The sequence below is a fragment of the Proteus sp. fly-1067 genome (genome assembly GCF_040139345.1).
Classification (GTDB): domain Bacteria; phylum Pseudomonadota; class Gammaproteobacteria; order Enterobacterales; family Enterobacteriaceae; genus Proteus; species Proteus vulgaris_B.
This window is the reverse complement of the sequence record NZ_JBEEUL010000006.1, coordinates 1-57,671: the sequence shown is the minus strand read 5'-3', so window position 1 is coordinate 57,671 and position 57,671 is coordinate 1. Positions and strand designations below refer to the sequence as shown.

Sequence of the window (57,671 nt, the reverse complement as noted above, 5' to 3'; positions counted from 1 at the left end):
ATGATATATATTGCTATTTTTTATTTTATTATCATTTTCCTCAATAATTTTTCCCATCTCTTCATCAATATCAATCAACGGTATTATAAATCCTTTATAATCTTTAGATTTTATTATTTCTGCTCTTCGATTTACTTCAAGTGCTCGATCTTTTACCAATGACTCTCTTTTCTCTTTTAATTTTGTCTCTGATAAAACCCCCAGTGAAGCAAGATAAGGTTCAAAAAGATCCATCAATTTATCAATATCAGAAAAATCAATTGAACACAGACACTCTATGTCAATATCACAATTATCAGGCAGTAATAGCGCCCTTTGATTCATCTCTTTATTTAATGGATATTCTTTTTTGTCTTTTTCCAACTCTTCAGTTTTAATAGGAGGAGACGTCTCCCTTTCAACTAATGTATTTTTATCTAATTTCACAGGAAAATGTGATAGTGTAATATTAATACCTTTTATTCCTTTTAAAATCTTCTCCACTGATTTAATTGAAGTTTCTACTTGATTTTTATTTTTGTAAAAAATTTCATTATTATTAAATTGACGGTGATATTTTCCATCACCTAAATAAGAAAATAGCATTCTATTATAGAAAAAAGAATCTTTCTCCCTCATGCTTTTATATTTTTTTACAACAGAATTTAATCCCTCATAGAATTTCACATAATTAATCGCAATGTATCCATCTTTTTTTCCTGCTTTTGTATATTGACTTAATGAAGAAATGGCTTCTCGTAACTCTTTAACATAGTCCATATAATTAGAGAAAATAGATTTCAATATATCTAAATAGCCATGTTTACCCACTACGATAGATTGTTTAACTTCATTAAAGAGATCGTGCAGTGAATCTGTCGTTGATTTGCCCGATGGAGGGGCTTTTTCTATTATCGACGATATCTTATTAATCTCTTGAATTATTTTTTTATTATTAAAACAATTTTTATCATATTTCCTCTTTAAAATAAGAGATGATTCTTGAGAGTTAATACTTATATTTTCTTTACTATTTAACCCTTTATCAATATAGATATCTTTATATTCTTGCTGTATCTTTTCTAATAATTCACAAACTTCTTTTTCAGAATAGTGACGCTTAGATCCACTGATATCATTGATTTCTAAAGTAGAATAACTATCAAAATGTGTATTAGCACCCCCTTGATAAATAACTTTATGCATTATTTATCCTCTTACATTGGAGCCAATAGAAGAAGCGGCATCTTGATTTGCGTGAATAATAGCTTCAATCGCTTGTAATAATGCTTTGATAATTTCAGCGACTTCACGCTGGAGCTCATTATTATTATTAATAACATGATTGGTTGTACTACTGCGAGCCTCTAATATTTTTTGTTCACCATCAATTTTGATCGCATTAATTTGTAATGATTGATCCGCAATACGCGCTAAAGGATCGGCAGTCGCCGTTATTAATGTCCCTTTCACCATCATCGGATTAGAGTGACCAATGAGCTCTTTCCCCATACCTTTAATGGAAGTAAAGGCGCCTAAACCATGGATCGTCATTGACACAGCTGCACTGCTAATTGCCGCAGTTAGCATAATACTGGCTTTTTTATTAAGGTTATCCTTCATCTGATCTGCCATATTGAGTTCAACCGTCATCAAAGTTGCCCCTAATTCTCTTGATGCTTCAAATTTCTTTATCATTGCCTCTAAATATTTAACAATGAGGTTAATTAAATTCATCATTTCATCTGAAATAAAATTAAATTGTCCCGTATTTTTTATAATTTTATTTTTATCTATAGGAAGATTAACATCCAACTCATCTAATAATATTTTTATATTAGGTTTCTTAATTTCAGGTTCAGATAAAACAGGAATAGTTTGATTAATATCTTTTTTGGCATTTTCAATTAAAACTTTCAATTTATTAGTGAGGCTACTTTCCGATCTATTATATTCTATTTTCACCTCATCAATATTTAAATTAACATCTTCATTTTGATAGTTAGTATTAATTCTATTTTCATTTGATGGACTAATGCTTGGCGTTGCCATATAAACCTCTTGTTTATTCTAATTTAGAAAGACATATTTCTTATCATATCTGATTTTGCTTTATTACTTATTGAAGATTGCTGACTCATATTTTTTAATATCTCAGTAATGGCATCAATATTTTCATGATAACTTTCCATGATCTTATCCATTAATTTTTGAATAAGATCTAATATTGCCTCTATTTTTTTACTATCTGCGATTGATTGTAATATCTTTGTCGAGATGGTTGTGCTGTAAATATTAACGGCATTTATTGCTGTTGAATTCACTAATTTAGAAACAACGACGGTTCTATTTAGCATAGTCAATGCTTTATCAGATATTTCTTTAGCTAGTAGCTTATTAATTTTCTCCATCACTTTTTCAAAAGTTTCGATAATAATTTCTTTGATCATCTTACCTAACATTGCTTCTAGAGAATCATGCAATACTTTTTTTAGCGTATCTCGCATCTGTTGGTTCACTATTTTCTTTGCAACTCCAGATATTGCATTAGCAGCAGAACCAACAATAAAACTTAATCCAATTGCGGCAACAAATAACGCGGTAGTGATTAAAATCTTTAATGCGATTTTTATTTTATCTTGTATCGCGGCTTTTAATTCATTGACTATTTTTTCTAAGCCAATATTTTTTAATACGTCTAATGTAGAGTTAAGCGCATCAGCGAGAAAATCAACAATGCTATCTATTGCGCTCATTACGGCTTCTGAAATGGGCCCCATTATTTCATCCATAAAGGATTTGTTGTTTACCGCCTGATAAACCTCATCAGCAACCGTTAAAGCCACATCAGCAACAAATAGTGCAACTGCAATTCCCATTAGCGCCATCGAAGCGCCTGCTGTAAAAACAGAAGCAATCCCAGCAACTAAAGTCAGTAATCCACCTAATATTTTTAAACCAATACCTGCCCAAAATTGAATTTCTTCTTGTTTTTTTATTTGTGCTTTTTGATCTTCTATTTTATCTTTTAATGATTTTTCGGTCACGTCCTGCATTTCATCAAATAGCTTTTGCTCGCCTTCAGAGCGTTGTAGCATGACTTTCAATGTTAGCTCTCTTGTTTTTGCTAATAGAAAAGTCAGTAGCGCCATACCTGACAATGTGTCAGACATAATCTCAAGCTCTAATGCACTTTGAGATACGGTTAATTCACGATAAACCTCTTTTGCTTGCTCAAGCTTTGTTTTTATTGATTCATTTTCTTTTTTATTAATTAATGCTTTTAATTCATCAGTATGAGACGTTATTTTATTTATTTTATCTTCACTGAGTGAAACATCAGGCATGTATTTAAAAGCATCTTCAAAAAAATGAAATAACTGATTGTATAATTTATCTAGATCATCCAATGAAATATTAGAAATATCATTAGGTAGATCTAAGAATGGAAAAGTTTTTTTAAGTAAACTTTCCATATCTGATTTTGATTTAATATTATCTGATAATAATTCGTTAATAAGTGATTTAGGGATATTTTTATTCTTTAAAAAATTATAAACATCTTCTTCTGTTTTGAAATTATTGTTTTTTATTTGATTAAAAATTTCCATCCAATAATCAACAAGAGCATCTTTATTGTTTTTAATTTCATTTAATATTTTTCGAAAATCATCCCTTAATCCATTAATACCTTTGGATAATCTATCTAGCTTATCCATATAATATTCAAGTTTATCGGGATCTTTAATCCTATCTAATACATTTTGATGAATAATATTTTGATATGAGAGTTGTAAAAATAAAAAATCATAATCTTTATTTGATTTTTTACTTTCTGAAGGTGCAGAAATAAAAGAAGGAGAGTGTGAAACATTTTTTCCAGCGAATTGAGTCTCCTTATTTTCATCATAGTCATTCTTTTTATTGACTTGAATATTATCTTTTTTTTCTTCTACATGTGAAAAAACCTGTCTATTTTGATCAATTTCACCTTTATTATTGTTATGTTCGTCAATACCTGTTTTTGTTTTTTGAGTAGAAAATGATTTTGTTTTAAATTGAGATTCATTTTCGAAATCAATTCGTTGAGTTATTCTTTTACTCTCAACAGGTAGTCTAAGAATCGGTGCTAACGTTTGATCATCTTTACCTTTAAGTTGTAAAGAGACAATATGCTCACTCGACGCGTTAATTCGTTGTGCTTGTTGGGTTGATCCTTTAGTCACCTTTTCCACTTCCATTGAAGGAAGTGGAATAGAATTAATCATATTATCAGATCTATTAGTTTTATATATTTCACTCATGTTGTTCTTCCTTATTTTCATCAAGAATGATAAGAGGAACATCTTTTAATGATTCTAAATAGATTAATGCTCTTTCTTTTATTGATTCATCATTAATGTTTTTTGAAACCTGATCAAAACAATATTTTGCTTTTTCTTTATCACCTAAAGATAAATTACATTGTCCAGCATAAAAAACAGGTCGATAATCTTTTTTAGCATTTAAATAAGCAAGTGCATAAAAATCAATAGCAGGTTGATATTGTCTTTTTAGTTGTTTAACTGCGGCTAATCCCATAATGTAATCGACATTATAGAAATCATAGAGGCATAAAAATTTGAAAATAGCCTCAGCTTCATCCAGTTTTCCTTTCTGGTAGAAGTCATAAGCAAATGAATAAATTCCTTCCATAAATCCTTCTGGAATAGCACCTTCATCCTTGATTGATGTTCCATTTTGAACAATGGAAACAATATAGTTTGCTAATTGATCAAGTTCTTTTTTTGACATTTTTTCATGTAATGACATTATTTTAATCCTTTCATCGATGATGAATAATTAATAGTAAAATTCTAGGATGATTATTAATTAATTACTTTAATAAAACACACGCCTATATTTATAAATACAAATGCATTATTTTTATAATTAAAACATCGAATGCATCACGTAAAGCAATCAATAATTTGTATAATCCATCTCTTCTCTTAATAATCCTTCATTTTCTATTCTCTTAAGCCAAATAAGAATATCCATAACATCTAATAAATCTTGATCTATCATTACATCAAATAAATGATATTTATGATAAATTTTTCTCGCCAGCTCAGGATAACGAACAATAGGCGTTCCCACTTTTTTAGCATAAGCTTTCACTGCCAATGCTTTATCATTAATACAACTCAATGAAACTAAAGGCATAATGCCATTATCAGGATCAAAATAGATACCAACCGCCACATGGGTTGGATTGACAATAACGGCAGATGAATCCCGGATCACTTTTTTCATGGGTTCATCAAGTAATTCCTGATGGAACTGTCGTCGAGTTGATTTTATTTCAGGATCACCTTCCATATTCTTATATTCTTGTTTAACTTCATGTTTTTCCATCATCATATCTTTCATAAAGATAAAGAAATCAGCAATAATATTTAAAATAAGAATAGGTATTGAAAGAATAAAAAATACAAATACAAAATTAACGACTAGTGAACACCATTTATCAACAATAATATTTAAACTCGAGCGGTATAATATAAATATTTCCGTACTATGTAAAATAATAAAAACATAACAAGTAATTAAAAATATAACTATAAATAATAATGTTTTTAAAAGATCTTTTATTGTTCTTATGCTAAATATTTTTTTAAATCCAGATATTGGATTAATATGATTAATATCAATTTTAATGGCTTCAGTCGCAAGCTTAAATCGTGAACTAAATAAAGAAGGGATCGCACCAGATAAAAAAGTTACCAGTAAGATGGGTAAAACAATATCAAAAAAGAGTCGATAGATAACACCTGTATAGCTCTTTAATGTAATATTCATTGGATTGAGTAACAATGATTGATAAAAGCGACTAAATTCATCTAAATTTACTTGATGAAATAAATATATAACACCAATAAGATAGACAAGCCCTGATGTCAGCTCTTTACTCTTAAAAATTTGCCCTTTTTTTGCAGAGTCATCGAGTTTTTTCTGGGTGGGCTTTTCTGTTTTTTCAGCCATGATAAATACTCATAAAAATCGTATAAAAGTATCTATTATTAAAAAATTCATAAAGCTCTGTGGTCATCGCCGAAGTAAAGAAAATCAGTAATGATATAAAGGCAATAATTCCTTTTATACATAATGATAGTGAAAATGCATTTAGCTGAGGACAAAATAAAGAATAAACCCCCAATGCCACTTCGCTCAAAAACATAATAATCAGTACAGGTGAAACCAAAACAAGCGCAGTACAAACCATATTATTTAGCCAGTTACCAATGAAAGAATAACCAATTTCTTTGTTAAAATAGCCAATAGGAAATACATCATAGCTATCTTTTATCGTACTCATTAATAAGGTTAGCCCGCCTGTCGATAAAAAATAGGCAGCACAAAATAAACCCGTTAATGAAGCGAATTCAGAAGACTCAATTCCCGTAGTTGGATTGATAGTATCCCCAATACTAGCGCCCCGTTGGTTATCAATAAACTCGCCAAATGCAGACGCAATCCAAAATGGAGTGGCAAAAAGAATCCCAATTAAAACGCCAAGAAGTAATTCACTTAATAATATTATCTCCCATATATTTCTTACTTCATCTGTAATAATAATGTTGGGTCTAATTCCCATAGCGATATAAAAAATAATGATATATTTTAATAATTGGCTATTAAGAATACGACTATTTAAAAAAGGAATAAAAAGAAAGATAGGAAATAATCTTGCGACAAGTAAAAAAAGATCAACTAAATAAGTCTGTATATACCCTAGCAGTATTAACATATTATTTATCCTGCAAATCCTAGCGCCATCATCTCTTTTGCATACACTAATATTTTATCACCCATCCACCCCATAGTGACTAATAAGCAAACAAAAACGCCAACAAGTTTTACACCAAAAGGCAATGTCTGTTCTTGTATTTGTGTAATGGTCTGTAATAAACCAATCGCCAATCCAATGAATGTCGCAATGGCAATAGGTCCTGCTGAAAGTAATATCACTAAATAAACGGCTTTATTTGCCGCATAAACCATATCCATTACCTTACCGCCATGAGTTCAAGATATTGATTAATTAGTCCTTTAGCTAATAGAGTCCAACCATCCATAGCGATAAATAAAATTAATTTTAACGGCACTGATAATGTGATTGGGCTCATCATCATCATCCCCAACGCTAATAAAATACAAGAAACAACTAAATCAATAACAATAAAAGGTAGATAAAGATAAAAACCAATAATAAAGGCAGATTTTATTTCACTTAATGCATATGCGGGAAGTAGTGATAACAACGATTTTTCTATATTTTCTTTCTCGCCATAGCTATCAGGTCGATTGCCTTGTGCTTGTTCAAAAAAATCTAATAATTCAGGATCAGAATATTTGTACAAATATTGTTTATATTCCTCTAATGCATCATCAGAAAATCGCTCAAAAGAATCGGGAGAGGTTATATCAACCGGATTTTCAATAAGATATTGATAGGTATTTTTTGCTATTGGTGTCATAACAAACAAAGCCATCATTAATGCAATTGCATTGAGTACCATATTAGAAGGCACTTGCTGAACACCTAAAGCATTACGAGTCATAACAAGTACGATTGAAAATTTTAAGTAGCAGGTTCCAGCAGCAATAATAAAAGGAGCTAATGTTGCTAGTGCTAACGTTAAAATGAGCGTTGTTGAGCTTTCCATATATTTAGTCTTGCAATAAATGGGAACGTTGAATTTCCACAGCTAATCGTTCACCCACTTTAATTAATTCCCCTTGAGCAATAGCAACACCATTAACAACTAATGTAATATGTCGTGAGGCATTATCAGATAATATAATTTGTTGCCCTATAGCTAGTTTTTCAATTTCCTCAATAGGTAATACTTTACTTTCGAGTAAAAAAGACAGGGTGATAGGAATAGTACCAATTGATTTTAAATCCCTATTGTCTTGTGTCGCTATATTTGTATCAATATCGTCTATTAATGCTTCTTTCTCTACTTCATTATTCAGCAACTCTTCTTCTAAAACCACCATGTTTTCTCCTTCTTGCCATTGATAACTCATCCATTTTTTTTCACCAATAATCAGTGAAGAATCAATACTATCAATCAGCACAATATCGCCCAAAGAAAGGGTTTTTAATAACGAAACAGACATTTTGCTATTACCGAGATGGAATTGAGCAATAGCATTTATTTCATTTTTTGAGGACAACATCCATTCATAATGCCCCTCAAAAGAGCAAATAAATACATCTCCTATTGAGGTATTAACAAAGGGATAACTAACTTTTTTCTGCTCTCCTAAACAGATATTATCTACAGTTACTGACATCTCTTCTTTCGAAAAAGGAAACAATAATTGTGAACATTTCTGTGAGAATAGAACGCGAAGATAAGCTTCAGGAACCGTCTCCCAATCTATTTTTTTTTCAGCATACAAGTTATCCATGGCTTGGTTAACGGCAACAAGCCCTGTAAATAAACCTAATGTATTCTTCCCTTTTATTTTAAAATAATAAGCAGATGCGATAGGCAATTGCGCTTCGTATAAAGAAGATAGGATTCTCATTGAATTGCTATTTTGATCCTGACTAATACTCTCTTTAACATCTGATAAGATCATTTTTCATCTTCTTTATCATCGGAAGGATCAATTGCATTAATCTGCCAATGAGAATTATCATTTTCTAATGAAAGCGCTAATCGCCCTTGATATTGATGAAAGTTATCTAAAGAGAATTGATAAACGCGTCCAGTTGAAGCAGTCAATTCGATCTTTTTATTGATATCAAAATTAATTTTCATCTGATGAAGCGCACTTCCCCATTTTTTAAAAACATAAGTAATACTAGGAGGTTGAGTCATCTTTGATACTTCTTTATAAAGAAGACTTAAAGCAGGTATATCAAGTAGTTTTTTATCTATTAAGGGTTCTTGTATTTTCTGTTGATACTCTGGTTTTATATTATTGAACATAGATATATCATTAACTTCTTCCTTTACTTTTTTTTCATTCAATTTTTGTCTTGCTGTATCAAATGAAAGACCATTTTTCTCTATTTTTTTACTGCTTGAATGATTATTTTCAGGGCCTGAATAATGTGATTTTTCTATTATATTATTGTGAAGATCCGATGCATTCTCTTTTATTTTAAATGCAGTATTATTTTCAGAAAAAGAGCGTTTTTCTTCATAAGGATGCTGTTTATTTTCTACTTTTTTTTCTATTTTGTTATCTACTTCTACTACATTAGGATTAATGTCTTTCTTTTTTTCTACACTTTCTAGTTTCTGATTGACGGCATTACTTTCACCAAGAAAACCTAACTCATTAATATCTAGTTTACTTTCCTTTTTACCATCAGAAGGACTAATACTTATGCCTTTAGTTGATTTAAAATCACTTGCCATTGTTATATTAGAAGAAATCGGTACTTTTTTACTTTCATGATCTGATAGTGTTCTTTTTTCTATTTTCACTTTCTTTGCATGAGCGAAAATTTGTGAAAATATTTTTCTTTGGGTTAATAATAATCCTTCTAAATTTAAAAAATCGGTTTCTTCCTTTTCATCTTTAGATTTTATCTTATTGGATTTTGTTTTTAGATAATTTTTTAGTTCAATATCATCCTGATGATTTAGATGATAAAAATCATCTAATTTTTGTTTTATCTTACTGCGATTTTTAGAGGAAATACTTTCATCATTAGACATCGATAATTGCAAATCAGCAGAAGGAAATGATGGTTTTTTAGAAAAAACAGACTTATTCTCACTATTTTTTTCATTGGATAAATTTGTATTCAAGTTAACATTATCTGTCTTTATTAATATCATACAATACCATCTCCTGTATTTCGTTCTGTTCTAATCTTTCAATATATAACTCTTTCTCTAATGCTTTTCTTTCAAGATAAAGCTTTATTTTATTTTGTTTTTTGATCGTCACTTCCCTTTCTTTTTGTAACTTTAGGCTTCCTTTTTTTAATTTTTCTAATTGATACTCTATTTCCTTAATTTGAGTAATAGAAATATTCAATGACACTAAGACAATAGCTTGTTTACGTTTTTGTTGATTTAACGAAAGAGTAGAATAATGCCCTGCCTTTTCATACATAGGGACTTCATTTTCCAGCGCAGAAGCTAATAACATTTGTTCTTTTTTCTTGTCTTCAGCTTCTTTTATTAACTGTTGATACTTTTGTTGCTCTCTTTCTATTCTTTGCTGGCGCTTAGCAATAGCATTCATCAATACCTGTTGATTAAGAGGTAAGCGCATAAAGTTGATTCAAAGTTTGTTGAAAATCGGCTTTTTCTTTGAAAGATTGAACAAGAAAAGCCTCTATTGCTGATTGTTTATTTACAGCAAGATCGTTTAACTCATTTTCACCCGCACGATATTCACCCACCTCTTGTAATAATTTAATATCCTGTAAACGCATCAATATTTGTCTTATTTTCAAGGCTGCTTTTTGCTGCTCAACATGGGTTACTTGCTGAAAAATACGGCTTACACTGCCTAAAATATCAATCGCAGGATAATGACCCGAAGCGGCAATTTTTCGTGAAAGATAAATATGTCCATCTAAAATAGAACGAATTTCTTCTCCTATAGCATCAGGCTCATCATCACTTTCAAGCAAGACAGTGTAAAATGCCGTGATTGAACCTTTTTGAGTCACTCCTGGTCTTTCTAAGATCGCGGGCAATTTATCAAACACAGAAGCAGGATAACCTTTGCGAACAGGAAGTTCGCCTGCCGTAAGAGCAACATCCCTTAAAGCTCGGCAATAACGTGTCATTGAGTCAATAAATAATACGACATTCTTGCCTTGTTCTCGGAAGTATTCAGCAACTGTAGTGGCAACTAATGCTGCATTACAACGCTCTATTGCGGGTTGATCTGAGGTTGAGCAAATTAATACTGTTTTTTCGCATCGTTTATCTGCTTTTAATTCCTCGACAAACTCTGTGATTTCACGTCCTCTTTCACCAATTAACCCGATAACAAAAACATCAGCTTGAGAAAAACGGATAAACATATTCATAAGCATTGTTTTACCCGTTCCAGCACTGGCAAAAATTCCCATTCGTTGCCCTAACCCACAACTTAATAATCCATCAACTGCACGAACACCTGATTCAAAAATTGTGGTGATAGGACGCCTTTCACTAAATAAGGGAGGATGACCATCAATAGGTAAATATGAATAGAAGTTTTCTTCTTCTATTTTTTTATTACTAAAGCGTAATAAATAGTTACCTTTAATATCAATCATACTCCCTAAAACATTGGGGCTTAAAGCGACTGAAAAAGCATTTCCCGTCGGTACTACGATTATTTGCAAAGAATAACCTTGCGAACTTCCCATCATACTTAAAATCGTAATACCATTGCGGAAACCAATCACGATCGCTTCACCAATAATATGACCATTAATGATTGAATCTTTTAATAGACAAATTTCTCCAATAAATACATCTCGTAGCGTAACTTCAAGAATATTACCTTGTATTCGCATAGGATGAGCCGCGTGATGAAATATTGAAAATGCATTGTTCATTTTTTATCCAACAAACTGTTGATGAACGCTATTCATCATTTGGAAATATTCATCAATTGCCTTTGCCATTGATTCACCATTTTGTAAAGCAATGGGCATAAATGAGGCACGTAGTTCTAATTCCGATTCGACTTTCACTAAAGCAGGCTGCCCCGGATAAAAACTCTCCATTTGATTATTAATACTGATTAATAATAATGATGTGCTACATTGTGATAATAAGTTTTCATCATATTCACCAAGCACAGACCAGATCATAGGAACCTCATCAACAACCAATAAATTAATATCGGGCATATCACCTAAGCTAATTGTTATTGTTGAATGATTATCAACAGATTTTCCCTCTGAAAATAAATCATTGCGGCCAATTACATTCATAGCATCCATAATTAAACTTGCTAGATCAACAGACATAATCTCTCCTAAATAGATTGTAAAACGTTAATTTCAATGTCAGATGTAATTTCATCATAAGACAATACAGATAATTGTGGATATTGCGTTTCTATCAGTTTTTTAACAAATCGTCTTATATCTATTGCTGTTAAAAAGACATAATCTTGAATATATTTAATCTCATCAATAGCGGTAGATATTTTTTCTATTATCATATCAAGCTCCGCAGGTTCTAAATTTAAAAATGTCCCTGATGAACTCTGTCTTATTCCACCACGAATAATCTCTTCTACATCATGAGATAAAATAATCACATTAAACTTTCCATCTTTTGAAAAAAATTGGCTAATATAACGTGAAAGTAGTGATCGTATATGTTCCGTTAAAAGCACAGGATCTTTTTCTCTACTTCCCCATTGTACTAATCCTCCTATAATTGTTTTTATATTTCTAATAGGGATCTTTTCTTGCACTAGACGTTGTAAAACATCATTAATTCGTTGAATAGATACTTGTCTATAACACTCTTTTAATAGCTCTGGTGAGTTTTCCTCTATTTTATCAAGTATATTTTTTGTCTCTTGTATTCCAAGAAATTCAACAATATTTAATGTAATCAAGTTGGAGAATTTTCTATAGAAATAATTTTCTGGTAATTCTACTTTATAATCTAACGATGCTAATTTATCCGCCTCATTTTTATTAACCCAATAATGGCTAACATCATCATCCTTAATTTCTAACAATTTAAAATCTAAAGATAAAAGTTCATCATTAGAATTTTCAATATAAACAAAGGGAAAAGGGCAATCAAATTCATCAGCCTTAACTTCGTTTATTAAAATAATAATTTTATTTTCATCAATTATATCTGAGTAATGAATAACAATATCAGGAAGCAATACACCATATTGTAAAATAAACTCTTTTTTCAACCATTTTTCGAACACTAATTTTGAAAGATACGCTTTCTTCTTCGAGGATACGGTAATAATTAAAGGTAATGTTTCTGCTTGAGATAAAGTAATGTTCTCAGTTAACAAACTATTTTCATCATCTAATTCATTTTTATTTGAAAATAGGTTTGAAATAATACTTTTTTTACCTTCAGGATCTGAAGCATTATCTTCATTTTTTTCATCCTCATTTTCTGTAGAGGCTACTTTTTTCTTGCTTTTCCATTTTTTTTTAAAGAAATAGCCTCCTAATATTATCGATAAAATAAGGAAAACAGGCGTTGGAAAACCAGGTAAAAAACCAATAACAAAAGCAAGGATGGCCGTCACTAATAATGCAAAATCTTGAGCAAGCAATTCATTCATAATGCTAAATCCAAGATTATTATTTTCACCACCAACACGCGTGACAATAAAACCCGCACTAATAGAAATCAGCAATGCAGGAATTTGGGCAACAAGCCCATCACCAATGGTCAAAAGTGTATAAGTATGTAACGCCTGTGAAATTGATAAATCCATTTGCGCCATACCGACAGAAATACCCCCAATTAAGTTAACAAAAATAATGATAATGCCCGCAATAGCATCGCCTTTAATAAATTTCATTGCACCATCAAAAGATCCATATAATTGGCTTTCTTGACCTAATTCTTTTCTTCTTATTTTTACTTCTTCATTAGTAATAATGCCGGATTTTAAATCAGCATCAATACTCATTTGTTTTCCGGGCATACCATCCAAAGAAAAGCGTGCCGCAACTTCTGCAACACGCTCAGAGCCTTTAGTAATCACTAAAAATTGCACGACAGTGACAATAGAGAAAACTACAAAACCAACGACTAAATTTTCACCGATAACAAACTCACCAAATGACATAATAATTTCACCGGCATCAGCATCTAACAATATTAATCGACTTGTACTAATAGAAAGAGCAAGCCGAAAAAGTGTCGTAATCAATAATAATGCTGGAAAGGTCATAAAGTTCAATATTCGGGTAATATAAAATGAACTCATAAAAATAAGAAGAGAAATAGTAATATTCAATCCAATAAGGAAATCCACAATATACGTTGGCAAGGGTATAATTAACATCATAATAACCAAAATCATAACCGATAATACGATTAGCTCTGGTTTGTTTTTTATTGCCAATAGGAATCTATAAATCATAGAAATTATCCATAAATTATTTTTTATTTATTTTCTTTGTTGATATTGTTCTAATTGGAGGTAATTATCTATAAGTTTTTGTATAATTATTTGGCATTCATCTTTAAATTCATAAGATAAATATAATGATTCAGGATAATTATTGAATATCGTCTTTAGCCCTTGTAATAATTTCATTTTCATATTAACCAAATAATTTATCCATTCATTTTCTAAAAGAGAGACTAAATACTTTTCCATTTCTTCTGGAAATGTCATTCCATGAAAAATCAATTGATACAGTTCTTTATCTGTTATTTTATTTTTTAAATCTTGTTTTTCGAGTTTATCTATATTGATTTCTATAAAACTACTTAAAGCCCGTAATTTATTAACTCGGTCAAGCAAGTAACCAAACTCTGAACTTTGAGAACAACTTGGCATTGATGATTGCATATCACAAATTATGCTTTGTGTTAGAAAACTCAAGATAATTGTACATTGTTTAATATCATATTCTTCTATCCACATTTTAAAAAAATAAATAGGTTCAAAATCAAGATTAATAAAACTACGATAAAGATTTCTTAATGTCGAAGCATTGAGAGAAAGTAACTTTGCAAATGTTTTAGCCTGAAGCGCAATATTAATACCGGCTCTAATTTGCTTTCCATTTTCACCTTCAAGTAAACGATTTATCTCATTCTCAATACCTGCATCTAATTGCGAACCTAGTTTTCTTTTTCTAAGTAATTCTCGTAAAACCATAACGAGATCACTTTCATCAGGGAACATTTTACGTAAGTAATTGAGCAATTCTTGCAAACTTCGCCCTGATTTTCTAAATAACATCATGACTTTATCAAGTTTTTTATCCGAGCCCTCTTCTGTAATATATAATGTACTTTGTCCTCTATTTGCTTTTTTATCTAATGATTGACCAAAACGTTGAGAAAATAGTGTTGCAACCATAGACATATCATCAGATATCTCTATTAATTGATTTTGATAGTTTTGACTTTCATTTATTTTTGGTTGTTTATACTCTGTTTCTTGTTGGCTTTTTTTACCAATACTATTGTTTGCCAAATTTGTAGAATTAGAGGTATTAATTGGCCCGATCATAGTGCTACCTCATAAAGGCTTGAAGCTGTTTTAATGCTTGAGATGTTTTTTTATCTATTGGTTGAAATGGATTTTCGATTAAAGATCCAAAATCTTCAGCATCCGTGTTTTCTAATAATCGAGGTTGCAGCATAAAAATACGGATCATTTTTTTATTATTATTAGACTCATATTTAAAAGCTCGGCCAACTAAAGGGATAGCACTTAAAAAAGGAACTTTAGTTTCGGCTTTCACATTATCTTCTCGTGTATACCCACCAATTAATAAACTTCCACCTTCCGAAACACGAGCAACAGTACTAATATTTGTACGGTTAATTACAGGTAATTTTTCAACACTTTCATCATCACCATTATCGTCTTTTTTTTCTGCACCATCTTCAAGATTAATGATCATCTCAATATCTTTACTTGAATTACCGATACGTGGTAACACACTGATCATTGTGCCAAATGTTGTCGATTCTAATGAAGCAACGCGTTCACCTTTTATTTGAGTATAAAAAGTCGTGTTGTTATCAAAAATGGCGGGGGTATTTTCTTGTGTTAATAATATTGGGCGAGATACCATTTGCGCTTCACCATCTTCACTCAATGCTTTAATTTTACCTAAAAAGTTAAAACCAGATACAACACTTAAACTTGCCGTATTAAAAAAGAAGCTACCTTTACCCGAGCCATAACTTGCTTGCCAATTAACACCTAAACTATCTGCTTTATTTTTAGAAATATCGATTATCCATAACGACAATTCAACTTGTCTTTTGGGTTTATCTAATTGAGAAATGAGTGAATCGATTAATATTAATCCCTCTCGGCTTGCCTTTACTAAAAGACTATTTGAACCCGGTAATGGCACTAATTCGACGTTATATTGCCCTATTTTAGTTATAATAGGAGCATTCGTTTCTTCAATACTATTTACCGTTTCATCGTATTTCTGACTATCGTTATTTTCTAGCGTTTTATGAGGTTCTACCGCTGTTCTTTCTATTCCTTTAGAGTGCATAAATAACTGCTGTAAAACAGAAGTAATACCCGGTAGCACCACTGTTTCATCGCGTAAGGTATAAGTTCTATCTTGTACAAAGGTATTTTTTAATGGAAATATCTGTACAAACTCATCACCATAGCGAGAACTCCCCACGGGTACTTGGTTATTGGTATTTTCATTAATTTTTTCTTGTGCATCATTATCTAAAAACTCAGCTGCGGCTTTGACTAATTTAATATAAACAGGAGGCCCCGAAATATAAAAAGTACGTTGATCTTGACCTGCACGCAGTGGATAACGTGGATCATATAATCCTACATCTTGTAAATAGTCTTTTAGCTCGATTAGACCTATATTTTTTACCTGAAAGAGTTCTTGTAATATCTCACTGCTTTCATAAATATAGATTGATTTTCCATCATTAAAATAGAGCAATGATAAACGTTTCACCATCAATTCAAATGCTTCTTCTGGTGAGGAAATATCAAAATTTCCAGTTACTCTTTCCTTTTTTACTGCATTACTCAGAATAAAAGGTTTATCTAGTTTATCTGATAACACGAGAAAAAATTGCTCGACTCGTGTATCAACCGCAATAAAAACATCCGGTTTTTTCACCTGATGCGTGTAAATAACCTTTCCTTGAGCAGCTTGAGTTTGAAAAGATAAACTGCAACAAAGTGCTAGCCCAATAACACAATAAATTTTATTTTTTATTTTCATAAAGATATTGACCAATTCGACGAAATTCTGTTGGTGTAATACCAAATAACGTCTTAATTTCATTAGAGAAATGAGATGCGGAACTAAATCCATTATCGACTGCAATTTGTGTCAATGATTCATCGGTTGATAGCGTGGTTAAAATTGAAGATGCTGCACGCCATGAACGCAATTGGCTTTTTCCACAATTACCTAAATAACGTTTACACAGTCGTCTAAAATGCGTACCTGATACTCCATATCGCTCTCCAATTTGTGCAATATTACTTTTTTTCTCATCTAAGTAACTAATAAGATGCAAAATAAGCCAATAACTTTCACTGTGTCTTATTGTGACAAATAGAGACTCTAATTGGCTTTCTGGTTTTATTGCTTCATTTATTAATACGTATTCTAGAGATTTATTAGTATCTTCTATATAAAAAATCTGCTGATTAATATCAAATTCAGATCCTATCGCTGTCATTTTTGAAAAATCACGAGCATAATCAATAAATGCCAATAATCTTGCACAAATAAAAAATGATCGTTTTTCAATACGCCAAGACTGGTTTTCTGATTGGAAAATAACATCATCATTTTTAGCATTATAAATAAAAGCCTTTCCTTTTATAATTCTAGTCTTTTTTTCGTCATATATCTTTACCGGATAATCATTCTTTAAAGGAATGCAAAAGAACAATGAATTACCTAGCAATATATTTTTATCGCCACTTATTTTTATATCATTTATCAACATGGTGAATACCTCTCGTTATACTTATCATAAAATTAAAAAGTAAAGATAGTAAATCTTTAGTTAACTCATTTTTATTATTTTACTTTATATAATCTTACAATAATATCTCACACAATTAACTATAAAGATGAATATCAGATTTTTTTCGTTTATTATTTTAAAAACATGACAATAATATATTATTTTCAAATATCAAATAAAAAACATGTTCTTTTTTTTAAAAGATTTTTTTTTATATTTCACTAAGCTACATTTAATTTATGAATTAATAACAATTTATCATTAGGCTAATTCCATGCTATATTATATTTATGTCCTCAATGGTCCATTAAGAGGCTCGTTAATTCCATTAACACCCAATCACTATACCGTTGTCCTGTATAAAAGCAACTATCAAGAAAGTAAAAAAGACAGTTTAAAAACAATCATTTACATTCCTTGTGATAAAGAAAAAGAAGAAAAAACACTCTCCATTACATTGGATGAAAAAAGGGGAAAAAATAATCAATACACTATTGAGCAAAGTTTAAACAAGGATGAAAAAGATAAAACTTACGATATAGTATTAGATAAACCTATTTATCTTAATGATATTCCTATTTTTTTAATCAGTGATAAAAGCACACTATCATTCTCTTCTTTTCATTTCAAAAATAAGAAAAAATCATTAAATTCCATCCAGAAATTTGTTTTTTCATTTACGATAATAATATTATTATCAATCTTCCTTTTTTCATTTTTCGTGTTAAAAAACAAGGATACAGAAACTCCACCGTCTATCCAAGAAAGCTTTAACTTCAAAGGTTTTGAAGGTAACGAAAACTACTATTGTGTTTATGATAAAAGCTATCCTATATTTGAAAAAAATAGTTTATCAAAAGAAAAGATCATATATATCAACACAGATAAAATAAATAACTTGCTAATTGATAACAATAAAAAAATAGTGCATTTAATCTTAAAAGATCAACAAAAACCCATAATTAACTTTATTTATCATAATGAACATGAAAAAATAAAAGTGATAAATTTTATCAACAATCGATTTACACCGTATTGTCTACCTATAATTCACGCCATTTCACTTCCAAGTATTATTGATGAAATGAATAAATTACCTTTTGCAAAAACGACAGGTTACAAAATTGAAGAAAAAAATAATCGATTGATTTTTATTTTTGAAGATATTTTAGATAAAGAAAATAAAATCATCATTGATGATTATATAAAAAAACAAACTACTCTTTTTGGAAGAAAATTTATTTTTTACCGCGAAAATATGAGTAATCCTACATTAAAAAACAAAGCTATTTTACAAGAAGATAACGGATATATTTTTCTTGATAGCCAACACCGTTATTTTCCTAAAGGATAATAGCAATACTAATACACGATGAATTTTAAAAACCATAAAGGATGAATATTATGCCAGCTTATCCCGTTGCCGATGATGTCAGCTCCATAGCAAAAGTTGATGATTATTTTCAAGAGCCAGTTAAAAACCAAAGTGATGCATTGAAAAATGCATTAGACGCATTAAAAGCCGATACCTCAAATGCAGCCGCATTAGCCGATTATCAAGCAAGACTTGCTGAATATAATATTACGCGTAATGCAGAATCAACGTCGATTAAAGTTGTGAAAGACTTGGCAATGAGCATTATCGGGAATATGCGTTAGTTTTTATTTAATGGAGGAAATATATGGCTATTACACCCGTTGTTCCTATTAATCTCAATGCATTATCCAATGAAAATAATCATGGTGAGGACAACCTATCCACGATTATGGCGAAGACAGTGACTCATAGTTTTCAATATGAAAAACAAATTCAAGAGAAGTTAGCAACATTAGGCAAACTGACGGATGTACAAAGTTATACCAAGCTACAAACAACGCTTAATGACTATACCATCACCATGAATTTAGCGAGCACGTTAGCCAGAAAATCACTGAATATTGTTGAAACATTACTCAAGGCACAATAGTAATGAAAATGCGATATTTGTTTTTGGCATTATTATGTTGCCTGTTTCCATTATTAAGTGGCTGTAAAGATCAATCTCTACTCACCAATTTGGATCAAAGACAGGCAACTGAAATTCAAGCCGTTTTACAAAAACACCAAATAACCAGTACTCGTAAAGCATTAGGAAAAGGGTTATTTGATGTTTCGGTCAAAAAAGAAGATATGGGAATTGCAATTCAAATTTTAGAAGAATATCAATTACCCACACTATCTCGAATTGAAGTGACTCAGTTATTTCCATCAGATGCATTGGTATCATCACCTCAAGCCGAAAAAGCACGTTTAATTTCTGCCATTGAGCAACGATTAGAACAATCATTACTCACAATTGACCATATTATTGATGCTAGGGTACATGTAAGTTATCCAATATCCCCGACTGAACGCGTTATTCCAACGCCTCATGCTTCAGCTTTAGTTTTTTATGAAGAGGGTATGCTAGATAATGATCAATTAAGCGAAGATGTTCGTGCTTTTATTCATAATGCCTTTAACGATATGAATGAAAATAATATTACCGTTTTGTTGTATCCAAGAAATATTAATAAGTTCAACATAATAAATAATCAACTTTATCAAAATAGCTCTGATTCATTTCTTACTTCTTGGTTATTTCTAAGTTTATTATTGGTAGTTATCGCCGTTCTCATTACGATTTCATTGATAATATTTCGACATAAAAAAACACAAAAGGAAGAGAATAATGACAAATCTAACTCCTGAGCAATTCGAAATGATATCCAGTGTAATGTATGATCCACTTAGTTATCTTCATGCAGATTACGATGTATTAGCGTCAAATAAAGAAAGTATAATTTGGCATAAACTCGCTAATCGCCAATTAATTCAGCAATATCAACTTATTAATCAACTAGATTGTGACATCGATATTATTGTAGAGAAAATTTTTACGCATTGGGTATTACTTCCCCGTTGCTCTCTATTTTTAGGCTATTTGTACTCTAGAGAAACGCTTTTATTATCTGGTAATTACTATCAGTTAGAGCCACAATTAAAAGCGTTTTTATCTCTTTATTCTGTTTTAAATATAGATAAGAAGATAACGGCTCCTCTGGAAAGTATCGTACCCATAAATATCGGCTATCAATTACTCTTTGATTTTATTAATTCAATTTCAACCGCACTGGCTCAACGTTTCACATTGCTTTTTGCACCACAATCATCACTAGTTGAACTTCCTCAGTCACTCTTTTTATCCCGTTCACTTTTTCTTTTGGTGCTAGATTATGCTGCGCTCGCTGTCTGAAAATCTTTTAACATACACTCGTGAAGGTGTATTAATACGAGCTAAATATGTTCGACAACTTGATAATATTTATAAAATCGAATTAGCGACCAAACTCGCGACAAAAAAAATGCTCCGAGATTTTAATGAGAAACTAGATGCGCATAATAAGGAGATAGCAAACCAAGCTTATAGTAAAGGATTACAAGCATTATTAGGGGATATATTAAAATTCTCAATTCAATATCAAGAACAATTGGTACAGTATGAATTTCAAAAAAGGGAGCAAATAATCGCTACTCTTGCTCAATTTTTTGACTCACCAGAAATACAAGTTGAACTCACACGTCGTTTAATTTCAGCAATACCTTCAGAGAAAAAAATAACGCTAGATATTCCAGCAACGCTACGCCCATATCTTGAGAAAGAGCTTAATAATATCAATATTGAATTGATATCTCATGACAACAAGACCATTGCTATTCATGCTGGTGATCAAGTGACTTTTTTTGATCCTGCTCTGTTACTCAATGATTTAAAATCACAATTTCACCAGCCTTTTTCTGAATCTTATCAAGCAACATTTACTCAAGAAATTAAAGACACTCTACTGAAATTTATTAATACGTTTGATGCATCAGATGATATGCATCCTCAAATAGAAACATCCAGTGAGGGTAATAATGAAGATTGATGCTTTAAAAACACAGACCTTATATGAGCCACAACCTCATTTTTCTGCATCAAAGCGCATTGCAAATCAGGAATTAGATCCTTTAATGGCGACACTAAATCCTACCTTTTACCAATATTTAAAAACCACCAACGTGAATACAGTCAAAGATATCTTAGCGTTATTAAATAAATTTGATGTTAAAAATGAAGGCAATCAAACCTTAAAAGAAAAACGTCAAGTTGCGCTATTAATGTATGCTCACCAAGAAAGTGAATTAGAAAATAGTGATAATAAAGAGGTAATTAATCAGGCGTTAATTTCACTTCTCTCTTACCAAGGCTTTTATCACCAATTTACACTCGACTTATTAGGTATGAACGATAACCAAGATGATTATGAGGGCTTCTTTAAACCCGATAACGCTTCGTTTTCTTTTTAACATTCATTATAGGATCTGTGCTCCTGCACCTTTCTCACCTAAAATGTCGTCTGGATTACGTAATGGGCAATCACTTAACGATAAACAACCACAGCCAATACAGTGGTCAAGCCCGTTACGTAATCGTTTAAGACGACGAATACGTTCATCTAGTCGCACTTTCCAATCCGTTGATATTTCGTGCCATTGTTCTGCCGTTAATTTACTATTTGGTGGATACTTTCCTAATATTTCTTGGATTTCTTTTAATGGAATTCCCGTACTTTGAGCCGCTTTGATAATTGCCACATAACGTAATACAACAGGTGGGTAACGTCGCTGATTACCTGCACTTCGATAACTTTCAATTAAACCTTTTTCTTCATAAAAATGAAGCGTTGAAATGGCAACACCACTACGCTTTGCCACTTCACCGACTGTAAGTGCTCTATTGAAATCTATTTTCTCTTTTTCCATATTTTCCTCTTGACCTCAACTTAACTTGAGGTTTTATAGTCCTCTCCTCAAATTAAGTCAAGCCAGAGGGATGCTGGTTTTTGTTTTTTAAGATTGTTGAGGTCAGGTGAATGCCAAATTCAATTGCACGTATTCTCGAAAGCCATTCTTTATGGTTTATCGCTAGATTACTTATTCTTGTTTTATTTCTTTCTTCTGGCTTTGCCAAAGTCTTTGATTACGAGAATAGTTTGGTGGAAATGCGCGCTGCGGGATTGAAACCTGATTGGTTTTTTAATATTGCCACTGCGATCGTCTTATTTTGTGGCTCACTTTTAGTGCTTTTTGATCGCTATCTATGGCTAGGTGCTGGCGCTTTAGCTGTCTTTTTATTTTTAACTATTGTGATTGTTCATACCTTTTGGGATATGACAGGAGAGAAAGCCATGTTGTCGATGTTTTTTGCAATAGAACATCTAGCCGTTATTGGCGGATTAATAACTACAGCAATGGCAAGTCATTTCAGAGCGTTATGGAAAGAAACTAACGCATAAAACCATAAAAAATAGAAAAACAGTCACTATGAGATCAACAATAATATGAATAAAAAACTTACTCTTACTATATGTACCTCACTCTTTTTACTCAGTGCAGGTGCTGCAGTTTATGCAACAACATCATCTGATGAAGATGCATCACAGCAATTTGCTTACCCACCCACTAAAGTGGCATTAACAACCGTACAATCATCAAAATTACCAAATAATATGCAAGGTGTTGGGGAATTAGAAGCCGCACGCCAAGTCTATTTAGCGGCTGAAACCAATGGCCGTATTGCCGTGATTAATTTTGAGTCAGGGCAAACTGTTAAAGCCGGCCAAGTTTTAGCTAAATTAAATGATGAACCTGAACAAGCGGAATTATTGCGTTTACAAGCACAATTAACTAACGCAGATAAACTCTATTCCCGTACAAGACAGCTTTATAGTAAAAATGTCGCAGCCGCCGCGCAATTAGACAGTACATTATCTGAGCGCGATATGATTGCCGCATCCATTCGTGAGGTAAAAGCACGAATTGCACAAAAAGCAATAAAAGCACCTTTTGATGGCATTGTCGGGATCAAACTTGTTCATGAAGGACAGTACCTCAATGCAGGTGAACGTGTTGCATCTTTAGTCGATGCGAGTCATTTAAAACTCAATTTCTCACTTGATGAGCAAGCTGCTCCCAAAGTTTTCGCAAAACAGCCCATTAATATCGAGGTGGATGCTTACCCAGAGATGGTATTTACAGGCTCTATTAATGCCGTCGATCCTCTTATTGGCCCTTCTCGTACTGTACAAGTACAAGCAGTTTTACCTAATACTGATAACAAATTAAAAGCGGGCATGTTTGCTCGAGTACAAGTTACTTCTCCAGATAGTCCTATGGTATTAACCGTACCAGAAACGGCAGTTACTTATACTGCCTATGGAGATACCGTGTTTGTAGCGCAATCTGACAATCAAAAAAACCTTATCGCTAAGCGTGTCTCTGTGAAAGTTGGATTGCGCTACAACGGCATGATCGAGATAAAAGAAGGCTTAGCGCTTGGTGATCAAATTGTCTCATCTGGCCAAATTAAATTAAGTGATGGCATTTCAATTGAGCCTATTGAGCAAGACACCTTAGCGCTCGCTCAATCTGCGACAACAAAACCATAACGGGAGTTAATAATGAAGTTTACCGATATTTTTGTTCGGCGACCTGTTTTGGCATTAGTTGTTAGCACACTGATCCTTTTACTGGGTGCATTTGCGTTCAGTAAACTACCCGTTCGCCAATACCCAATGTTACAGAACTCAACGATTACGATTGCAACAGATTATCCTGGCGCTTCGTCTGAGCTTATGCAGGGATTTGTTACCCAACCAATTACACAATCGGTTTCTTCTGTTGAGGGTGTTGATTATATTTCTTCATCTTCAGTACAAGGTAAAAGTTTAGTCACTGTTCGAATGGAGTTAAATCGTGATCCGACTCAAGCCTTAACGCAAGTTATGGCGAAGGTTAATCAAGTTCGTTATAAGTTGCCAGAACAAGCTTATGATCCGGTGATTGAGCTTTCATCAGGAGAATCTACAGCCGTAGCTTATGTGGGTTTCTCAAGTGAACAGCTTTCTATTCCCGAACTTACAGACTACCTTTCTCGCGTTGTTGAGCCGATGTTCTCATCCATTAATGGCGTTGCTAAAGTACAAGTATTTGGTGGTCAACAATTGGCCATGCGCTTATGGTTAGATGCAGATAAATTAGCAGGCCGTAACTTAACAGCTAGCGATGTGGCAAATGCAGTTCGCCGTAACAACTATCAAGCGGCGCCAGGAAAAGTCGAAGGTGAATTTGTTATTGCTAACGTTTATGTCAATACTGATCTCACTAATGTCGAAGAATTTAAAGATATGGTTATCTCTAATGATGGTAACAATCTTGTCCGTTTACGTGATATTGGTACTGTCGAGCTAGGTGCCGCGGCCACTGAAACTAGCGGTATTATGAATGGTAAAAAAGCCGTATTTTTAGGTTTATTCCCGACACCAACAGGTAATCCACTTGTGATTGTTGATGGCATTAGAGATCATCTAATTGATATTGAAAAAACCTTACCGCCTAGTGTCGATGTAGAACTGGCATTTGAAACTTCACGTTTTATCAAAGCCTCTATTAATCAAGTAGTACAAACGTTAATTGAAGCAATTTTAATCGTTATCGCGGTCATTTATCTCTGTTTAGGATCATTTCGTTCAGTTCTTATTCCTGTACTTGCCATTCCGTTATCGATGCTAGGTGCTGCCGGATTAATGCTTGCTTTTGGCTTTAGTATTAACTTACTCACCTTGCTAGCAATGGTTTTAGCCATTGGACTCGTTGTAGATGATGCCATTGTTGTTGTTGAAAACGTCCATCGACACATTGAAGAAGGGCTATCACCTGTTCAGGCAGCATTAGTCGGAGCAAGAGAAGTTGCCGGCCCTGTTATTGCAATGACAATTACATTAGCTGCCGTTTATGCGCCAATTGGTTTAATGGCTGGATTAACAGGTGCATTATTTAAAGAATTTGCCATAACGCTGGCAGGTAGTGTGATTGTTTCTGGCATTGTGGCATTAACTTTATCCCCCGTGATGAGCTCATTAATGCTAAAACCAAAAGAAAATGAAGGCAAAATGGCTAAAATGGCTGAGCTTGTTTTCGATAAGATGGCTCACTACTATGGTTATGTCCTTAATTTTTCTTTAGCTAATCGCTGGTTAACCGTTGTTTTCGCCTTAGCTGTGTTTGTCAGCTTACCGTTTTTATATAGTCAGACAAAACAAGAGCTGGCACCTTCAGAAGATCAGGCGAGTGTATTAACTGCTGTGAAAGCGCCACAACACGCAAATCTTGCCTATGCTGAGCGCTTTAACCAGAAACTTGATGAAATTTATATGAGTCTGCCTGAAACAGACAGCACATGGATAATTAATGGTACTGATGGCCCGTCAGCGAGCTTTGGTGGTATTAACTTTGATGGCTGGGATTTACGTGATCGCAACGCAGATCAAATACAAGCTGATTTGCAAAATCGCGTCAATAATGTGGAAGGTACCAGTATTTTTGCTTTCCAATTAGCTTCTCTACCGGGCTCAGTGGGGGGATTGCCTGTACAAATGGTGCTACGCAGCCCATTAGGTTATCCCGTTTTGTTTGAAACAATGGAACAAATCAAGCAACAAGCCAGAGAAAGTGGCCTATTTGTCGTAGTAGACAGCGATTTAGATTACAACAACCCCGTTGTTCAAGTGACGATAGATAGAGCGAAAGCCAATAGTTTAGGCATTCGTATGCAGGATATTGGTGAATCACTCTCACTATTAGTAGGTGAACACTATATTAATCGTTTTGGCATGGATGGTCGCTCTTATGACGTTATTCCACAAAGTGTACGCCATCAACGTTTAACGCCTGCGGCTCTTGCTGAGCACTATATTCGTACTCAAGATAATGTGTTAATTCCATTATCAACCGTTGTAAATATTACGACACAAGTTGAGCCTAATAAGCTCACGCAATTTAATCAACAAAATGCAGCGATTTTCCAAGCAATCCCCGCCCCCGGCGTTACCATGGGGCAAGCGGTCGCTTTTTTAGATAATGTGGCAAATTCATTACCTGCGGGCTTTAGTCATGATTGGCAATCTGATTCTCGCCAATTTACCCAAGAAGGAAATACCTTAGTCTTTGCCTTTATTGCCGCGCTTATTATTATTTACTTAGTGTTAGCTGCGCAATATGAAAGCTTAGTCGATCCGTTGATTATCTTAATTACCGTACCATTATCTATTTGTGGTGCATTAGTGCCATTAGCTTTAGGTATGGTGACATTAAATATCTACACTCAAATTGGTTTAGTCACACTAATAGGACTTATCAGTAAGCACGGCATTTTAATGGTGGAATTTGCTAATGAATTGCAAGTTCATAAAAACCTAAACCGTCGTGATGCAATTATTGAAGCAGCAAAAATCCGCTTACGTCCTGTATTAATGACCACGGCGGCAATGGTTATTGGGCTTATCCCACTGTTATTTGCCAGTGGTGCAGGCGCGAATAGCCGCTATGGATTAGGGCTAATTATTGTGTCAGGTATGTTAGTCGGCACACTGTTTACTCTGTTTGTATTACCAACGATGTATAGTTTTTTAGCGCGAAACCATCAAGTCAGCGCTCAAACTGAGCGTCAAAAACAGTTACAGCAAATCCGAGAGCAGCAAAACTAAAAAAATAAAAAACAGTAATGTCGTAAAACTAATCCCCATTGTGAATACAATGGGGATTGTTATACTGATTTTTTGAAAAAATATTATTTCATTTTAATATCATCATTGAGCAACGGGATATTATTTGCTATTGCAAACTTAATTAGCTCAGCAATTTGTTCAGGCTGATAAAGCGTATGGACACTGCGCTTTTCCCTTAGATCAGTGATAATACTTTCTAAGCTTTTTTCTTTTTTATTTCCTGCCTCTATCATTTTCATCATTTCCATTAAAGCAATAAATTCCCCTGTTCTTCCTAATCCAGCAAGGCAATGGACAGCGATATTTTCTTCTGTCGGTTTTATTTTTAAATGACCACCAACAGTATCAATTGTATTTTTTAATTTTTCCGCATCTATTCCTGTATGATCTTTCCAATCATAAATATGCACAAATTTTATTTCTTTCTTTTCATCACTATTTTTTTTATTCAATGATTTAATGTATGCTTTGCAATCTAAGCACTCTAACTTTGCTCTATCTTTATTTAATTCCAAACATCTAGTACCACTAGATTGTATATCACCTAAATCTAAATTCTCTCTAAAATATTTAAAATCACTCTTATTACATCCATCATAAAATGATGAGAGTTTATTTTTAATATCATAATTTGATGCTAAGATATAAACTGTTTTTATACCTTTATCAAATAACATATGATAATAGTTATTTAAACTCTCTTTGTGATTTAATGGGTATTGGGATGCAATAGTCATATGAGGAGAGTTAGAAACACTAACCTTATTTGCAGGTAATACAACATCACCTACTTTAATTAAAGTATCTTTACAATACGCTATGTTATTATATATAGCATAGTTAACAGTTTGATAATTATCATTCTTATACTTATAATGTTTTAAATTATCAAATAACCTTATCGCTTTTTCATTATGTTCATCTGTATTGAAACAATTTTTAACGACGTCTAAAAAAGCACTTTTCTTGCTATCTAATCTAACCTTTTCATTAGATTCTTGTAGGTTAAAACTCAGTAGGTTAACTCCAGCATTTGTTCTTCTTGCTAGTAATCCAGATCTATCTGAAGTATGACTAGACGTTTGATATATTGGTGAATTTATTGGTGGTTTGGGTGGTAATGGAGGGGAAAGGCTATTATTATTATTTGATTGATTAGATATTAATATATCCCCTGAGAATGTCGATAATTCAGAAGAATTAGCAGCTATCGTTCTTTGTGCTAAATTAGGTGTTTTCGATTTTTGATCCGTATTATTAATATGACTAATACTAGTATGAGGAGTATTATTTTGTTTAACATAACTCGTTTCAGCACGTCTATCTACTTCCCTAACATTTGGACCACCCAAATTTTTTAATATTGAAAACATATTTATTCCTTTTATAATTTACATTTAAATAAAAACCTCCAAATATTATATTCACTCAAAATTTAAAATATAAAAAAAACATCTTTTTATAGTTAATGTTCATTTTAAAAAAACACAAAGAAATTATAAAAATGCCGATACTGTTTAATAACACATCGGCATTTTAGTTAAAAAGGTGAAATAAATATCTAATTTATAATGTTAGCTTACATCGTTGAGAATGTATTCATAATTATCCCACCAGAGATAATCAATGCCATAGAGAATATAGCCGGTAAATCGGGTTTTTGTTTATATAAAATCATCGCAACTAATGTCACGCCCACAATACCAAATCCACACCAAAGTGAATACGCTACACCCACAGGAATATATCCCATAGCGCGGGTTAAAGCGAAATAACAAATACAGTAAGCAGCAATCACTAAAACAGAAGGGGCTAATTTACTAAAACCATTGGTCTTTTTAATCATTGACGTACCAGTGATTTCAGAACCGATAGACAGCGCCAGCCATAAGAATCCGGTAAACATAATTGTTATCCTTATTTATTTTAATAAATACTTATTTATCAAAAAATAGTTTTATTAAAAAATAGATTTATTGAAAATAGATTTATTTATTCACTGACGATGCAGCCTGTTTAATATTAGGCGTTTCGCTTGCTTCTTCTTCCTCTTCTTCTGATCCCATTTTCGAGAAGAGATTCATAATTACAATACCACTGGCAATAACGGCCATACCTATCATTGCCGCAGTATCAGGATGTTGACCATAAAACAACATACCTAAAGAAGAAACTACTAATATACCTGTACCAGACCATGTTGCATAAGCTAAACCAACTGGAATGTTTTTCACTGCACGTGATAATGAGTAATAACAAATAACATAAAGAACAACAATTAAGCCTAATAATAATGTTTTAGTTGTACCTTCACTATTATCAAACATTTTTAAGGTAGAGGTTGCTGAGGTTTCTGAAATAATAACCGCCAGCATCCAAAGCCATGATTTAGCTTTTGGTGACATAATAAGACTCCTGAGTTATCAGATATAATTTAATATTAATTTTTTAAACTTTTTAAATATTCAATAGCAGAATCTGTCAATTTATCTTGTGATAAACAGTATTCTCCAGGCTTATTCATTACTTCATTTAAAGTAATATAGCGATTGTTATTTTCTTTCTTTATTTCAGGATAACATTCAGTTTTTTTATTATGATTATTATCAATTAAGTGACTCTCTATTTCATTGATGGAATAAAAAGAAACGCCTAATAATTTTAATCGATTAATATTTTCCTGAATAAGCAGGTTGTACTCTTTATTTTTATTTAAACCTAAAATCTCATTTAATTCACTTTCTGGTTGGCAAAAATATGGGAGAGCCATAACGGGAATATTTTGAGTTAATGCTGAATGAATTAATTCTCCTTCTTCACTCATTGATAACCCGTTAATAATTTCACCCACCAGCTTTTTATCGAAATAGGGAACGAATAAAGCGTGATAAGAAGATAAATTATTAACATCAAACTCGTCCGCTTTATGTATATCACCTAGATGACGCCATTTCGACAAATCATGGCTCTCTTGTGCCGGTGTTGTGACAAATAGAGAAAATCGAATATGAGAAAAAGTATTGATACGTTGACAAATTTCATCTTGGTATCCCGGTGCAGGAGTAAGTGCTAACAACACCGATTTTTTCATTCTTTTTTCTATTTCAGCAACAATCCTTTCTATTAACTGAGCATCCATTACGTCACCTCATTGTCTTAGCTGACAATAAATACACTATCGTTATTGCGAAGCCCGGCAGCATTAGCCTCATCAGTATCTATATGAAATTCCAAAGCAAACTTCTCATTAACACGAACAATGACTTCATCAAAAATCAGACTACGCTCACCTTCTGTTTTAACGTGTACTTTTTGCCCATTGGTGACATTTAGCATTCTGGCGTCAATTTCACTCATATGAATATGACGTTGTGCGCAAATGACTTGTTCTTTTAACTCAACATGACCCACAGGCCCCATTAGAACAGCATTGCCAGAACCAACTAAATCACCCGATTCACGTACTGGTGCCTTTACACCTAATGCAAAACAGTCAGCTTTTGAAATTTCTAATTGGCTTTGTGGACGAACAGGCCCTAAAACACGAACTTTACTGATCGAGCCTTTTGGCCCCACAACCATCACACACTCTTTTGCTGCAAACTGACCCGGTTGTTTAAGATCTTTAAACGGAGTGAGTTGATAACCTTTGCCAAATAATGCTTCAACATCTTGTTGTGAAAGATGCACATGCCGATTAGAAATACCAACAGGGATTGCCATTCCTTGCGTCTCCCCCGACATCACGCCATGTGCAGGCAAACGAGAGAGGATTTTTCCCATGATTTGTTGATTAATCATTATTTTTTACCTTTACGGCCTTCTGGTTTGATCTCTTTCTTACTACTTTGTACTTTGTCTGTCGCAACTTTAGTTTCAGCGACAATATTTTGAGCCTGTAAATCTGCAACTGCTTTTGTCGTCTCTAGCTTCTCAACTTCGTTTTTAACAGGAACTTCAACGATTGTTTCAACAACTGTTTCAAGAGCAATTTCTGGCGTTTTTTCAGTAACAATTGGGGCTTTTTTCTTACTTTTTATGGTCAGTAATTTGGTGATAACACTTGGTTCTGGTCTTGCAATAACTAATGAACCAATAACCAGCTCTTTTTGGCTAACCACATCAACACCATGATCAACCGCAGTCCTTACTGCACTGATCTCACCTTGAAAGCAGACAGATACCAAGCCAGATCCTACTTTTCGGTATCCAATAATTTCCACATTTGCCGCTTTACAAGCCGCATCTGCCGCTTGAATGGCGGCGGTTAATCCTCGTGTTTCAATCACACCTAAACTGTTCATCTTTCTCTCCTACTTAGTGACGGACAAGACGGATATCGAAATCAAATTTCTTAAAGAAGGCTTCTAAACTGTCTAGCTCTTCTGGTGTATAACTAGGATCGTTTTTTATTGGGTAGATCATTTCCAATTTTTCGTATTTATTACGCCCAAACTGATGATAAGGAAGAATATCAATACGCTGAATATTGCCGCGTTTTGATAGCTCCATGGCGTAATTAATTGCTCCTGTAATTGCATCATAAGAGTCGTTATAACCACGGACTAATGGCATGCGAATAACCACATTGGCACCGAGATCCATTAAACGTTCTAAATTACGACGGACATTTTCATTACCGACACCAAACAACGCTTTATGCTGAGCTGTATCAATGTGTTTGATATCAATCAGAAATTGATCAACAACTTCCGCTAATTTTTCATAATTCGCCACATTAGTGGTCGCTTGCGTCTCCACAGCGGTATTGATCATCATCTTTTTACATTCTCGTAGAAGCGCAACCGCAAAATCAGTTTGTAAACTCATTTCACCGCCACCGATTGTGACGCCCCCCCCTGAAGAGATGTAAAAGTCATAATCTTGCATGATGATTTTCATTAGTTCAGAAACAGAAACATCTTTTCCCATAATATCAAGGGCATCTGAGATACAGACTTCTTCACATTTACGACAACCAATACAATCAACAGCGCGATCAACACGATGAACTTGTTTACCACTTTCATTGGTTGTCATGTAGTGCACCCCCGCCGGACAAACATCAACGCATTTACCGCAATCTACGCATTTGTCGTGAGAGTACATCACCTGAAACTCACTGCTGAGACCTTCTGGATTGGAACACCAAGGGCAGCGGATATTACAGCCTTTTAAGAAAACGAGAGTACGAATACCATCACCATCATAAATAGAGTATTTCTGGATATTAAATATCCGCCCTCTTATTTCTGCTGCCATTTCCATCTTTACGCCTCCAAATCTGCATCAAACATCCCTGTTCGATAAATTTAAATCTTGTCTTGTCGATTAAAAGGGATAGCCTGCACCATCCCTATGGCTGTAATTAGAATTTCTCAATTACAGTACGACTGATAATTTCATCCTGAACTTCTTTACATAATTCAACGAAGTAAGCACTGTAGCCAGCAACACGGACAATTAAATCACGGTATTTTTCAGGCTCTAATTGCGCTTTTTTCAGTACTTCATTATCGACATAGCTAAATTGCATCTGGCCGTTACCCAAAATGGAAGCTGTTCTTAATAAGGTAATTAAACCTTGACGACCTTCATTGGTATCTAACAAACCTTTCAGGAATTTGAAGTTATGAACCATACCGATATTCATGGTTTCAACATTCATTTTACTGATTGATTTAATAATCGCTGTTGGACCATGTTTATCCGCACCTTGTGTTGGGCTGATACCATCTGACAATGGTTTCCATGCGAAACGACCATTTGGAGTCGCTGCGGTTAACTCACCAATTGGCGTATTGTTAGAGATAGACAGCGTACCGTGGCTCAGAGTGGAGTAGAGCATTTTGTATTTACGACATTCACGCTCAGTCCATTCCGTAATATCCAGCGCATATTGGTCAACAACATCATCATCGTTACCAAACTTCGGTGCATTTAAGCAGTCACGTAATAACTCATCATGACCTTCAAAGTTAGCTAGTAGCGCATCACGGATTTGCTCTAAGGTGTATTTTTTATCTTCATAAACAAGTTTGCGAATAGCCGCCATTGAGTCCACATAAGTCGCTAAACCTGAGAAGATAAGACCGGGACCATGATTAACCATTGCACCACCCGCAGTGACGTCTTTACCTTGTTCCATACAGCCTTCAACCAGCAGAGACATTAATGGTTTTGGTGCAACATCACGGTGAACACGTTGGCTGATCACCGTACCAATTGCGGATAAACGAACGATATGTGCAACTTGCTCTTTTACAGCGCGATCAAAATCTTCATAAGTACGCAGGTCGCGTAAATCACCGGTATCTAAACCTTGATAGCTATCGAACAACACCATACGACCACGGTTTAATACAAACTCAATCGCAATAGGCCATTGGGTGTAACCTGTTGATGTCCACTGATAAATACGACCAGATTTTTGTGGCTCAACACAACCCATCAAGCAATAGTCACGCGCATCTTCAAAGTCGAAGCCTTTACGTAGCATCATCTTGATATGAGAATCATCGAAGTGGCATGCAGGGAAGCCCATACCCGCTTTAACTACATCCACAATTTTTTCCATATATTGCTGTGGAGATTGGTTATGAATACGACATGCTAGTGATGGTTGATACACTTTCACAAAGCGCACTGCATCCATAATCAGGTAAGTTAAGTCGTTACACGCGTCGCCACCAGAGCGTTTTTGTCCACCGATAGTTAAGTTGATAAATGGCTGATAACCTGCGAAATACTTCGCTCCTAGCTCACTCGACATCCACATTAACTCAGCACATTTGATGATAAAGGCTTGCATCATTTCCAGTGCTTGTTCACGTGTTAAACGACCTGATTTGATATCGTTTTCATACATTGGGAAGCAGTATTGGTCTAAGCGACCTAAAGAAAGACCCGTTTGGTTTTCTTCAACTTCAAACAGTGACTCTACAGTCCAAATACTTTGCAAGGCTTCTTGCAGTGTTTTTGGTGGATTAGCTGGTACATTTTCGTTAACTTGAGCAATCGTCAGTAACTCTTCACGACGTTGAGGATTGCTCTCTTTTGATGCTAATTCACGCGCATGTTCTGCAATACGATGTGCATAAGCAATCACACCTTCACAGCTTTCAATAGACGCTTTATAGAAATAGATACGGTCGATATCAGCAGGGTTTTCCATGCTTAATTCAGCCAGTTTTGCTTGCGCATCGGCTTTAATACCGTTCATACCTTTAGTGAAAAGCAATACGTCATAACCTGGGCAAGTATCGCCACCACCATTAATTTGGTGATAAGAAAGGTCACTGACAAAGGTTTCACCACTAAATTCCCACACACCTGCTTCGCGATATTGTGCTTCACAAATTTCATCTAAAGAACGACCTTCCCAGAAGGGAACAATTTCTTCGCGAATAACTTTTTTATCTTCTTCTGAAATTTGGAATGGATCTTGTGGACGCGTGCTCATAGTATCAAGTTCATCACGAACCCAACGCCATGCAATATCAGGAGAGAAAGCACCAGCACGCGGTTTTCCACAAGGATGTCCAACAATCAGCTCTTCATCTTGAATTAAGATAGGTGCCGTTTCACATGCACGACGGAATGCTTTTGCACGCAGTAAAATGGGTGGTAAACCTGGGTTATTACGGACAATTTCAGTAAATGCTAATGCTCTGTAGATGGAAACACTTGGACGTGCTTCTAAATAACGGTTACGTAAGCGTTGTAAGCGAGGCGTTAAACCTTCCATTACTTTGAATTCGCTCGCATCTGCTGTTGGTGCAACAACATTCGCTGAAGGTGCAGCATATTGTGGCTGTGAATTCATACGGCCATTGTATAAACGTACTTGCAGTGAACTGTGTAATGTTGACAGATTAGCGCGCGCTGATAGCAGCATTTCTGATAATTCGTTGATGCTGACTCGCGGATCGTTAATATCAACACCCTGTGTCATAGCATCAAACATTGGATAACCATCAACTTCTTTGGTCGCACGTACTTCGGAAAGCTCTGCTAATTTCAACCAAACACTTTCAACAATTTCATAAGCCTGTGCTTGTGTTAAACGACCTTGGTCGAGATCACGTTGATAGAATGGATATAACGCTTTATCAAATCCCATTGGATTAATGGCGTAGCTACCATTTTCCAGATGTAAGACTAATTGCAGTAAATAGAAAACTTGAACCGCTTCTTTAAAGGTTTCTGCTGGTTTTGCAGGGACTTTACGTAATACCGCAGCACTATCTAATAATTCTGCTTTACGATATGGATTACCTTCCATTGCAGCTAAATTCTCTGCTTTTGCAGACAGAATTTGTGCGAAATAAAGTGCTGCATCACACGCATAAATGGCGGATTTACAAAAATTGGCTTCGTCCATACTGCTACGATTTACGGCACTGCCAATGCTTCTAATTCTGTCTTCAAGCTGTGCTTTGATTGCTAAGAAACCTTGGTTTACCACTAGCATATAATCAGGTGATGCAACGCTATTGTTAATACTTAAGAAACGGTAGATAGAGTCGCTACGCACTTCTTCTTCCGTATGGAAAATCGCGCCGCGTGGTGTTGATGATTGACTGCCGATAATCAATTCATCTTGTGCAATGTAGCTTGGAAAATGACGAATAAATTCATAAAAACGTTGTGCAGGTTTAATCGCTTGAGGCACACCTGCAATGTTGCTGTCCAATGAATCAAAAATGGTTGCACGCTCTGTGCTGATGGAGCTATTACGTGAAACTAAACGTTCTGCCAGCATTTTTACGCGTGGCGTCAAAGAATATTTGGCCATGTGAGGCTCTCCTGATGTTCTTTACTTGACCTAATCGGTATTAATTCGGTTGAGCATTAACTGTGTGATACACCGGCAAATGCCTGACGATACAATGTTTCTAATTGGTGTGTGTTTACGTCACGTGGATTTGTCGGCGTACAGCTATCTCGTAAAGCCTGTCCGACCATTTCCGTTAAACGGGCATAAAAGTCCGCTTCACTGACACCGGTATCGCGAATACTCTTCGGCATACCCATTTCATCTTTCAATACATTAATAGCGACGATTAAACTGGTGACCCCTTCTCTTACGGTGTTAGCCGGAAGTCCTAAGCTTTGAGCAAGATAGGCGTAACGTTTTGCTGCTTCGCTATTGCAATCACCATGAAAATTTGCATTAAAAGCAATGACATGTGTCATCAATAACGCATTTGCTCGACCGTGAGGAACGTGGAAGACACCACCTAATGCGTGAGCAAGACTGTGAGTAATACCCAACGAGGCGTTAGTAAATGCCATCCCCGCAATACAAGATGCGTTATGCATTTTTTCACGGGCAAGTAAGTTGTCACCTTGATGATGGCAATCAATAAGATGGCTAAACACTAACTTGACGGCTTTCTCTGCCATCGCATCAGAAAAGTCAGATGCGGCTTTAGAAACATAGGCTTCTAGTGCATGGCAAAGCACATCCATTCCCGTATCAGCAGTAATTGCTGGCGGTACAGACTTCACCAACTCAGGATCGAGAATGGCGACATCAGGCAACATAAACTCATCAACCAAAACCAGTTTTTCACTGCGTGATTTGATCACTGAAAAAGAAGTCACTTCCGAACCCGTACCGCTAGTGGTTGGGATCGCAATAAATTGTGGTTTTGTTCTGTTGCTCTCTTTACGGGTATGCCAGAGGGAGTACATAACGGCTTTCGCGGCATCAATCACTGATCCACCACCGAGTGCGATAACCAAATCTGGATAATGCGCATCCATCATCTTCATACCACTTACGATGGCTGAAATATCCGGATCTGAAGCAACATCATCGTAAACTTGGAACTCGATACCCCGTTGCATTAACTTGTCAGTGACTTTATTTGCAAAGCCAAACTTCACCATTGCTTTATCTGTCACCACAAATGCGCGGCGGGCAGTTAACCCAGAGAGAAAATTCAGTGCATTGGTGCCAAACTGAATTTGGGGTTTTATCAGAAACTCACTCATGTCGTTATTACTCCTTACTGTCCCGATAAACCTTCTCAACAATGGCAACCACTGACATCGCTTTGTAACGTTCTTTGTTCAGTGCAAAATATTCTTCAGCCAACACAACATCGTTGATACCTGCACCCACACTATCCACTGCAACATACGTTTTATTTTTCAGTGGCTTAAGCTCATCATCTAAGGTGGCTATCATTAATAAATTGCTACCTTTAAGTTCTGGGCTTTTCTGTGTCGCTACTACGTGTCCGATTACCTTTGCGAGGATCATGGTTTATATCGCCTTATATCAATGAGTTATTTACTCAGACGTCCGAGAACTTCCTTGATAATGCGTTCCACGTTTTCTTCGGTAATATCACCTTGTTCAACCACTTGTTGCGCACAAGCACTGACCGTCGTTGCATAAGGAGATGCACCAAAGCGATCATCACCTTGAGTTTGACGTTGTGCAGTTGCGCATTCCGCATGAACAGGGGTTAAAGAAGGTGTACGAAAACGGTCATCATCAAGAATGCTGGTCTGGTGATTTGCGCTAGAAACAGAGCAAGCAGAAACAGCAGGTTGAGCAGCTTCTTGTGCTAAAGGACAAGGTTGTTTCAGCTCTTTAACGGTACGCACGCCATAACCTACTTTGCGAATATTCAGTAAGTTCATTGGACCGACATTGTCAGAGCTAGAACCACCACCTACAGCCCCACAGCCTAAAGTTAACGCTGGAGTAATATTAGTGGTTGCACCGATGCCACCTAATGCCGCCGGGGTATTAATCAGAATACGGTTAACCGGTTTTTCTAGAGAGAACTGACGAATAACATCTTCATTTTTGGTATGAATAACCAAGGTATGACCTAAACCTTCATTAGTCAGCAATTGCACCACGCGATCGCACGCTGATTTCCAATCTTCTTCAATATACATTCCTAAGATTGGGCATAATTTTTCGCGTGAATACGGATTTTTTGGTGAAACAGTATCTTGTAATGCGATTAATACACGCGTATTTGCTGGCACACTAAAACCTGCACGCTGACTTAAATAAATCGCATCTTTACCCACTACAGCAGGGTTAATTGTGCCGTTAGCACGCAGTAACATTGAAGCCACTTTGGTTGCTTCTTCATCATTCATAAAGTAAGCACCTTGCGCTAATAGCTCACGGTGAACTTCGTTATAAATGCAACGTTCAACGATAATGGATTGCTCTGATGCACAGATAACCCCATTGTCGAATGTTTTACTGGTGATGATATCGCTCACTGCTTTTTTGATATCTGCACTGCGTTCGATAAAGGCTGGGCCATTACCTGGACCACCACTGATGGTTGGCGTACCTGATGCATAAGCAGCACGTACCATACCTTCGCCACCAGTCGCTAAAATTAATGACACATCTTTGCTGTGCATTAATTCTTTTGTCGCTTCCAGTGTCAGTAATGTCACACCATCAACAATACCTGCTGGCGCTCCAGCCTCTAAAGCTGCTTTTTTAACAATTTCTAATGCACGGAAACTGCACTGTTTTGCATTTGGATGCGGAGAGAAAATAATCGCATTACCCGCTTTCAGTGCAATTAGGGTTTTATAGATAATGGTTGATGTTGGGTTAGTTGAAGGAACTAACGCCGTGATAACACCTAAAGGCACGCCAACATCCATGACTTTTTTCACTTTATCGTCATTGATAATGCCAACGGTCTTCATGTCTTTCATATGTTCATACACACGCAATGACGCGAAGGTATTCTTCAGCACTTTGTCTTCCCACTTACCAAAGCCTGTTTCTTCGTTCGCCATTTTTGCCAACTCTTCTGCATGACGAGCGGCTTCAAATGCAATGTGTTTTACAATACTGTCGATTTTTTCCTGCGAAAATTTAGCATAAACAAGTTGTGCATTTTTCGCGTTACGAACTAGCTCACGAGCCAGTTGTCTGGATTGCAAATCTTTATCTAATGCAACCATGTCTTCCTCCATACAGGAGTTAAAAAATTTAGCTGAATAACTTATTTCTTTGTTTTACAGCACGCCTGAAAAATCAGGCTTTGTGCTGTTGTGCGATTTTCTCGATATCGTTATGCGGTCTTGCAATAACACGAGAAGTCACCACGGTGCCGATACGTTTTGCCGCTTCAACACCTGACTCAACCGCTGCATTTACTGCACCGACATCGCCTTTCACCATTGCTGTCACTAAACCTGAACCGACGTTTTCATAACCAATCAGTTCAACATTGGCTGCTTTGCACATTGCATCAGCAGCTTCAATGCAAGCGACAAGACCTTTGGTTTCAACTAGACCTAGTGCTTCTTTCATATTTATTTCCTTCGTTATTCAGTCACTTTGTACTGGGCAACGATTTTTTGAATATCGTTATGTGGACGAGCGATGACTAATGAAGTCACAACAGTACCAACACGTTGAGCAGCTTCTAAGCCAGATTCCACAGCGGCTTTAACGGCACCTACATCACCTTTCACCATTGCAGTCACTAAACCTGAACCCACATTTTCGTAGCCGATTAACTCAACATTTGCCGCTTTACACATCGCGTCAGCGGCTTCAATACATGCCACCAGCCCTTGAGTTTCAATAAGTCCTAATGCATCACCCATACGTTCTCCTAAGGCAAAAACTATGCCTTGTGTTTGATAACAATTTTGTTGATGTCATTGTGAGGACGAGCAATCACGAGCGATGTAACAACTTCACCCACACGTTGTGCTGACTCCACACCTGAATCCACAGCAGCTTTCACTGCGCCTACGTCGCCTTTCACCATCGCAGTCACGAGACCTGAACCCACATTTTCATAGCCAATAAGTTCAACGTTCGCGGCTTTACACATAGCGTCAGCGGCTTCAATACATGCCACCAGACCTTTGGTTTCGATCAGACCTAATGCATCACCCATTTTCATTTCCTCCGAGAAGCCGTTTAACGGTTTACGTTTGCCCATTGTGTCTGCGTGGTGATTTTTTAAACGCAGACGTTGGTTTCAAAATCACTATAACGCGCAAAAAAGAAAACAAAACATAAATCCATAATATGAACACATATAGAATTTAACTCTATAATTTAGTGTTATTTATCTCTAAATTTATTTAATCATGCTGTTTATTTATTTTTTTCATCGTTATAAGTTTATTAATTTCCACAAAAAATAGATGGAAAAATAGACGAGTTAACTTTGTTAGGAGGATGTTGAAAAGGTGAAAAAAGGCAGTACATATTGGAAGAAAAGATGTGCGAGATATCACTGATATTTCAATGTGAGATCAATAATTGAAAAAGGCTAAATCGAGTCTATATACAAATCGTGCTATTTTGTGTTGATAACGTATTTATTTCATCTAGCTCCTTACAACAGGTATAGAAAAGTGGAAAGGAGCACGCTTTATCTAATATCTATATACAAGGCTTACACGAATAATAAAGTGGGGGGAGGTATCGTTTACTGGAAAGGCACAAACCTACGACTGAGCATTTATGCTTATTTAAGGAAAGCTTTCAGTTTGTACAACAAGAGAAGGTAAAAGAGAGAGAGTCATCACACAATAACAGTGAATATAAGTAAAAGAATGAAGCGTAATAAATTAGATCTTAAAACACTGAAAAGGTGGAAACAGATGTACCCACCTTATAAAAACAAGATTAGATAGGATCAGTTAATCAAATTTACTACCTGGTTTTAAGGTACAAATATAGAGGGGGGAATTGAGCGAACTTAATAGTAAAGTTTTCTCATTAAGCTTTTGTGCATTAATAAATAACCCATCATGACTATCTGACATTTCGCGCATAAAATAATCAAAAATCACATCAGGAGATTCATCAATTGATGATGCACTAGAATCCCATTGACTAACAAAATAGTGACGCTCTGTCGGTGAAACACGCTTGGTCGTATAATCAAATTTCACATAACGTTGTAAATACAACCATCCGGCTTTTGAAGTAGTATAGCCTTCAACAACAATTGATCCTTTACCATTGGCACCAAATGAAAAATGAATATTGCCATTTACATTTTCATCTTCCATATTTTCAAAACGCATAATGCCTTTGGTTGAGCAAACCATGACACCTTCATTTTTAATCGTTAATAATCTTGTTGCAGCATAAGTAGCGACCAAGATAAAAATCAGGGCCGATAAAAAACATAAAAGTTTCCCTGAAATTTTCATTAGTATTTCCAAGAATAGTAAAAGTAATTGTCGCAATAACTAAATGGATTATCTTCGTTCTTTGCACAGTGCGCTAAAAACACTCGCCCCAATCCATTTGTTTGTAATTTATCACCATAAAAGAAAACGAATCGCTCACCTTTCACACACTGTAAATTAAGCTTCTTTCTTACTGCGTCAAAATTGCGAACATAATTATCACTTACTGCAGAATTAATCATAGCTTCATTAGAAAGTAACTCACAATCATTGTGTGTTAATGGTGTCAATGAAATTGGCTTTGATTGATGTTGATTAAAAAAGATGATCACCGCAAGAAATACGGCACCTAATAGAAAACCAATGCTGGCTAAATACCAACAAATTTCTGGTTTTTGTTTTTGTTGCGGTGTTTCTTCTTGTGTAGGCTCTAAAGGTGTTTGCGTTAAAGATAAAGGTGTCGCTGTTTCAACAGCTATTTGATTTTCATCTTTAACTAAAATAGGTGCTTCTTCATTCGTTTGAGTTGAAGGTAATAGCGTTGAGTCATCAATGAGTTCAACTGAAATATCCGGATTAAACTCTAATCGCCCTTTCGCAATAGTGACAATGATATTTTCAATACCATAATGGCGAAATGTTTTTCGTAATAAACTCAAATATTGGTTTAAATTACTGTTTGATGAAACCAGCCCATTATCATCCCAAACACGTTTTAATACTTCATCACGGTTGACCACTCCAGGATGCTGAATAAAATAAAAAAGTAACGCATTTGCGGTAATAGAAAGATGTGTATCAACACTCTCTTTTTCTAATGATATCGCGCCATCCGTTGCGTCGTAATAAATTAAGGCATTTATTTTGTATTTCATTGTGCCCTCATTCATCCTGATTAAAATTACTGATTTGCTGTGTTTGCCATGTAGTCAAATGTCATTTCAGATAATCTTTCAACTAATGCGCTACGCTCCTCTTGTGAGATAGTAGGGCCTTCTGTTAATTCAGATAACCAAAGACCATCTGCGGCATAACGAATTAAAGTACCTAAATAACTATTATCTAATTTATCGCCTTTGGCTAAATGATCTAACATCCAATCTCGCCAGCATTTACGCATAATAGGCTCGTTTGGCATTGCTAAAGACAGTATGGCTAATTGGCGACTTTCGTCTGACTGTTTTAAATCAGAAATATAAGTTAAATATGCGCGAGAAAAACGCCCTGCTTCAATAGGATCATTTTCCATAATAACTGCAATTCGGCTATCCATAATCCCCAATAGCCGTTTAAATACTGCCTGCACTAATTCTAATTTTCCGGGGAAATGATGAAGTAGACCACCTTTACTAACACCCGCTTCTTTTGCTACGGCATTTAAAGAAAGAGAGGCTATTCCTTCATTAGCCACAATAATGCTTGCCGCTTCCAATAATTGCTCTTGAACTCGGATAGGGTCTTTTTTTCGGTGATGTGCAGTTGTATTCATGCATAGGATAATACCGACCAGTCGGTATGTTCCTTATTGATCAAAATCAATCCCTTTTAGACTCGTACTTATTATATGTAAATAATGTAGTTGACTTCACATTCCTTTATTTTTCAATCAAACTTAATTTAAAAAAATAAAATTATTTTACAGATTTGATCTTGATGATAAAGTAATAAATTTCAGATAAGGTGAATTTGATTTTTATCAAAAATCACTGTATTGATTAACTGTTTCATTAATAATGATAAATAAAATAAAGAAATCAATATTAAATTAATCTCTTTATTTAAAATTAAATTTATTTTTTATAAAAATAGAATTAGCATTATTTAAAGAGTATTAAATTTAGTGCCATTTTTAATTTTACTAAGAAACAACCTAAGAAGTTCATCATCTGTTGGAATGGTATCATAACTATTTTCCTCAGATAACGTATCACCAGAAGGTGAAGTATAAATATCCTCCTCATAAAAATCAATAGAATCAAAAACCTCACTATATGTATTATCAACTGTGACTAAGTTATTTTCTTCTATTGATTCATATATATTTTCTTCTGGAATATTTATTCCTTCATATTTATGTTCTTTTGGATTACCTATTTCTTCATATATATTTTCTTCTGGATTTTTTATTTCTTCATATATATGTTTTTCTGGATTATCTGTTGATTCATATCCACTTTCACTTGAATCATATATTGAATTATATCCACTTTCAACTGAACCATATATTGAATTATATTCACTATCAACTGAACCATATATTGAATTACATTCACTTTCATCTGAATCATCCATTTCACATTGGCTATTTAAAAACATTTTTACAGAAGAGAGCGAGCCACCTCCTAAGTGCTTGATATTATTACAGAAATTAACAAGCTCAAACTCATCGGATTTCGAACTTGTTGAAACCTGTCTAAAAGGCGTATTGCTATTAAATAAACCCGTTATACCAGAACTAAGATTAGAGAAAAAATCAACAATGTTATTTATTACTTTCCCTACTCCCGTTGTCAGTTGATTCGCCGTATCTCTAAATATAGAGGCAACATTCATAATATATCCTTATATTAATATCAATCAATTCAAATAACCTAAAAATACTAATAAAACCAAGAATTTTAAATATAAAAAAACCTCCTTTAAATAAAGAAGGTTTTTAATTCTTAGCGTGATAACTTTAATTAAATACTGGCTTTTAATGCTTGTTCTAAATCTGCAAGAATATCGTCGATATGTTCAATACCAATAGATAAACGGATCAAATCTCGTGAAACACCAGCGCGTTCTAATTCTTCATCATTTAATTGGCGATGTGTGGTTGATGCTGGATGACATGCTAATGATTTTGCATCACCAATATTCACAAGGCGAACAATGAGTTGTAATGCATCAATAAATCTAGCACCTGCTTCTGCACCCCCTTTGATACCAAAAGAGAGAATACCTGCGGGTTTACCTGACATATAACGTACCGCTAAATCATGCTCAGGATGATTGCTTAAACCTGCATATTTCACCCATGCAACTTGAGGGTGATTTTGCAGGTATTCTGCCACTTTCTGTGCATTTTCAGTGTGTCTTTCCATACGTAGTGCCAGTGTTTCTAAGCCTTGTAGGATCAAGAATGCATTAAAGGGGGATAATGCCGCACCTGTTCCGCGCAAAGGTGCAACACGACAACGGGCTATATAGGCAGCCGCACCAAAATGCTCAACATAATTGACCCCGTGATAAGAAACATCGGGCGTATTTAATATTTCAAAACGTGTTTTGTGTTCTGCCCAAGGGAATTTACCTGAATCAACAACAATACCACCAATTGAATTACCGTGACCGCCAATATATTTAGTTAACGAGTGAATAATAATATCTGCGCCATGTTCAAAAGGACGGCACAAATAAGGTGTTGCAACCGTATTATCAACAATTAAAGGTACACCATGGCGGTGAGCAACATCAGCCAATGCTTGAATATCGACAATATTTCCGCTTGGATTTGTGATGGTTTCACAAAATACTGCTTTTGTTTTATCGTCAATTAATGCTTCTAATGCAACAATATCATCATGGGGGGCAAAGCGTGCTTCAATACCAATACGAGGAAATGTATGCGCCATTAAATTATAAGTACCACCATAAAGTTTAGCGACAGAAACAATATTGTCACCCACTTGGGCAATAGTTTGAATAGCGTAAGTAATAGCAGCCATACCCGATGCCACAGCCACAGCCGCAATCCCGCCCTCTAAGGCGGCAACACGTTTTTCTAATACATCATTGGTTGGATTCATTATGCGGGTATAAATATTACCAGGCACTTTTAAGTCGAAGAGATCAGCGCCATGCTGTGTATCATCAAATGCATAAGATGTGGTTTGGTAAATAGGTACAGCTACCGCTTTTGTGGTTGGATCAGGTGAATAACCGGCGTGAACAGAAAGTGTTTCAAGTTTCATTGCAATCCCTTTTTGTTGCATTTGTTCTTATCGTATTACTTATATTTTAAATAACTTAAATCAAAGTAAGCATTATCAGTATATAAGTCATATAAATAAACGCATATCGTCTATGTCGTATAGTGAATAAATTTCAACTTAGATTAATGCGACCAAAGTACCATACCGCCAATAATGCAAAACGCCGCTTTTCACTGTTATATTTGAGTTAAGGATCTTGTTTTTCTCTCTATTTTATCGTTTTGAGTACTTTTATCTTTTTTTGACGAGTCGCTAACCAGCAAATTAAAGAGCCACCTGTCACCATCATTACACCCTGCCAAAATGAAAAAGAAAGTGCGGTAGACAATAATATTGAGGAAAATGCAGTAGAAATAACAGGAGTAAAGTAGGAAAGTGTGGCTAATAAAGTCACATTGCCTCTGATCATACCAATTGTCCATGCTGCATTAGCAAGCCCAATTGCTGCACCCGTGATTAACAAAAGCGTGATGCTTTTTGTATCAATAATCCATTCAACTGGTGTTGAAAATAGGTATTGCCCCCATAATGCAAGTGACGTTAATAAGAAAAAAGGTACAATTCCATTATTCCCACCAGAAATAAGACGAGTTAAATTGCTATAAAACGCCCATAGAATGGCACCTGAAAACGCCAATATATAGCTTAATGGATTGTTTTGAATATTTTGCCATAAGCCTTCAATAGTTAGAGGATTATCTCCACTCACAACCCAGACTAATCCACTAAATGAACATAATAACCCTACGATCAGTAAAATAGAGAATCGTTGTTTATTGACTATGACAGCAAGTGCTAAGGTAAAACTAGGCCATAAATAATTCACCATTCCTAGCTCTATGGCTTGTGTTCTATCTGTTGCAAATCCTAATGCCAAGGATAAACACACTTCATAAGTAACAAATAATAGCGCTCCCCAAAAAAGGTAGCGTTTAGGAAAAAGTGATAGTTTAGGTACACCTAAGATCAAGATAAGAAACACTGTTCCTGTGGTATAAATCAATGCTGCACCACCAACAGGGCCAAAATACTCACTGATATTGCGAATTAAACCAACAATAGTGCTCCAAAGAAAAATAGCAACAATGCCATATAACGTCCCTTTTGATGCGCTAGATATCATTTTATGCCTTCAATTAAGTTTATTAACTCATTAATAAAAAGTTTTAATTACCTTTACGCTTTCAGCAAATAAATTCAACTTATATCCTTAAATAAAAATGCAATTTTCACCATAAAAAAGCCACCTTAAAAGGTGGCTCAGAACTATATTCAAATGTGATTAGCGTCCAGCTTTTAATTTTTGGTAATAGCTTTCGTATAATACAGTTGCATCACCCACATCATTTTGCCATTCACCTTTATTAATGATCTCTTCTGTTGGATAAAGAGAATTATCTTTAGTGATCACATTTGGCAGTAATTTTTGTGCAGCTAAGTTTGGCGTCGGATAACCAATATTCTCCGCAACTTTGGCTGCTATTTCTGGGCGTAATAAGAAATCGATAAGTTTATGAGCACCTTCGACATTCTTAGCATTAGCTGGAATAGCTAAGCTATCCATCCAGAAAATACCGCCCTCTTTTGGCCACACCATTTCAATCGGTGCCCCAGCATCACGAGCAATAAATGCAGAGCCATTCCAAATCATTCCTAAATTAACTTCCCCTTGCATATAAGGGTTAGCCGGGTTATCTGAGTTGAAAGCCAACACATTTGGCATCAACTTCTGTAGCTCTTTGTAGGCTTCTTCTATCTCTTTAGGATCCGTCGTGTTACCTGAATAACCTAGTTTTAATAATGCCATTTGGAAAACTTCACGCGCATCGTCAGTTAATAACAGGCTATCTTTATATTCAGGTTTCCATAAATCTGCCCATGAAGTAATACTACTCACATCAACTTCATCACTATTAATACCAATAGCGGTCGCACCCCAAATATAAGGGATAGAGTAATCATTTTCTGGGTCGAATGACTTATGTAATAAGCTAGGATCGAGATTATCAAAATGCGTTAATTTTGATTTGTCGATTTTTTGTAACATTCCTTCATGGCTCATTTTAGAAATAAAATAAGTGGAAGGAACGACCAAATCATAAGCACCTTCTTTATAGGTCTTTAACTTGGTATACATGCTTTCATTGGATTCATAGGTGGAATAAATCACCTTAATCCCAGTTTCTTTCGTAAACTGTTCAAGCAAACCAGGCGGCACATACTCCGTCCAGTTGTAGAAATATAATGTCTTACCATCATCAGCCGATGCTGTGCTGATACTTAATGCCATTACGCTGGCAGCAAGTACAGAGGACCACTTTTTCATTTATGTTTCCTTCAGTGGTTGATGCGTTAATATCAAATAGGCAGCTAGCCTACCTCCAACAGATTGGTCATCAAGACCCCAAAAAGTGCGAGAAACTCGCACTAATACATGTCATTACGCTTTGCCAGTTCGGTCTCTTAAGATCAACTGACTAATTAACACTAATACTAAGGATAGACCTAAAAGGATGGTTGCAAGCGCATTCACTTCAGGTGAAACCCCAACTTTCACCATTGAATATATTTTCAATGGCAAAATCTCATAGCTTGGTCCCGTCACAAAAGAAGAAACCACCACGTCATCCATGGATAACGTAAAGCTTAATAACCAACCTGAAGCCACTGCTGGCATGGCTAATGGCATAATGATTTTACGTAAAATAGTAAATTCACCCGCACCTAAATCTTTGGCAGCCTCCAACATCTTCACATCAAATCCACTTAATCGTGAGTACACCGTTACCACAACAAAAGGTAGGCAAAATGTAATGTGTGAAAATAAAAGCGACCAAAATCCCAATGAAACACCTAGGATCATAAACAGAACAAGTAATGAAATTGCCATTACAATATCAGGTGACATCATGACAACAAACAACATACCACCGACAAATTTTTTGCCACGAAAACGGTAGCGATAGAGTGCAACCGCTGCTAATGAGCCAATTAATGTTGCAAATGTCGCAGAAGTGACCGCCATCGTTAATGAATGCCCAGCAGCTTGAAGCAAGCTGTCATTATTAAATAAAATGGCGTACCAATCTGTGGTAAATCCTTTCCAATTAATCCCGAAACGCGATGAGTTAAAAGAGTTAACTATCAGAATGATAATCGGGATATAAAGATACGCGTAAATAATGGACATAAATCCACCACGCAATAACCGTCCTATCATTCTATTTCTACCTTCTTATGCAGTAGCTTCACGGCTCGGTAATACACAAACAGCATTAACCCCATCACCAATGTTAAGCAAATACTGGTTGCCGCACCGAAAGGCCAGTCACGAATATTTAAGAATTGGCTTTTTATTACGTTACCAATTAATAAATTCTTCGCTCCTCCCATTAAGTCAGCAACAAAGAATAAGCCCATGGCAGGTAACATTACGAGTAAACAACCCGCAATAATGCCTGGCATCGTTAATGGAATAATAATACGGATAAAGGTCTGAAATTTATTAGCCCCCAAATCACGTGCTGCTTCTAAACAAGGTTTATCTAACTTTTCAATGCTGGAATATAACGGCAGTACCATAAAAGGTAATAAAATATAAACCAATCCCAGCACAACTGCCTCTGGGGTATAAATAATCCTGAGTGGTTTATCAATAAGTCCTATCCACAACAGGAACTCGTTAAAATAACCTTTAGTGCTTAGGAATATCTTTAATCCATAAATACGAATAAGCGAGTTTGTCCAAAAAGGCACAATCAATAAAAACAACATTAATGGCTGTATTTTCTTAGGCATTTTTGCAAGGAAATAAGCAAAAGGATAACCTAATAATAAACAAGCTAATGTTGCTACCACCGCCATATTGATTGAATGCAGTAATACTTCTGCATACATAGGATCAAATAAACGATAGTAGTTATCGAGTGTAAAGACCATCTCGACAAGATTGGCATCATCACGCGTTAAAAAACTAGTCGCAATGATCATGATATTCGGCAAGAAGACGAACACCATCAACCAACCCACAACACCGGTAATTACGATGTTTTGAAATAGTTTACGTGTTTTCTTCATCTGCCAGCACGACCTCCCAGCTTTCAACCCAAGTCACTGCAATTTTTTGGTCTAACGAGTGATCAACATCTGGATCATCTTCATTAAAGAACTCACTGACCATCACCACCTTGCCATTTTCCATTTCAACAACAGAATCTAGCGTCATGCCTTTATAGTTACGTTCACGAACATAACCAATCAGACCAGGAAGGTTTTCAAGATCATGAATTTCTTCAACACGAAGATCTTCAGGCCGAAGCAATACTTTGAGTTGCTGATTTTGAGTTACAGGCAATGAGGTATAAATATCACATTCATGGCCTTCAACATCAGCACGAATACGCGCCTCATCAATACGATGTAAAACACGTGCATCAAAGATATTAATTTCACCTATAAATTGCGCAACAAACAGGTTTGTTGGCTCTTCATAAATTTCACGCGGTGTCCCATCTTGCTCAATACGCCCTTCACGCATCACCACAATTCGGTCTGACATAGTCAGCGCTTCTTCTTGGTCATGAGTCACGAAAATAAAGGTTATTCCTAATTTACGTTGCAAGGCTTTTAATTCATTTTGCATTTGCTTACGCAATTTGTAATCCAGTGCAGATAATGATTCATCAAGCAATAAGACTTTTGGTTTATTCACAACAGCACGCGCAATCGCAACACGTTGTTGTTGTCCACCAGAAAGGTGTGCAGGACGGCGTTGGGCGAAATCTTCAAGTTGCACCATACGCAAGGCTTCTTCAACGCGAACATTAATCTCTTCCGCAGGCGTTTTTTGCATGCGAAGACCAAATGCGACGTTTTCAAAAACAGTCATATGAGGAAAAAGTGCGTAACTTTGGAAAACCGTATTTACAAAACGTTGTTCCGCTGGGATATCCGTAATATCTTGTCCATCAAGAATTATTTTTCCATCGTCAACGTCTTCCAAACCCGCAATTAGACGCAAAACCGTCGTCTTACCACAGCCCGAAGGACCAAGGATGGTTAAAAACTCGCCATGGTTGATAGTAAGATCGAGGCGGGAAATAATTTGTTTTCCGTCGAAACCTTTACTTAAGGATTTTAATTCGACAACTGGTGTCAGAGATGTTTTCTCAGTCATTTAAGGTAATACTCTATCCCGAAGAATAATGCAGATAGAACCGCCACTGGAAAAGACTGTGTGAGCTGCCGGAGCATTATGCTCCACAGAAGCCCAAAACCAGCGACGCCGTATGTATAGTACAAGCGGAAAATGATAAACGCAGTGGCGTGAAATTGAAAGCAAAAAGGCGTATAAACAGTGAAAAACTATTCATATTTAAGTTTTTCCTCATAAATCAGGCTTTTTTGTTTTCTAATAAAAAGATAATAAAATCAAAATGCTACTTATTCATATAAATATTAGAAATCGACTAAGTTTATGATTAAATAATTTTTCTATTATAAGTCAGCTAATCGGCCTATTTTTCTATAAAAACAGAAAAGGATATTGATTAGTTCAATGCTTTTTTACGACAATTAAAACATGATAACGGCTCTAAAACCCACATAGTTCTCATAAAAGTTTTTATTAATCATAATGATATTTATTAGAAAACACCTCCCAAACAGTAGAAGGTGTTTTGTTAATAACTGTTTTTTTCAATAATATTTTATTAATTTTTTTAAATATAAAATTGCATTATTCACATTGGGTAATGGACCAATCTTGTCATTTAATAGTGGGAAAGTACCTGTTCTAATTAATAAATCTCGCATTTGTATTGGTGTTAAGACTCTATTTGTTTTGCCTTTATACCAAGATTGGATCATGGCTGCCGCCCCCGCCACCAATGCACTCGCAGACGAAGTTCCACTAAAACTGGCGGTATAAGTATGATTATCATCACTTCGAAAGAGATCACCATAACCTGCTGTTACGACAGCTTCACCCCATGCTTGTACATGAATGGGTGAACCATGCGTTGAAAAAGGTAAGCGATTTAATGTATAAGGTGAACCAGCGCCGACACGTATCGAATTGTTGTCATGACGTTGGCGATAACTTTTATAAGCAGGCAAATCAAGATCAACACCACCATTACCAGCTGCCATAATCACAATAATACCTGCATCTGTTAGTGCGCGTGTCGCTTCCCAAATATGCATTTCATAGTCAGCGGGCACATAAGCTTGGTGCTCACAGATGGTTTGCATTTCATATAAAACGATATCACCCGCATGTAATATGCGTTTACTGGCAATAATCGCATCAATACGTCCACAGGTTAATTCAGAGATGGCATAAAACATATCGAGTTTATACGCTAGCCCTGTGATCCCTTTACCATCCTTTTTTCCCATAATTAATCCTGCAACCGCGGTACCGTGATCTGCCTGACTCGTTTTTTCATTAAAAGGGAGTAATGGTGTAATATTATCAGTTGATAAATCATGGTGAGATAGATTGAAATCCCATTCAATATCGGCAACTTGGATACCTTGACCATATGCTTCTTGTTTCCATGCACCTAAAATCCCCAATCCTATAATCTTATTAATATTGGTTGTTCTTTCTGGATCATCTAAATATTGCTGATACTGAGTGAAATCAGGTGTAATATTAGGAGGTTCAATAGGTTGTATCGGTACAGATTGCACATATTCAATATCAGGATGCTGTGTTAATATTTTGATGATACTTTCTAATGAATATTGATTATTATCTGGTAAATTAAGGTAATAGTATTTATTTAAGTCGTTAAAGCTTATTGGAATAAAACTAATATTGTTTTTAGGAGGTAATTGATGAATAGAAGAAATAATAGGAACCAAGGATATATCAGATAATAAAGAACAATGTTTTTCATGGGAAATAGGGAATAACAGATTTTTATTATCATAATCAGGATTTTTAAATTTTATAAGAATTTTTCTTTTAATGTTCATATTCAATGCTCCTCTTTTTATTTTTTTGCTTTATAGCGTAAAATATTGAGCAGTGACCATTTCCATTTTTAATAGAGATAATATAAATAGGTTGTTTTATAAAAAATAATATCAAGCCTACACTCTAAAGTAGACTTAATATTATTTGAATGATATTTATTAACTAAAATCAATATGTAGACGTAACTTTCCACAACAACAGCATTTAAATAAATAACCTTGGCAACCACTATCATCCCATAAACGCTCTGATAAATCAGAAAGTTCAAAACCAACGTCTTGAATATCTTGCTCTAAAGAAGCAAACTGTTTTAATTTATCTTTAATATCGTCCCATTCTACATAATCAATAAAGGCACAAGGTTCATCACAATGTATTAGCCAATGTTCTTGTTGCCAGCCATGATAACCAGGTGTTCGTTTTGTTAATTCATCGAGTTTGTTTTTATCTATAGGAGGTAAAGTAGAACCACAATACTCCCCCTCTTCGTCATAGAGAGCTTCTCCGCCTTCAATGCTTGCAATATCTTGAAATTCACCATCAAACTTTTCACTTGCAGAACCATCAGCAATACACCATGGGCATAGTGCATCAATATCTTCTACTGAGTAGAAAGGGCTACCATAATAGATATCGGTTTCCTTTCCACAACAATCACATATAACGGTATCATCTGTGATAAAAGCACCTGTTTTTATCGGTTCAGGATGATATTTGAAATAAGGTAATGCTCTTTTTTCAGCTGGCATTATGTTTTCCTATTTTATGGTTTATTATCACTTATCTTCAGCTTAGTAAAATAATCCTAGCATCAGATCTAGCATGTGTAAGCTATCCTCTATGCTATAATGCGCGCTCATTTTATCTCCTTTAATAGTTTAGAGATAATCACCGCCTAAATAGACGAAAGAATTACAACATGTCAGAAAATATAGAACTCAATAAATCAACAGAAAATCATGATGTTAATAGCAATTCAAAAAAATATAATTTGAACCGCTTCTCTGTTGCACCGATGCTCGATGGAACCGACCGAGTTATATAATCAATCAGTTATCAATTTCTGGTGTGCTATTGGTGTCCTGATTTTTGTAAAAATACACAAAAAAAAGCGGAAATAATAGCTAATCCTATTACCAGCGGGTATACTTTTAACCAAGAGTTATCACTTGGTAACTTATTTAGTGTGTCTTGGAGGTTTCTATGTTTTGCGAAGAAAAAGTAGCTCAAATGGCTGCATACCTACTGCATAAACGCGGTGGGCGCATGGCATACATAAAATTAATGAAACTTCTTTACCTTGCTGATAGAGAGTGCTTAATTAGATTTGGTGACTCTATGTCAGGAGACAGCTACGTTTCTATGAATCATGGGCCTGTTTTATCCAGAACTTATGATTTAGTTAAATCTGGTGGAGATTATGATGATTCTCCATGGGAATTATGGATCTCTGGTGAGGCTAACTATGAAGTTAGCATAAAAAAAGTATTGTCAGGTGTTATGGACGATGATTTTGATGAGCTAAGTAAAGCGGATATAAAAATACTTGATGAGACTTTTTCCAAGTATGGACACCTGAAAAGGTTTCGAATTTGCGATTTAACTCATGAAATATGTCCAGAGTGGAATGATCCTCATGGTTCATCTATCCCCATTAACCCAAGAGACATATTTCTAGCTGGCGGTAAGACTGAACAAGAAGCGGATGCGTGCTTGCGAAGTTTTAATGAAACTAAACAGCTCAAGGCATTTAGTTCTGAATTAGCATGATTGATTATCAACCATATAAAAGAGGTACGGTGTTAGCACCAACAGGCCCATGTGAGCATTTACACGTTGTTTGCAATGATCCTGTTTATTACCCCATTAATGGTTGTGATTGTGTTTTGGTTGTAAATATATCAAGTTGTAAAGAGGGTGTCCCATTCGATGCAACCTGCTTATTAAAACCAGGAGATCATGATTTTATTCGACATGATAGTTACGTGGTTTATAGAGAAGCTATCATTTGGCGAGTTCCAAATGTTATTTCAAGAGTTCAGACAGGCGAAATTATTCCGAGAAGCGATGTTAGCTTTGATGTATTTAAAAGGATAAACGCAGGTTTTGGTATTTCAGAACAAGTAATCCCAAAAAACTTTAAATTTTGGCGTACTTTTTGTTCTAATTATTAGAGAGTGCATTAAGCACTCTTTTTTTATTTATGTCTTCGTATGTAATAATTCTTTTTTAGACTTATCTCTTTTATATTTATATTAAGCGGACGAGTTAGTTAGCGAAAACAGTCCGCTCAACAATATCACAATTAGTCCTCTTCTTTTTGTCTGCGTTCCTCTTCCGCTTTCTGCGCTTCTTCCATCTCACGCATTCTCACGTTATAGATTGATTGCTCTGGCATCTGTACACGAACGGAAATAAAACGACCATCAGGAATATCAATTGGGTCACCATCATTGAAACCGTCAATTTCATTATTAGCAAACTCAGGTGCGTTAGGGTGAGTGCGATGATACGTTTTAACGAGAATAGAGCCGTCTTTGTTGATTTTAGAGTTAACCCATATCAGTGGTTGTTTATTGACATCTAGCGGAATTTCAATACCACCATCGACACCGCCCCAGCCTGCATCAGCATTAAAACCTAATACACCCTCGATAAGGTATTCGCCCTGAGCTACTCGAGTAACCGTAGCGCCTTCTGATTCATCGTTAGTGGTAAATGTGCCATCAGGGTTAATGTCGATAATTGGGGAGGTTTTTTTGTAGAATCCATTAGAATCTGGTTTGGCATTACCCAGATGAAGAACCTCATAAGTACCCACCCAATTATTATTCTCTTTGCATGTGTATAATAATTTTTTATTCCGACCAAGTAACCCCATTTGATATGATTCTGGTTGTGTTGCATGAGCTGAGATAATCCCCATATAAACAGTTCCTGGTGTGTCGCTGTCAATATTTGTGGATGTATAAAATCCATTATTTTGAAAGTCATTTTTTGATGACTTTACTCCACCAGAGCTAATTTCCATGAGCTTGAGCCATCCAGACCAGCGTCCATTGCCGAGATATCTATAAGCCACTCCCTCTGGTGAGGCTTGAAGTTGACTATTGTTACCAGAACCATCTGCACCGCCACCTCTTGTCATACTTAATAAAGGAAAGTAGCTATTATGGTAATTTGATGCGCCTGCGCCGTTTGGAGTGGCAAATCCAGTAAAATTTATATCATTTGCATTTTGAGTGTGTTTATCTCCCGTCGTGTTTGAACGGCCTAATCCAAAATCACCGATATGCACTGTTTTATTATCATCTGCTTTTTTACTAATATCACCCTGCATCTTTTTAATACTATCAAGCGTGACAACTTCGCCATTCGGCATCTCAATTTTTGTCTGCCCAGTTTGAGTCATCCACGTGTTCATTGCATCGAGGAAATACTCAACATAACTATTAATAGCAACCATTGTTCTTGCTGCATCACTATTATTATCGGGTTCAGTAATATGAATTGAGAATGTGGTGTTCGTTGCGGTGGCTAATGCAGGTTGTGCTAATACTAATTCAGTATCGGAATTAACGGATTTAATCATATACGGAATATTCGTATTTCCCGATTTAATTAAAATCGTCATTCCAATATTAATGGCGGGATTATTATTTTTAAATTTAGTGCCAGTGCCTTTAACAATAGCAGACCCTGACACTGTGTTAACTGTGCCTGTTGTGTATATCATGAATAATTTTCCTAGAGGTATAAATGAAGGGTTAATTAAATATTGAAGTAGTCGCTGAGTTCGATACCGTATAAATCATAATTCGTTTTATAGCCATTACTCCCACTAGGCCCATATGGCCCGCCATACTCACCACCCAAATAATAAATATCTCTCATACCAACTTTGTTATTACTCATAAAATAATAACCAGTGCGGTAGTAATCCATATAGCCCCGATTAACGACCCAATTAACAAAATGAGAATCGGGCAATATCATTGGCTTTTTCAATTGCTCAAAGATTCCACCATTATTTCGATCAAACCATGTTGATTGCCCTAGATGGAGAGGTTTATATTTAGAGGTATAAGTAATTTCTTTTTTTTCGTTATAAATAACGACACCTGATTTAGGTGCTTGCAACCTTAGATTAGTATTGAAAATCACAACATACACTTTGCATGTTTCAGAGACAGTTAATCCTCTCATTTTGTTATAACAAAAAGTCACACCATCTTTTTCTGGTCTTACAAATAACATTGGGTTATTTTCATTTAAGAAAAATTCTTTTGGTGGAAACCAACCATTTTCTTTACCACTTGTGACACTAACAATCTCCGCATAAACACAATAACCTCGTAATTCAGAATTAAGGTTGTAGATATTATTCATTCCACGAAGTTGTATTCCATAATCATATTTAGGTCGCTCTTTTAAATAACCGTAAATATCCATTCTGAAAAAGGGATCATCAGAAGACCAAGCATCATCTTCTGGGTCTTTCCATATGGGGTCTGAACCATTATCGCCATAATATAAAAAATTATTACCTTCAATTTTATAATTAGTGATATTACAACTTCCCCAATCATAAGAGCCTGGTGTTTTAAAGGTTCTCGACATTATTCGTGGAATAAAAATAATATTATATTTATTAATATCTTTAATATTGTGAGGAGTACTTTTCCATCCCTCTCTTAAAGAGTATGGCATATCTATTCTGGATAAAAATCCAATAGGTTGATTTTTTTCAGAGTCTAATAAGAAAGAAGAACCATGATCAGGTTTTATATACATTCCATACATTGATTAAACCCCTGTTATTTTCCCTATTTCAACACGTAATACACCTTTATCATCATAAACAGCAATACGATCATTAGTGATAACGATGCGTTCACCGGTTTTATTGGTACCAATATCCAACTTACCGCGAAATGTGGCATTATTTATTTCCATATTATTGGTTTTCCCATCAATCAAAAAACCACTTTTACCCGGTACATAATCGCCTGATTTAATATATTCAGTAACAACAACAGAATTCAGCCATGCTTCGTTAATAAACGCCTCACGCATAAACATCTGGCCGTTTTTAACGTACATAAATAATTCCATCTTGCCGTTTGCTGGGTTATACCACGCAAAGTTATTGGCGTTATAGCCTATAAAACTTTCAAGCTTTCCATTCTTAACTTGAGCGCTGATCACTTGTCCTGCTGCATTGTATTTCACTTTATTATGAAC

The 57,671-nt window shown here is 35.1% G+C and carries 59 protein-coding genes (1 of these 59 running past the window's edge); 12 read left to right on the top strand and 47 right to left on the bottom strand.

Annotated features, from left to right (window positions below; translation table 11 throughout):
• The 17 genes from ABN217_RS10230 to ABN217_RS10150 all read right to left on the bottom strand — a co-directional run.
• Positions 1 to 1,185, bottom strand: partial view of an IpaD/SipD/SspD family type III secretion system needle tip protein gene (locus ABN217_RS10230; RefSeq protein WP_231619354.1) — the 5' portion only. 192 nt of this gene lie to the left of the window's left edge; the window shows 1,185 of its 1,377 coding nt (coding positions 1-1,185); its start codon is at positions 1,183 to 1,185; its stop codon lies off the left edge, out of view.
• A 3-nt stretch (positions 1,186 to 1,188) separates the two neighbouring features.
• Positions 1,189 to 2,031, bottom strand: coding sequence for a type III secretion protein (locus ABN217_RS10225; protein ID WP_196554527.1), 843 nt, complete (start codon positions 2,029 to 2,031; stop codon positions 1,189 to 1,191).
• Positions 2,032 to 2,054: 23 nt separating this feature from the next.
• Complete coding sequence (gene sctE, locus ABN217_RS10220; RefSeq protein WP_340893974.1) at positions 2,055 to 4,283, bottom strand: type III secretion system translocon subunit SseC family protein; 2,229 nt, start codon at positions 4,281 to 4,283, stop codon at positions 2,055 to 2,057.
• Positions 4,276 to 4,791, bottom strand: a complete 516-nt coding sequence (gene sicA, locus ABN217_RS10215; RefSeq protein WP_072069113.1) for a type III secretion system translocator chaperone SicA — start codon at positions 4,789 to 4,791, stop codon at positions 4,276 to 4,278. Before sicA ends, sctE begins: the two co-directional genes overlap by 8 nt.
• 150 nt (positions 4,792 to 4,941) lie before the next feature.
• Positions 4,942 to 6,003: an EscU/YscU/HrcU family type III secretion system export apparatus switch protein gene (locus ABN217_RS10210; RefSeq protein WP_197269838.1), complete on the bottom strand. Its 1,062-nt coding sequence runs from the start codon at positions 6,001 to 6,003 to the stop codon at positions 4,942 to 4,944.
• Complete coding sequence (gene sctT / locus ABN217_RS10205; protein ID WP_196554530.1) at positions 5,996 to 6,769, bottom strand: type III secretion system export apparatus subunit SctT; 774 nt, start codon at positions 6,767 to 6,769, stop codon at positions 5,996 to 5,998. Before sctT ends, ABN217_RS10210 begins: the two co-directional genes overlap by 8 nt.
• Positions 6,770 to 6,774: 5 nt before the next feature.
• Positions 6,775 to 7,029 carry a type III secretion system export apparatus subunit SctS gene (gene sctS / locus ABN217_RS10200; RefSeq protein WP_196554531.1) on the bottom strand — a complete coding sequence of 85 codons (255 nt, stop codon included), beginning with the start codon at positions 7,027 to 7,029 and terminating at the stop codon, positions 6,775 to 6,777.
• Positions 7,029 to 7,688, bottom strand: a complete 660-nt coding sequence (locus ABN217_RS10195; protein ID WP_196554532.1) for an EscR/YscR/HrcR family type III secretion system export apparatus protein — start codon at positions 7,686 to 7,688, stop codon at positions 7,029 to 7,031. The genes sctS and ABN217_RS10195 overlap by 1 nt, the downstream gene beginning before the upstream one ends.
• Before the next feature lie 4 nt (positions 7,689 to 7,692).
• On the bottom strand, positions 7,693 to 8,616 hold the full coding sequence (locus ABN217_RS10190; RefSeq protein WP_349439459.1) for a FliM/FliN family flagellar motor switch protein: 924 nt from the start codon (positions 8,614 to 8,616) through the stop codon (positions 7,693 to 7,695).
• Positions 8,613 to 9,830 carry a hypothetical protein gene (locus ABN217_RS10185; protein WP_196554534.1) on the bottom strand — a complete coding sequence of 406 codons (1,218 nt, stop codon included), beginning with the start codon at positions 9,828 to 9,830 and terminating at the stop codon, positions 8,613 to 8,615. The genes ABN217_RS10190 and ABN217_RS10185 overlap by 4 nt, the downstream gene beginning before the upstream one ends.
• Positions 9,808 to 10,272 carry a type III secretion protein gene (locus tag ABN217_RS10180; RefSeq protein WP_349439458.1) on the bottom strand — a complete coding sequence of 155 codons (465 nt, stop codon included), beginning with the start codon at positions 10,270 to 10,272 and terminating at the stop codon, positions 9,808 to 9,810. The genes ABN217_RS10185 and ABN217_RS10180 overlap by 23 nt, the downstream gene beginning before the upstream one ends.
• The gene (gene sctN, locus ABN217_RS10175; RefSeq protein ID WP_072069123.1) at positions 10,256 to 11,557 is read right to left on the bottom strand and encodes a type III secretion system ATPase SctN; all 1,302 of its coding nucleotides are present in this window, start codon (positions 11,555 to 11,557) and stop codon (positions 10,256 to 10,258) included. The genes ABN217_RS10180 and sctN overlap by 17 nt, the downstream gene beginning before the upstream one ends.
• Before the next feature lie 3 nt (positions 11,558 to 11,560).
• A complete protein-coding gene (locus ABN217_RS10170; RefSeq protein WP_072069124.1) occupies positions 11,561 to 11,974 on the bottom strand; it encodes an InvB/SpaK family type III secretion system chaperone in 414 nt (137 codons plus the stop codon).
• Positions 11,975 to 11,982: 8 nt separating this feature from the next.
• Complete coding sequence (locus tag ABN217_RS10165; RefSeq protein ID WP_196554536.1) at positions 11,983 to 14,088, bottom strand: EscV/YscV/HrcV family type III secretion system export apparatus protein; 2,106 nt, start codon at positions 14,086 to 14,088, stop codon at positions 11,983 to 11,985.
• A gap of 27 nt (positions 14,089 to 14,115) precedes the next feature.
• Positions 14,116 to 15,192, bottom strand: a complete 1,077-nt coding sequence (sctW, locus tag ABN217_RS10160) for a type III secretion system gatekeeper subunit SctW (protein WP_197269836.1) — start codon at positions 15,190 to 15,192, stop codon at positions 14,116 to 14,118.
• A 4-nt stretch (positions 15,193 to 15,196) separates the two neighbouring features.
• The gene (gene sctC, locus ABN217_RS10155; RefSeq protein ID WP_196554538.1) at positions 15,197 to 16,909 is read right to left on the bottom strand and encodes a type III secretion system outer membrane ring subunit SctC; all 1,713 of its coding nucleotides are present in this window, start codon (positions 16,907 to 16,909) and stop codon (positions 15,197 to 15,199) included.
• Positions 16,893 to 17,648, bottom strand: coding sequence for a helix-turn-helix domain-containing protein (locus ABN217_RS10150; protein ID WP_072069126.1), 756 nt, complete (start codon positions 17,646 to 17,648; stop codon positions 16,893 to 16,895). The genes sctC and ABN217_RS10150 overlap by 17 nt, the downstream gene beginning before the upstream one ends.
• 295 nt (positions 17,649 to 17,943) lie before the next feature.
• Between ABN217_RS10150 and ABN217_RS10145 the strand changes: the two genes are divergently transcribed.
• The 7 genes from ABN217_RS10145 to ABN217_RS10115 are packed head-to-tail and all read left to right on the top strand — an operon-like array spanning position 17,944 to position 22,038.
• Complete coding sequence (locus tag ABN217_RS10145) at positions 17,944 to 19,023, top strand: hypothetical protein (RefSeq protein WP_349439457.1); 1,080 nt, start codon at positions 17,944 to 17,946, stop codon at positions 19,021 to 19,023.
• A gap of 50 nt (positions 19,024 to 19,073) precedes the next feature.
• A complete protein-coding gene (gene sctF / locus ABN217_RS10140; RefSeq protein ID WP_072069128.1) occupies positions 19,074 to 19,328 on the top strand; it encodes a type III secretion system needle filament subunit SctF in 255 nt (84 codons plus the stop codon).
• Positions 19,329 to 19,351: 23 nt separating this feature from the next.
• Positions 19,352 to 19,636 (top strand): type III secretion system inner rod subunit SctI, encoded by a 285-nt coding sequence (gene sctI, locus ABN217_RS10135; RefSeq protein ID WP_197269833.1) that lies wholly within the window; start codon positions 19,352 to 19,354, stop codon positions 19,634 to 19,636.
• 2 nt (positions 19,637 to 19,638) lie between these two features.
• Positions 19,639 to 20,400, top strand: coding sequence for a type III secretion system inner membrane ring lipoprotein SctJ (gene sctJ, locus ABN217_RS10130; protein ID WP_196554541.1), 762 nt, complete (start codon positions 19,639 to 19,641; stop codon positions 20,398 to 20,400).
• Complete coding sequence (locus ABN217_RS10125) at positions 20,381 to 20,944, top strand: OrgA/MxiK family T3SS sorting platform protein (RefSeq protein ID WP_196554542.1); 564 nt, start codon at positions 20,381 to 20,383, stop codon at positions 20,942 to 20,944. Before sctJ ends, ABN217_RS10125 begins: the two co-directional genes overlap by 20 nt.
• Positions 20,925 to 21,617, top strand: a complete 693-nt coding sequence (locus ABN217_RS10120; protein ID WP_196554543.1) for a ubiquitin family protein — start codon at positions 20,925 to 20,927, stop codon at positions 21,615 to 21,617. The genes ABN217_RS10125 and ABN217_RS10120 overlap by 20 nt, the downstream gene beginning before the upstream one ends.
• Positions 21,607 to 22,038: a hypothetical protein gene (locus ABN217_RS10115; RefSeq protein WP_072069133.1), complete on the top strand. Its 432-nt coding sequence runs from the start codon at positions 21,607 to 21,609 to the stop codon at positions 22,036 to 22,038. Before ABN217_RS10120 ends, ABN217_RS10115 begins: the two co-directional genes overlap by 11 nt.
• A gap of 6 nt (positions 22,039 to 22,044) precedes the next feature.
• Here the strand turns inward: ABN217_RS10115 and soxR are convergent, their stop codons facing one another.
• Complete coding sequence (soxR, locus tag ABN217_RS10110; RefSeq protein ID WP_072069134.1) at positions 22,045 to 22,494, bottom strand: redox-sensitive transcriptional activator SoxR; 450 nt, start codon at positions 22,492 to 22,494, stop codon at positions 22,045 to 22,047.
• Between the two features lie 110 nt (positions 22,495 to 22,604).
• On the opposite strand from soxR, the gene ABN217_RS10105 reads away from it, so the two are divergent.
• The 3 genes from ABN217_RS10105 to ABN217_RS10095 are packed head-to-tail and all read left to right on the top strand — an operon-like array spanning position 22,605 to position 27,275.
• Complete coding sequence (locus ABN217_RS10105) at positions 22,605 to 23,027, top strand: DoxX family protein (RefSeq protein WP_349459369.1); 423 nt, start codon at positions 22,605 to 22,607, stop codon at positions 23,025 to 23,027.
• Between the two features lie 45 nt (positions 23,028 to 23,072).
• A complete protein-coding gene (locus ABN217_RS10100) occupies positions 23,073 to 24,179 on the top strand; it encodes an efflux RND transporter periplasmic adaptor subunit (protein WP_349459367.1) in 1,107 nt (368 codons plus the stop codon).
• Positions 24,180 to 24,191: 12 nt separating this feature from the next.
• Complete coding sequence (locus ABN217_RS10095) at positions 24,192 to 27,275, top strand: MexW/MexI family multidrug efflux RND transporter permease subunit (RefSeq protein ID WP_197269829.1); 3,084 nt, start codon at positions 24,192 to 24,194, stop codon at positions 27,273 to 27,275.
• Positions 27,276 to 27,358: 83 nt separating this feature from the next.
• Here the strand turns inward: ABN217_RS10095 and ABN217_RS10090 are convergent, their stop codons facing one another.
• The 26 genes from ABN217_RS10090 to cbrC all read right to left on the bottom strand — a co-directional run bounded on the left by ABN217_RS10090 (position 27,359) and on the right by cbrC (position 53,176).
• Positions 27,359 to 28,669, bottom strand: a complete 1,311-nt coding sequence (locus tag ABN217_RS10090; protein ID WP_349459365.1) for a protein-tyrosine phosphatase family protein — start codon at positions 28,667 to 28,669, stop codon at positions 27,359 to 27,361.
• A 206-nt stretch (positions 28,670 to 28,875) separates the two neighbouring features.
• Positions 28,876 to 29,202: a DMT family transporter gene (locus tag ABN217_RS10085; protein WP_004245856.1), complete on the bottom strand. Its 327-nt coding sequence runs from the start codon at positions 29,200 to 29,202 to the stop codon at positions 28,876 to 28,878.
• Between the two features lie 82 nt (positions 29,203 to 29,284).
• Complete coding sequence (locus ABN217_RS10080) at positions 29,285 to 29,701, bottom strand: DMT family transporter (protein WP_196554547.1); 417 nt, start codon at positions 29,699 to 29,701, stop codon at positions 29,285 to 29,287.
• A gap of 35 nt (positions 29,702 to 29,736) precedes the next feature.
• Positions 29,737 to 30,435, bottom strand: a complete 699-nt coding sequence (locus ABN217_RS10075; RefSeq protein WP_196554548.1) for a hypothetical protein — start codon at positions 30,433 to 30,435, stop codon at positions 29,737 to 29,739.
• Positions 30,436 to 30,452: 17 nt separating this feature from the next.
• Positions 30,453 to 31,040 carry a phosphate propanoyltransferase gene (locus tag ABN217_RS10070; protein ID WP_425355545.1) on the bottom strand — a complete coding sequence of 196 codons (588 nt, stop codon included), beginning with the start codon at positions 31,038 to 31,040 and terminating at the stop codon, positions 30,453 to 30,455.
• A gap of 56 nt (positions 31,041 to 31,096) precedes the next feature.
• Entirely contained in the window at positions 31,097 to 31,600 is a 504-nt protein-coding gene (locus tag ABN217_RS10065) for a BMC domain-containing protein (RefSeq protein ID WP_196554550.1), read from the bottom strand.
• 13 nt (positions 31,601 to 31,613) lie between these two features.
• Positions 31,614 to 32,564 carry a choline TMA-lyase-activating enzyme gene (gene cutD, locus ABN217_RS10060; RefSeq protein WP_164526794.1) on the bottom strand — a complete coding sequence of 317 codons (951 nt, stop codon included), beginning with the start codon at positions 32,562 to 32,564 and terminating at the stop codon, positions 31,614 to 31,616.
• 100 nt (positions 32,565 to 32,664) lie between these two features.
• Positions 32,665 to 36,093 carry a choline trimethylamine-lyase gene (gene cutC / locus ABN217_RS10055; RefSeq protein WP_349439454.1) on the bottom strand — a complete coding sequence of 1,143 codons (3,429 nt, stop codon included), beginning with the start codon at positions 36,091 to 36,093 and terminating at the stop codon, positions 32,665 to 32,667.
• A 56-nt stretch (positions 36,094 to 36,149) separates the two neighbouring features.
• Positions 36,150 to 37,298, bottom strand: coding sequence for a 1-propanol dehydrogenase PduQ (locus ABN217_RS10050; RefSeq protein WP_349439453.1), 1,149 nt, complete (start codon positions 37,296 to 37,298; stop codon positions 36,150 to 36,152).
• A 7-nt stretch (positions 37,299 to 37,305) separates the two neighbouring features.
• Complete coding sequence (locus ABN217_RS10045; protein WP_036934514.1) at positions 37,306 to 37,569, bottom strand: EutN/CcmL family microcompartment protein; 264 nt, start codon at positions 37,567 to 37,569, stop codon at positions 37,306 to 37,308.
• 26 nt (positions 37,570 to 37,595) lie between these two features.
• Complete coding sequence (locus ABN217_RS10040) at positions 37,596 to 39,263, bottom strand: acetaldehyde dehydrogenase (acetylating) (RefSeq protein ID WP_349439452.1); 1,668 nt, start codon at positions 39,261 to 39,263, stop codon at positions 37,596 to 37,598.
• Positions 39,264 to 39,336: 73 nt separating this feature from the next.
• Positions 39,337 to 39,615 (bottom strand): BMC domain-containing protein, encoded by a 279-nt coding sequence (locus ABN217_RS10035; protein WP_006536328.1) that lies wholly within the window; start codon positions 39,613 to 39,615, stop codon positions 39,337 to 39,339.
• 14 nt (positions 39,616 to 39,629) lie between these two features.
• Positions 39,630 to 39,914 carry a BMC domain-containing protein gene (locus tag ABN217_RS10030; RefSeq protein WP_006536329.1) on the bottom strand — a complete coding sequence of 95 codons (285 nt, stop codon included), beginning with the start codon at positions 39,912 to 39,914 and terminating at the stop codon, positions 39,630 to 39,632.
• A 20-nt stretch (positions 39,915 to 39,934) separates the two neighbouring features.
• Complete coding sequence (locus tag ABN217_RS10025; RefSeq protein ID WP_004249182.1) at positions 39,935 to 40,213, bottom strand: BMC domain-containing protein; 279 nt, start codon at positions 40,211 to 40,213, stop codon at positions 39,935 to 39,937.
• Positions 40,214 to 40,967: 754 nt separating this feature from the next.
• Positions 40,968 to 41,486: a FidL-like protein gene (locus tag ABN217_RS10020; protein ID WP_196554555.1), complete on the bottom strand. Its 519-nt coding sequence runs from the start codon at positions 41,484 to 41,486 to the stop codon at positions 40,968 to 40,970.
• Positions 41,486 to 42,340 carry a transcriptional regulator gene (locus tag ABN217_RS10015; RefSeq protein WP_196554556.1) on the bottom strand — a complete coding sequence of 285 codons (855 nt, stop codon included), beginning with the start codon at positions 42,338 to 42,340 and terminating at the stop codon, positions 41,486 to 41,488. The genes ABN217_RS10020 and ABN217_RS10015 overlap by 1 nt, the downstream gene beginning before the upstream one ends.
• A 26-nt stretch (positions 42,341 to 42,366) precedes the next feature.
• Positions 42,367 to 42,954, bottom strand: coding sequence for a TetR/AcrR family transcriptional regulator (locus tag ABN217_RS10010; RefSeq protein ID WP_072069149.1), 588 nt, complete (start codon positions 42,952 to 42,954; stop codon positions 42,367 to 42,369).
• Between the two features lie 332 nt (positions 42,955 to 43,286).
• A complete protein-coding gene (locus tag ABN217_RS10005; protein ID WP_349439451.1) occupies positions 43,287 to 44,018 on the bottom strand; it encodes a hypothetical protein in 732 nt (243 codons plus the stop codon).
• 128 nt (positions 44,019 to 44,146) lie between these two features.
• Complete coding sequence (locus ABN217_RS10000) at positions 44,147 to 45,421, bottom strand: bifunctional O-acetylhomoserine aminocarboxypropyltransferase/cysteine synthase (RefSeq protein WP_196554558.1); 1,275 nt, start codon at positions 45,419 to 45,421, stop codon at positions 44,147 to 44,149.
• Positions 45,422 to 45,650: 229 nt separating this feature from the next.
• Positions 45,651 to 46,565 carry an aromatic amino acid DMT transporter YddG gene (gene yddG, locus ABN217_RS09995; protein ID WP_197269824.1) on the bottom strand — a complete coding sequence of 305 codons (915 nt, stop codon included), beginning with the start codon at positions 46,563 to 46,565 and terminating at the stop codon, positions 45,651 to 45,653.
• Positions 46,566 to 46,724: 159 nt separating this feature from the next.
• The gene (potD, locus tag ABN217_RS09990; protein WP_115350310.1) at positions 46,725 to 47,768 is read right to left on the bottom strand and encodes a spermidine/putrescine ABC transporter substrate-binding protein PotD; all 1,044 of its coding nucleotides are present in this window, start codon (positions 47,766 to 47,768) and stop codon (positions 46,725 to 46,727) included.
• Positions 47,769 to 47,882: 114 nt separating this feature from the next.
• Positions 47,883 to 48,662 (bottom strand): spermidine/putrescine ABC transporter permease PotC, encoded by a 780-nt coding sequence (gene potC / locus ABN217_RS09985; RefSeq protein ID WP_036934543.1) that lies wholly within the window; start codon positions 48,660 to 48,662, stop codon positions 47,883 to 47,885.
• On the bottom strand, positions 48,659 to 49,519 hold the full coding sequence (potB, locus tag ABN217_RS09980; RefSeq protein ID WP_023583058.1) for a spermidine/putrescine ABC transporter permease PotB: 861 nt from the start codon (positions 49,517 to 49,519) through the stop codon (positions 48,659 to 48,661). Before potB ends, potC begins: the two co-directional genes overlap by 4 nt.
• Complete coding sequence (potA, locus tag ABN217_RS09975; RefSeq protein WP_072069153.1) at positions 49,503 to 50,618, bottom strand: spermidine/putrescine ABC transporter ATP-binding protein PotA; 1,116 nt, start codon at positions 50,616 to 50,618, stop codon at positions 49,503 to 49,505. Before potA ends, potB begins: the two co-directional genes overlap by 17 nt.
• A 521-nt stretch (positions 50,619 to 51,139) precedes the next feature.
• Positions 51,140 to 52,426: a S8 family serine peptidase gene (locus tag ABN217_RS09970; protein ID WP_196554561.1), complete on the bottom strand. Its 1,287-nt coding sequence runs from the start codon at positions 52,424 to 52,426 to the stop codon at positions 51,140 to 51,142.
• A 159-nt stretch (positions 52,427 to 52,585) separates the two neighbouring features.
• Positions 52,586 to 53,176, bottom strand: coding sequence for a PF03691 family colicin E2 tolerance protein CbrC (cbrC, locus tag ABN217_RS09965; RefSeq protein WP_196554562.1), 591 nt, complete (start codon positions 53,174 to 53,176; stop codon positions 52,586 to 52,588).
• 454 nt (positions 53,177 to 53,630) lie between these two features.
• Between cbrC and ABN217_RS09960 the strand changes: the two genes are divergently transcribed.
• Both ABN217_RS09960 and ABN217_RS09955 read left to right on the top strand, forming a co-directional pair.
• Complete coding sequence (locus ABN217_RS09960; protein ID WP_072063025.1) at positions 53,631 to 54,197, top strand: Panacea domain-containing protein; 567 nt, start codon at positions 53,631 to 53,633, stop codon at positions 54,195 to 54,197.
• Positions 54,194 to 54,601: a hypothetical protein gene (locus tag ABN217_RS09955; protein WP_072063026.1), complete on the top strand. Its 408-nt coding sequence runs from the start codon at positions 54,194 to 54,196 to the stop codon at positions 54,599 to 54,601. The genes ABN217_RS09960 and ABN217_RS09955 overlap by 4 nt, the downstream gene beginning before the upstream one ends.
• A gap of 131 nt (positions 54,602 to 54,732) precedes the next feature.
• Here the strand turns inward: ABN217_RS09955 and ABN217_RS09950 are convergent, their stop codons facing one another.
• The 3 genes from ABN217_RS09950 to ABN217_RS09940 all read right to left on the bottom strand — a co-directional run.
• A complete protein-coding gene (locus ABN217_RS09950) occupies positions 54,733 to 56,163 on the bottom strand; it encodes a phage tail fiber protein (protein WP_349459362.1) in 1,431 nt (476 codons plus the stop codon).
• A gap of 35 nt (positions 56,164 to 56,198) precedes the next feature.
• Complete coding sequence (locus ABN217_RS09945) at positions 56,199 to 57,230, bottom strand: DUF6453 family protein (protein ID WP_349459361.1); 1,032 nt, start codon at positions 57,228 to 57,230, stop codon at positions 56,199 to 56,201.
• 3 nt (positions 57,231 to 57,233) lie between these two features.
• A partial coding sequence (locus ABN217_RS09940) for a phage tail tip fiber protein (RefSeq protein ID WP_349459360.1) occupies positions 57,234 to 57,671 on the bottom strand: 438 nt, incomplete at its 5' end.

Bases quoted from the DNA above. Each gene is read 5' to 3' on its own strand.
- ABN217_RS10225 (WP_196554527.1), bottom strand. From the start codon at position 2,031: ATGGCAACGCCAAGCATTAGTCCATCAAATGAAAATAGAATTAATACT.
- sctE (WP_340893974.1), bottom strand. From the start codon at position 4,283: ATGAGTGAAATATATAAAACTAATAGATCTGATAATATGATTAATTCT.
- sicA (WP_072069113.1), bottom strand. From the start codon at position 4,791: ATGTCATTACATGAAAAAATGTCAAAAAAAGAACTTGATCAATTAGCA.
- ABN217_RS10210 (WP_197269838.1), bottom strand. From the start codon at position 6,003: ATGGCTGAAAAAACAGAAAAGCCCACCCAGAAAAAACTCGATGACTCT.
- sctT (WP_196554530.1), bottom strand. From the start codon at position 6,769: ATGTTAATACTGCTAGGGTATATACAGACTTATTTAGTTGATCTTTTT.
- sctS (WP_196554531.1), bottom strand. From the start codon at position 7,029: ATGGATATGGTTTATGCGGCAAATAAAGCCGTTTATTTAGTGATATTA.
- ABN217_RS10195 (WP_196554532.1), bottom strand. From the start codon at position 7,688: ATGGAAAGCTCAACAACGCTCATTTTAACGTTAGCACTAGCAACATTA.
- ABN217_RS10190 (WP_349439459.1), bottom strand. From the start codon at position 8,616: ATGATCTTATCAGATGTTAAAGAGAGTATTAGTCAGGATCAAAATAGC.
- ABN217_RS10185 (WP_196554534.1), bottom strand. From the start codon at position 9,830: ATGATATTAATAAAGACAGATAATGTTAACTTGAATACAAATTTATCC.
- ABN217_RS10180 (WP_349439458.1), bottom strand. From the start codon at position 10,272: ATGCGCTTACCTCTTAATCAACAGGTATTGATGAATGCTATTGCTAAG.
- sctN (WP_072069123.1), bottom strand. From the start codon at position 11,557: ATGAACAATGCATTTTCAATATTTCATCACGCGGCTCATCCTATGCGA.
- ABN217_RS10170 (WP_072069124.1), bottom strand. From the start codon at position 11,974: ATGTCTGTTGATCTAGCAAGTTTAATTATGGATGCTATGAATGTAATT.
- ABN217_RS10165 (WP_196554536.1), bottom strand. From the start codon at position 14,088: ATGATTTATAGATTCCTATTGGCAATAAAAAACAAACCAGAGCTAATC.
- sctW (WP_197269836.1), bottom strand. From the start codon at position 15,192: ATGATCGGGCCAATTAATACCTCTAATTCTACAAATTTGGCAAACAAT.
- sctC (WP_196554538.1), bottom strand. From the start codon at position 16,909: ATGAAAATAAAAAATAAAATTTATTGTGTTATTGGGCTAGCACTTTGT.
- ABN217_RS10150 (WP_072069126.1), bottom strand. From the start codon at position 17,648: ATGTTGATAAATGATATAAAAATAAGTGGCGATAAAAATATATTGCTA.
- ABN217_RS10145 (WP_349439457.1), top strand. From the start codon at position 17,944: ATGCTATATTATATTTATGTCCTCAATGGTCCATTAAGAGGCTCGTTA.
- sctF (WP_072069128.1), top strand. From the start codon at position 19,074: ATGCCAGCTTATCCCGTTGCCGATGATGTCAGCTCCATAGCAAAAGTT.
- sctI (WP_197269833.1), top strand. From the start codon at position 19,352: ATGGCTATTACACCCGTTGTTCCTATTAATCTCAATGCATTATCCAAT.
- sctJ (WP_196554541.1), top strand. From the start codon at position 19,639: ATGAAAATGCGATATTTGTTTTTGGCATTATTATGTTGCCTGTTTCCA.
- ABN217_RS10125 (WP_196554542.1), top strand. From the start codon at position 20,381: ATGACAAATCTAACTCCTGAGCAATTCGAAATGATATCCAGTGTAATG.
- ABN217_RS10120 (WP_196554543.1), top strand. From the start codon at position 20,925: ATGCTGCGCTCGCTGTCTGAAAATCTTTTAACATACACTCGTGAAGGT.
- ABN217_RS10115 (WP_072069133.1), top strand. From the start codon at position 21,607: ATGAAGATTGATGCTTTAAAAACACAGACCTTATATGAGCCACAACCT.
- soxR (WP_072069134.1), bottom strand. From the start codon at position 22,494: ATGGAAAAAGAGAAAATAGATTTCAATAGAGCACTTACAGTCGGTGAA.
- ABN217_RS10105 (WP_349459369.1), top strand. From the start codon at position 22,605: ATGCCAAATTCAATTGCACGTATTCTCGAAAGCCATTCTTTATGGTTT.
- ABN217_RS10100 (WP_349459367.1), top strand. From the start codon at position 23,073: ATGAATAAAAAACTTACTCTTACTATATGTACCTCACTCTTTTTACTC.
- ABN217_RS10095 (WP_197269829.1), top strand. From the start codon at position 24,192: ATGAAGTTTACCGATATTTTTGTTCGGCGACCTGTTTTGGCATTAGTT.
- ABN217_RS10090 (WP_349459365.1), bottom strand. From the start codon at position 28,669: ATGTTTTCAATATTAAAAAATTTGGGTGGTCCAAATGTTAGGGAAGTA.
- ABN217_RS10085 (WP_004245856.1), bottom strand. From the start codon at position 29,202: ATGTTTACCGGATTCTTATGGCTGGCGCTGTCTATCGGTTCTGAAATC.
- ABN217_RS10080 (WP_196554547.1), bottom strand. From the start codon at position 29,701: ATGTCACCAAAAGCTAAATCATGGCTTTGGATGCTGGCGGTTATTATT.
- ABN217_RS10075 (WP_196554548.1), bottom strand. From the start codon at position 30,435: ATGGATGCTCAGTTAATAGAAAGGATTGTTGCTGAAATAGAAAAAAGA.
- ABN217_RS10070 (WP_425355545.1), bottom strand. From the start codon at position 31,040: ATGTCGGGGGAGACGCAAGGAATGGCAATCCCTGTTGGTATTTCTAAT.
- ABN217_RS10065 (WP_196554550.1), bottom strand. From the start codon at position 31,600: ATGAACAGTTTAGGTGTGATTGAAACACGAGGATTAACCGCCGCCATT.
- cutD (WP_164526794.1), bottom strand. From the start codon at position 32,564: ATGGAAATGGCAGCAGAAATAAGAGGGCGGATATTTAATATCCAGAAA.
- cutC (WP_349439454.1), bottom strand. From the start codon at position 36,093: ATGGCCAAATATTCTTTGACGCCACGCGTAAAAATGCTGGCAGAACGT.
- ABN217_RS10050 (WP_349439453.1), bottom strand. From the start codon at position 37,298: ATGAGTGAGTTTCTGATAAAACCCCAAATTCAGTTTGGCACCAATGCA.
- ABN217_RS10045 (WP_036934514.1), bottom strand. From the start codon at position 37,569: ATGATCCTCGCAAAGGTAATCGGACACGTAGTAGCGACACAGAAAAGC.
- ABN217_RS10040 (WP_349439452.1), bottom strand. From the start codon at position 39,263: ATGGTTGCATTAGATAAAGATTTGCAATCCAGACAACTGGCTCGTGAG.
- ABN217_RS10035 (WP_006536328.1), bottom strand. From the start codon at position 39,615: ATGAAAGAAGCACTAGGTCTAGTTGAAACCAAAGGTCTTGTCGCTTGC.
- ABN217_RS10030 (WP_006536329.1), bottom strand. From the start codon at position 39,914: ATGGGTGATGCATTAGGACTTATTGAAACTCAAGGGCTGGTGGCATGT.
- ABN217_RS10025 (WP_004249182.1), bottom strand. From the start codon at position 40,213: ATGGGTGATGCATTAGGTCTGATCGAAACCAAAGGTCTGGTGGCATGT.
- ABN217_RS10020 (WP_196554555.1), bottom strand. From the start codon at position 41,486: ATGAAAATTTCAGGGAAACTTTTATGTTTTTTATCGGCCCTGATTTTT.
- ABN217_RS10015 (WP_196554556.1), bottom strand. From the start codon at position 42,340: ATGAAATACAAAATAAATGCCTTAATTTATTACGACGCAACGGATGGC.
- ABN217_RS10010 (WP_072069149.1), bottom strand. From the start codon at position 42,954: ATGAATACAACTGCACATCACCGAAAAAAAGACCCTATCCGAGTTCAA.
- ABN217_RS10005 (WP_349439451.1), bottom strand. From the start codon at position 44,018: ATGAATGTTGCCTCTATATTTAGAGATACGGCGAATCAACTGACAACG.
- ABN217_RS10000 (WP_196554558.1), bottom strand. From the start codon at position 45,421: ATGAAACTTGAAACACTTTCTGTTCACGCCGGTTATTCACCTGATCCA.
- yddG (WP_197269824.1), bottom strand. From the start codon at position 46,565: ATGATATCTAGCGCATCAAAAGGGACGTTATATGGCATTGTTGCTATT.
- potD (WP_115350310.1), bottom strand. From the start codon at position 47,768: ATGAAAAAGTGGTCCTCTGTACTTGCTGCCAGCGTAATGGCATTAAGT.
- potC (WP_036934543.1), bottom strand. From the start codon at position 48,662: ATGATAGGACGGTTATTGCGTGGTGGATTTATGTCCATTATTTACGCG.
- potB (WP_023583058.1), bottom strand. From the start codon at position 49,519: ATGAAGAAAACACGTAAACTATTTCAAAACATCGTAATTACCGGTGTT.
- potA (WP_072069153.1), bottom strand. From the start codon at position 50,618: ATGACTGAGAAAACATCTCTGACACCAGTTGTCGAATTAAAATCCTTA.
- ABN217_RS09970 (WP_196554561.1), bottom strand. From the start codon at position 52,426: ATGAACATTAAAAGAAAAATTCTTATAAAATTTAAAAATCCTGATTAT.
- cbrC (WP_196554562.1), bottom strand. From the start codon at position 53,176: ATGCCAGCTGAAAAAAGAGCATTACCTTATTTCAAATATCATCCTGAA.
- ABN217_RS09960 (WP_072063025.1), top strand. From the start codon at position 53,631: ATGTTTTGCGAAGAAAAAGTAGCTCAAATGGCTGCATACCTACTGCAT.
- ABN217_RS09955 (WP_072063026.1), top strand. From the start codon at position 54,194: ATGATTGATTATCAACCATATAAAAGAGGTACGGTGTTAGCACCAACA.
- ABN217_RS09950 (WP_349459362.1), bottom strand. From the start codon at position 56,163: ATGATATACACAACAGGCACAGTTAACACAGTGTCAGGGTCTGCTATT.
- ABN217_RS09945 (WP_349459361.1), bottom strand. From the start codon at position 57,230: ATGTATGGAATGTATATAAAACCTGATCATGGTTCTTCTTTCTTATTA.